The organism is Falsiroseomonas sp. HC035, from assembly GCF_050563525.1.
Classification (GTDB): Bacteria; Pseudomonadota; Alphaproteobacteria; order Acetobacterales; family Acetobacteraceae; genus Falsiroseomonas.
Map to the genome: position 1 here is coordinate 1 of NZ_JBNXUN010000013.1, position 53229 is coordinate 53229.

Sequence of the window (53229 nt, forward strand, 5' to 3'; positions counted from 1 at the left end):
TAGCGCGCCGGTCCCGTCAGCCCCGGCGGCGGGATTTCCGCCCGCTCCGGCGCGTCGGGGTCGCGGCCCTGCGTCCGGTCCAGCAGCCGCATCACCGGCGTCACCGTCAGCCCATGCAGCAGCACGGACAGCAGCACGATCAGCCCGATGATCGCCCACAGCCGCTCGGCCTGCGCGAACTCCGCGTGGTTCAAGCCGTAGGCCAGGTAGTAGAAGGACCCGACGCCGCGGATGCCGAAGAAGGCCAGCGTCGCCTTCTCGTGCCAGGCGGCGCGCAGCCCGATCAGGCCGACCCAACCCGCCACCGGCCGCACCACGAGCAGCACCGCCAGTGCCACGCCGATATCCACCCATTGCAACGGCGCCAGCCGCCCCGAAACCAGCGCGCCGCCGAACAGCAGCAGCAGCACCATCATCGCCAGACGCTCGACCTGTTCCGTCACATCGTGCATCTCGCGGTGGAATTCGTGCCGGCGATGCGCGTGGCGCAGCGTCAGCGCGGTGATGAAAACGGCGAGGAAGCCGTAGCAATGCACCATCTCCGTCAGCCCGTAGGAGACGAAGGTGGCGCCGATGGCAATCAGCCCGTCGCCGGTCTGCGCCAATTGGCTCTCGGCCGGGATGCGGAAGGTCAGCCAGCCGAAGACCCGCCCGACCAGCCAGCCGCCGGCCACGCCGACGCCGATCTCCCACACCACGTTGTAGCCGAGCCATTTCAGCAGCCAGGGCTCGCCGGTGCCGGCGGTCAGCGCCAGCACGATCGCCAGGTTGACGAAGGGGAAGGCCAGCCCGTCATTCAGCCCGGCCTCGGAGGTCAGGCCGAAGCGGACCTCATCCTCCTCCCCCGTCATCGGCGGGCCGACCTGCACGTCGGCGGCCAGCACCGGATCGGTCGGCGCCAGGCTCGCGCCCAGCAGCAGCGCCGCCACCCACGGCAGGCCGGCCCAGGCGCCGAGACCGGTGATGGCCAGGATGCTGAGCGGCATGGTGATGGCCAGCAGCCGCCAGGTCACCGCCCAGCGGCGGAAGTGGAACACCCGGTCGAGCTTCAGGCCGGCGCCCATCAGCGCGATGATCACCACGAATTCGGTGAACCGCTCGGTAATTTCGGGGTGGTCCATCGGCATCGGCCGCAGCCCGACCTGCGGCAGAGCGAAGATGGCGGCGCCAAGGGCGATGCAAACGATCGGCAGCGACAGCGGCAGACGCTTCAGCGCCAGCGGCAGCCAGGCGACCAGCGCGATCAGGAAGCCTAGCCCGGTCATGGCCACGATATAGGGGGCAGGCAGAAGCTCAGTCAGTTCGGGCATGAATCGGTAACGCGGTCGCCCGTCTGGCGTTCATCCCCAGCGGCGTTCGCCCTCAGCGTGGTCCCGCCCCCATGCCGCGTCCGGGCTGCGGGTCGAGCCAGCCGGATTGCGGGTCCAGCGCGCCGCTGAGGCCCCAGACCCGGGTCGTGGCCAGCCGGTCGACCTCCTCCCGCGCCAGGGAGGTCGCGATGCGGCCCTGCGGCAGCGGGCCGGGGCGGGCGAGGTAGGCCAGGGTGCGGGCGCCACCGGGCTCGAACAGCGCGGGGCGGAGCGCGGCCTCGGCCGTCGCGCGGTCGCGGCGGGCCAGAGCGAGGTGCGCCGCGGTCAGGGCGCGCACCACCTCGTCCGGGTCGGCCCCAGCGCGGATGCCAAGCGCCGCGCGAATCTCGACCCGGGCGCCACGTAGCTCAAAGCCCACCCCGGCGGGCAGCGGCGCCCAGCGCAGGTCGCGCGTCAGTTCCACCGTCATGAGTTCCACTTGCGCCGCGGCGCGGGCCATGGCGGCGGGGTCGTCGGCGAGGGAGCGGCCACCATCGGCGAAGGCCGCGGCCGCCTGGGTCACCACGTCCCGCATCGGGTCCGCCCCGCCGGCGCCGAGCGCGGCCGGGATCCGGGCGGCGGGTGGCGGGGCGCGCAACTCGGCACAGGCGCCCAGGGCAAGAACCAGGAGCGCCATCAGGGCAGGCCGCATGCGGGGTATCTCCGGGCGTGGCGAGAGTTGCATCCTAGAGCGTGATTGCCGAAGGCGTGAATCACGCGGAAACGCAAAAAGCTAGATCATGATCTGGATGAGTGCCGGCCAGGCGCCTCATCCTGGCAGGCCCGGCCCCCGCGGCGGCGCCAGCGGCACTGCCACCGTGCAGGCAAGGCCTTCCCGTCGCCATTCGAGTTCCACGCAGCCACCAAGTTGCCCGCGCAGTGTCGCGTCCAGCACCCGGGACCCGAAGCCGCGGCGCGGCGGGCGTTCGGGCACCGGCGGTCCGCCGGCCTCGGTCCAGTGCAGCCGCAGGCTACGAGCGCCCTCCCCCTGCAGCGACCAGGTGATGGCCACTCGCCCCGCGGCCACCGAAAGCGCGCCGTGCTTCACGGCGTTCGTCGCCAGTTCATGCACCGCCATGGCCAGGGCCTGCGCCGTCATCGGCGCCAGTGCCACGAGCGGCCCGTCCAGCAGCACGCGCTGGCCGCCGATGAAGGGTGCGATCTCGCCCTGCAGCAGCGCCCGCAGGTCGGCCCCGTTCCAGCGGTTTTCCGCCAGCAGGGTCTGCGTGCGCGCCAGGGCGCCGACGCGGCCCTCGATCGCGCGGATGTAGCTTGGCAGGTCCGGCGCGCGGGTCAGGCGCAGCGCGGCCTGCACCACGGCCAGGGCGTTCTTGGCGCGATGGTCGACTTCCCGCGCCAGCAGCGACTGGCGTTCCTCGGCGCGGCGGCTTTCGGTGATGTCCCGCGCGACGCCGGCCAGCATCACCGGCAGGCCGGTCCCCGCATCGGACTCGACCACCGCGCCGCGGGAGGAGACCCAGCGCCAGCCCCCCTCGATCCGCCCCAGCCGGAACTCCGCCTCGAAACGCGGAGCATCGCCGGCCAGCACCGCGCGCAGGCTGGCCTCCACGCGCGGGCGATCCTCGACATGGATCGGGCGGAGCCAGGCGGCCATGTCGAAACCGTTCGTGGACAGCTCGGGGAACTCCTCGCTGAGCAGTCCCTTGCGGATTCCGCGGTCGTGCCGGACATCGTATTCCCAGGTACCGAACTCGGCCGCCTCCAGCGCCAGGCGCAGCCGCGCCTCGCTGGCGCGTAGCGCCGCCTCGGCGGCCTTGCGGTCGGTGATGTCGATATGTGCGCCGTAGGTCAGCCGGCGGCCGCCCAGTTCCAGGCCCTGCACGCGCACCAGCACGTCGCGCACGGCGCCGCTGGCGATGCGATGGCGGGCCTCGAACTCCTGTGCCCTGGGTCCGACGCCGCGGGCGCGGCCGCGGGCGCGGATCGCTTCCGAATCGCCCAGCGCATCGACATCGGCGATGGTCAGCCGCAGGAAATCCGCCCGCGCATAGCCGTAGTCGTCGCAGGCGCGCTGGTTCACATCCAGGATGGCGTGCGTATCCGGGTCGATGACGATGACGGCGAAGGGCGCGGCATCGAACAGTGCGCGCTGCCGCGCCTCGCTCTCCAGCGCCTTGGCCTCGGCAAGCCGCAATCCTGAGACATCGATGTTGACCCCGACCATGCGGGAGGGCCGGCCCTCGGCGTCATGCCGGACCTGGCCCCGGGCCAGCACCCAGCGCGTCGTGCCATCCGGCAGCACGACACGAAACTCGATCTGCAGCGGGTCCTGGCTGGCCAGGGCCTGCTGCATCGCGGCCTCCGCCGCCGGCCGGTCACCCGGGTGCAGCCGCTTGACCCACGCCTCCACCAGGTGGTCCCGCGGCAGGTCCGGATCGATGGCGTGCAGCCGGTACATCTCGGGCGACCAGGTGGCGGCGCCGGTCTGGATGTTCCAGTCGAAGATGCCGAAGCCCGCGGCCTCCTGCGCCAGGCGCAGCCGCTCCTCGCTTTCGCGCAGCCCGGCCTCGGCGCGGCGCAGCAGGGTGACGTCCGTCAGGCTTTCCGCGATCGCCACCACCTGGCCGTCGGCATCGCGCCGCACCGATTTCTGCGCCGAGACCACCAGCGAGGAGCCATCGCGCCGGTGCTGTTCCAGGTCGCCGCGCCACTGGCCGTCGCGCAGCAGCACGGCCTCCGCCTCCGCCGGCGGCACGGGGAAGCGCGTGCCGAGCAGGTCATGCACCCGGCGCCCCACTGCCTCCTCCGCCGTCCAGCCATAGATCTGCACGCAGCCGGCCGACCAGAAGCGGATCGTGCCGTCCAGGTCGCGCACCAGGATCGCTGCTAGGTCGAGCGTCGCCAGCAGGTCCCGCAGCCGCGCATCGCGCTGCAGCAACGCGGCCTCCGATCGCCGGCCCTCGGTGATGTCGACGTTGACCCCGACCATGCCCAGGAAATCGCCCTGCGGTCCGAACCGCGGCCGCGCCTCGGTCCGCAGGATGCGCCAGCCGCCATCGGCGTGGCGGTAGCGGCCCTCCACCAGGAAACCGGAGCGATCCTGCATGCCGGCCTGCACCGCCGCGTAGACCTGGGGCGCATCATCGGGATGCAGCACGCTGTTCCAGGCAAAGCCGGGCGTGGCGTCCGGCGCGATGCCCCAGAAGTCGCGCAGCGCCCGGTTGAGATAGATGCAGGTGCCGTCGCGGTCGCCCATCCACAACATGGCAGGCGTGCTTTCGGCAACAAGTCGGAAGCGTTCCTCCGAATCCCAGGCGCCGATGGCGGGCGGTGGTAGCAGGCGTTCGGCGGGAAGCGTCTCGGCCTCCGCCAGCAGGCGCACGGCCGCGCGCACCACTTCGCTGGAACTGCGGTAGCGGCCCGTGGCGACGCGAGCATCGATGAAGGCATCGAGCTGGGGCGTCAGCGAGACGTTGCGGGTCTTGCGCATTTCGTCATGTCGCGCCGGGCCATTTTTGTGTCAAGGCTTGCCACGGCGGTTCGCTTTGGCTGGTCCGGCCGACGCGCCCCCTCGCCGGGCGGCGGCCGCCTGTGGTATTCTGCCCGAGGCGTCTCCGTAGCTCAGCCGGATAGAGCACCAGATTCCTAATCTGGGGGCCGTGGGTTCGAATCCCGCCGGGGACACCATACCCCAGACTGGCCAACAACCCCTTGAAATAGCTTTAATGTTCCAGGGCTTGGCAAGTTAGTTCCCCCCACCAGTTCCCCCCAGATCTTAATGCCCCAGTGACCAAGCGAAGTGAAATCATCGCCCTCCGTCAGGCGGACCGCTGCCGCGTGCACTGGTTGAGCAGCATACCCTGCCTTGTGCTACTGACGGAGCAGCACAACCGGAACGTGCAGGATCTTGCCAAGCCTCACCGGTCGGTCGCCCCCTGAACCTTCTACGCTTGGAGATGTAGCAGAGGCCTCACTGAGGACCGCTGTAGGAACCGACGCGTTGTGCAGTCTCGCTGAGACAGATTGTCAGGCCGCCAGAGAACGCGTCTGGAATGGACCTCGGAATGCCACTACGGAGGGGCTGTGGTGAAGTTTCCCGCTCCGGTTCGCCAGAGTACCTCATCCTCATCCCCTATATAGTCACTACTACTACAGTAACGGCTATGGGACATCCTCTATTTCTTCTTCCCCGTGGTCGATACCTCTATTGACCAATCCATGTTCCATGGACCATAAGTGATCCTCATAAAGATCACCTGCGTGTAGGCTTGCGTAGGTGTTCTTATTGGATGGCTTAAGAAGGCAGCCAAGGACTGGAGCTTCATGGGCCCTGAAGAAAAAGCTACAGCTGGTTCTTCCGAACACCTAGATAGCACACGCACAACGTTAAGCCGGACCGGGGTCATGTCTTGGGCGGACATGAAATGTGCTGCTATGGGCTACCTGACTGCCAGGCCCATTTCTCCAGCTGCTTCCATACTGGCTAATGAAATCTACTGCCTCGTGTCCGCCACGGAGGTTCGGCAGAGGAAGCGCGGCAAGGGAGGAGCCCAGGATCTGAGGAGGGCAGTTGAAGCCATCCTGGGAGACCTGCTGGTGCATCATCCCCGGCTCATCTTCGTGCCGTCGAACAACGCCGAGTTTTCAGGCATGGAAGTGGCGGCGCGGACTTTCCGTGCATGCTTGAATGGTCTGTTGCTCGCGGGCCTCGTCGGTCAGCGTCCCGGCTTCCGATCCAAGGGCCAGTCGTGGACGGAAGGTGATCCTTCAGGCTTCGGCCCAGGGTGGGCGATGAGGTTATGGCCGTCGCCGACGCTGGTGGAGATGGCCGAAGCAGGGGGAGTGCTTCCTGACGCGTCCCAGCACTTCCACAGGCCACCACCGCCCGTCACGCGAAGCCGATCTGTCGTGCAGCGTGAGCGACCGTCAGGGGCATGGAAGGTGAAGGGAACCCGGATGCGTCTGCCGCGCCACGATGCCCGCCTTGAGCGCCTTCGCGATGAGGTCATGGAGGTCAACCAGGCGCTGGCCATGGCCGACGTGCACGGGTGCGATCCGCCAATCCTGTTTCGAAGCTTCACGCTCACCTATGGCACCGACAAGAGCCCTGCTCTCCATGGCCGCTGGTATGCGACGGGATCGGGCAGCTACATCGCTCTGCCTCGGAAGGACCGTCAGCGCATCACCATGGGTGGTGAGCCGTTGGCCGAGGTCGACGTTTCTGCAAGCTTCTTCTGGGCCTTCCACGGCGCCGCTGAGCGGCTTGGTATCGTTTCCGCAACTCCTGTAGCGGGCACCGATCTCTACGCCGTCAGCGGGCTTCCTAGGGCTGTTGTGAAGCGGTTTATGACCGCCACCTGGGGCAATGGGAAGCTGCCAGGGAGATGGCCGAAGAGCACTCGCCAGATGCTGGCCGAAGAAGATCTCAAGTTGGCCGATTACCCCATCGCGAAGGTCAGGGAGGGCGTGCTGGGGGTGCATCCGATTCTAAATCATCTTTCTGACGTACAGACCGCTGCCGGGTTGCACCGCTTCAGTGCCAAGGAGCCGCACAAGCTCTGCTCGCACTGGTTGATGGGGCTAGAAGCTACGGCTGTCACCAGGGCGCTGCTGCGACTGCTGCGAGAAGATTCGGTCACTGCAATGCCGCTGCATGACTGCCTCCTGGTGCCCGCGAGGATGGCTGATACGGCAGTTTACAGGCTGAAGGAGGCGTATCGAGAGGTTGCTGGGGTGGAGCCTCCCGTGAAGATCAAGGGTTGCAGCGCATGACGAAGCTCAAGCTGAACAACAGGGGCTTCGGCGAGGACGCAGTCCATGTCTGGACCGATGGTAGCTGCGTGCCCAATCCAGGCAAGGGAGGTTGGGCAGCCGTTATCCGTTGGCGCGATGGACGCGTGGAAGAGAGAACCGGCGGTGACGCCGAGACCACCAACAACAGGATGGAACTCACGGCGGCGATCCGCGCACTAGAAGCCTTGCCAGCAGGCTGCCAAGTCGTTCTTCACACCGACAGCGAATACCTCGCCAAGGGCATCACCCTTTGGCTGCCTGGGTGGGAGCGGAGAGGCTGGAGAACTGCCGATGGATCACCCGTGCGCAACGCCGATCTATGGGTCAGTCTGATCAAGGCCACATCCACCCGACAGGTAGAATGGCGTTGGGTTCGTGGCCATGCAGATGTTGAGATGAACGTTCGAGCAGACCGGCTAGCCAACGCCGCACGGAAGGCCGCAATATAAGGTGGAGAGGAAACCAAAGTCACCTCCGGGCTCGGTAAACGGTTGGCTCAAGCTTCAGCCCATTACCGTCTAATGCCCCTTGCAGCGTGTAGATGCGCGGCTCCTTGCTGAACCCGTAGACCCTGTAGAGCCAATAAATGGATGCCTTCTCAGCGGACCTTCGGACCTCGTTGACGGTCACGTAAAACGCTGTATCGGATGGCCCGTTGGTCGTCTTCACCTCGATCAGACGCGGTGAATCATCGGCGTTGAAGGATGCAATGTCATAACCCGCGCCGTCTCCTTCGTCCTTCGCTGTATGGATTACCTTCAGGGCCAAGTCGGGACGGCCCTCGTCGTTCAGCCGCTGCCGCTCGACCGTCATCACCCATTCCTCGCCTTTCTCGCCAAGCGCCCGGTTGCGGGAGTCCGATAGAGCGCGGTCTCGCTTCTGCACGCTGGGAAGGAGTGATGAATCACCGGGCTGAGCTAGAGGCGAGGGCGGAGGTGGTAGGGTAAAAACGTTATCGGCAACTGATGGTAGCTGTGGGACAGCGGTCGGGACTTCCTCAAGGCGATCAGCGAAGCCCTGATGCATTACAAGGTACGCCTCTAAGGCGTCGCGGATCGCACCCGCCTGGCCGTGCTCTCGGGGCAGATAGCCCTTAAGCCATCGCAGACCCATTTCGTCCAGCACGGCGCTAACGTTTGCGAACTTTAACTCCACGGCCCCCTTGGAGCGCCCTGTGGCCAACCTGACCTGCTCATTGTAAGTAGCCTTCACGTACGACTGCCCCGCAAGCTCATGCTGAAGCATGTCTGTGTATGCTGCGACGCAGTGATTTACTTGGGATGCAGTCCAAGTAGAGCCAGGTAGCTCGGTGATGGGTTTCGGTTGACTCGCCAGCTGGATCCGCGCCTTGTGGAGGCAAGGCAGGCTCGCAGTATTCAGCCCGTCGGCTTTCGCGACGAGAATGCCGCGCTCCACGATTGGGATTAGGAGCATGGGATCGGCACCATCACGGGCCAGTTCCTTCGTCATCCTGATAACAGCCGTCGGTCTAACGTCGCCGTCGCGCACCCTGCTACGCACCTGCGATGGCGCCCTAGCGAGCTTGAGTTGATCCCCTACGTGAACTTCACTCATGTCCAGGCCTTCGAGCTTTAGGAACCGTGCGATTTCTACGTTGGAGGCTCCGTCATTCTTGGCAGCAAGTATCGCCTCGGCGAGCACCATTAGCTCTCGACCACTGGATTGGCGCACGCTGCTCTCGGAAGCATATTCTATCAAAGTCGCCGCGTCCGCCTCAGCTTCAGCCAGAAAGCGGGCAAGGGGCGTAACCGCGCTCAGAAGCGAACGACGCTCACGAAGCGCTATCTCCACGTCCTCCCGTGACGCCAACTTCCTGCCTTCGCCATTCGCCATACCTACGGCTATTGATGCAATGGCCGACGCTGCTTCCGAGCCGTGTTGCTTGACGAGGTCGCCAGCTACATCCATCCCGAGAAGGCCGCCGAGAATGAGGGAGCGAAGCTGTGGGGATTTGCCGGCAGTCACGACGTGCCCGACACTTGCAGGGGTAGCGCCGACATCCTCTGCCACTTCGGCGTTGCGCCAACCCTGGTCATGCAGGAAGAAGATGCGAGCCCATAAGGAGGGGTCGCCCCTTTTGGTGTGCGCGGTGAGAACAGACCGAAGCAACTCGAACCCGGCCGACATACAGTTTGTCCTAGGCCTATGCGGTATGGATCCGGAGACTCTAGGATTTCCATTCTAAACGTGCAACAGAACCTAAGTTGCTGCTGGACAGGGCAGGCTCCTTGAGGTTTCCCACCGGCCCTACGGTCTCTATCCGAGACTTCCTCCTGACCCACATGAGGATGTCCCACGTCTACCAGCCGGTCATGCTCAAGGCCCTCATCCAGGGCAACGGCAGGGCATCCCTCCGAGACATCGCTGCGGCCTTCCTCGCCCTGGATCAGGCCCAACTCGGCTACTATGAAGAAATCACGAAGCGGATGCCCGGGCCTGTCCTCACACGGCATGGTCTCGTGGAGCGCGAGAGCGATGGCTACCGACTTAAGGCGGACATTAAGACGCTCACCGAGGCCGAGCGGGCTGAGCTTATGGCCATCTGCGACGCCAAGGTGGAGGAATACCTCCGGAAGCGTGGTGACCGCGCCTATGACCACCGCCGGACGGCTCTCGGGGACCTCCCTGGCACGGTTCGGTATGAGGTGCTGAAGCGGGCTGGCTTCCGGTGCGAGCTATGCGGATCCCCGGCCGACGAAAAGGCCCTTGAGGTAGACCACATCCTCCCGAGGAAGCACGGCAGGAAGGACCTCTTGGAGAACCTTCAGGCACTCTGTTGGCAGTGCAATTCGAACAAAGGGGACCGCGACGCGACAGACTTTAGAGCGGTCAGGGAGGGGCTCCATTTGAGGGCGGAGGGATGCATCTTTTGCCAGCTTCCCCTGGAGAGGATCATTTCGGGCAACTCTCTGGCAGCCGCCTTCAGGGATGCCTTCCCGGTCACCCCCCTACGCACCCTCATCGTCCCTCGACGTCATGCAGCGACATGGTTCGACCTGACAGACCCTGAACGACGGGCCATCAGCATCCTTCTTGATGAGCTCCGGAAGGGCATCCTTGAGCAGGAGAGGACGGTGCTAGGATTCAACGTCGGCATGAACTGTGGAGAAGTCGCGGGTCAGACCGTTCACCATGCCCACGTCCACCTCATCCCGAGGCGCAAGGGAGACGTGGAGGAGCCACGGGGTGGGGTGCGCGGGGTGATCCCTGGAAAGCAGAGCTACTGACGGTTCCCATTCCGCACTGAAGCAATCTAGAGTTGCGCCAGCGCCGCTGCGGAGGAGGGAGGTAGTAGTGGAATTTCTGAGGAGTGTTCCTGCCTTTGTCTTCGTTTTTGGAGGGCTGGCTTGCCTGATCCTGGCGTTCTCGCTCTGGCACATTGGCAGGAGACGAGACCGGCAGGATGTCTTTACGATCCTCAGCACTGATCCAAAGCAACTTGCTCAGCGGGCTGCCACCCCTGTCGGCCTCTTAAAGCCGATCAAAAGCGATGCTGACTGGCGAGCAATTCAAGTCCACGCGCGGGATGCGGCATACCGCCGAGCCGTGGAGACTGTTCGGAATCGCTATCAGCTAGTTGGCAATCCGATGCTGCTGCCCAATACGCTGCGGACCACTATGGATCGCTGGGACATCAGCTTCCGTGATGCGATGATCCGCGTGGCCAATGACGATGGGCTTCGCTAACGGACAACCACAATTCCGGTCACGACAGGAATGGGCCTCGTAGCGTGGGCCGCTAAGGCGGTCGCGGGGAGCCTGCTTCTCGCTCTCTTCGTCGGGCAATCTTTGGGACGCGACGCAGGTCCAACCGATGAAGCAATCCGCGACCTGATCATTAGGGAAAGCTTGGCGACGTATCCGGGCAATTGCCCCTGCCCCTACTTTACAGACCGGGCAGGAAGATCGTGCGGGCGGCGTAGCGCTTATAGTCGTCCTGGGGGCAGGTCACCTATTTGCTATCGTTCCGACATAACTCAGCCTATGATTGATACTTACCGTCGGCGGTTACGCTAGGGCGGGCAACGGAGCGGCAGGAGGATGGCTTGAAGGTCTATCTGGAGGATGCGGGGGAGAAAGCCTGATTGGCGGCGCCGACCTTCCCCCCAAGCTGGGCCGGTGTGGGTTCTGTGTCTCCTTGGTCTGGCCTCGGACATTCCGGTGCATTATACTGTCGGCGCCGTGACGACCGGAGTGGCATTCCCTTTGTGGACGGCGCAGTACTTGTTTTGCGCGGCCAACCGCCGTACCTGATTCCAGGCTGGCATCCGGCGCGCCTCGAACGTTCCATGGTATCAGGCGCACGCCTGATGAAACCGGTAGTTTGATCTGGAGGGCGACAGTCTTGGAGCGATATAAAGAAGCTGGTCTTGGGGCTGATCAGCTCTAGGAGACTGAAAATCCGGTTCTGCAGCGGAGCGTTTCATCCGGACAACTGCACCTTTTGGAGTCAGAGGAGCGCGTATGTGAAAGCAAGCGGGCTAAGCTGCTGATCCTCAATCTTCCACGGCAAAAGCATGGCTAGGGTGCCTCCATGTGGAGAAGGCGCGGTAGCGGTTCGATCAAGAATGATAGAGTGGACAACAATCAGGGCATTCAAGGGATATAGTTTTCTTTGAACCGCCACTTCATTTTTTGTTAGCACCACCTGCGCGCCTAATGTGGTTGTCCCCTTTACCTCTACAATTATCTCGTCTTTGCCCTTCCGGCAAAGAAAATCATATGAGCGGCTAGCACTCACATCCTGGACGCTCCAGCCAGCACCATTAAGATGCTGCTTTGCAATCGCCATTGCATGCACCTCTACTGCGCGACGCTCAGCGGGCGTAAGGCCAAAGCCTTGACCATTGCCCCGTTTTTTCAGGCCGCTGGCAGCCTCTTGTACCTCGGTTACCTCAGGCGGAACCGCATGCGGCACGCGGCCAAGGGCTTCTGCGTCATAGATGCGTCTTAACAGCCTAGCAAACTGCTCAGCGTCGTCATACAATAAGCTGTCGTTCGGTATTGCGGCGGAGGGATACCACTTCGCGAGCAGCGTGCTACGTTCATAGGCATTAGAAAGAGTCCTACCTCCGAGAGACATCGTCGTCTCCAGGCTAGGCTCCGCCGCGATAACGTCTGATAGCTGCAAGCGGCCCCAAGCGACTAATTCGGCGAGATGTTCAGCAGGTTTAGGCTTAAATTGCCCATCCTCAAATGTTGTTGAGCCATGTGCGAGAGCTAAGTAAACACCTCGCCCTGTAGCTTCAAACAGGTAGACGCAATACCAACCCTCCTGCGCGCTGGTTGTCTTTGAAGCTGAAAAAAACCTAACCCACGGAACGAAAGTTTTCTTTCCCGTACCGTCACGACCTTCGAAATTCAAGTCTGCACCATGAGGTCCAAGGGCCCGGGCAAGCCGAGCTGAAGATATCGCTAACTCTGCCGGGAGGACGCGCCTTATTAGATCGCCTCGTCGCTGCATTGCAGGCGTATTGTTCGCGCTGTACTGTTTCTGAAGGTCGATGATCTCTTGCAACTGTGCCTTCATGGCAGCTCTCCAACGTGACCAATGTGTTGCATTATGAGCCCTCAATCAGTGTGTAGGAAGTCCATAAATGGGGGACGATCAGCATCCGCCGAAAAACCTGCTATTTGCTCGGGGCCAGAGTGAGTCACAACATACGCATCTCTCCTGCTTGCGTTACGGCTCGACGACCATCCGGCAGGGTCGCCTTCTGTGGGCTGCATCCATAGCTTAGGGCGGCTCCTGAAGTGTGGACGCGGCCGCAAAGCTTGCCGCAGAAGTTAAGCAAGCGCGACGAACAGAGCAGCCTGAGAGCGGGCTAGGATGCGCAGAGGGCCGTGGAAATACACCATAATAACAACAGAAAGACGTACGGCTTTTTTTGAAGTGGTGGGTGGGGGGTCTTCTGGTTCGGGTATATGGAAATCCATCCGATCAACGTTCGTCGGTCCGGTGGAATCCATTCCCACCGCCGGAGGACATCCACCGTGACCACCACGACCACCAGCCATGCCCGTACCTACGTCGCCTATTGCCGCGTCTCCACCGACCGGCAGGGCCGCTCCGGGCTTGGCCTTGAGGCGCAGAAGGCCGCCATAGACGCCTTCCTGAGGCCCGTAGATCGCCTCCTCCTACCGCACCATGTCGAGGTCGAATCAGGCCGCAAGACCGCCCGTAACGAGCTTCAGGCTGCTCTACAGCGCTGCCAGGAGACCGGCGCAACGCTACTTGTGGCGAAGCTGGACAGGCTCAGCCGCAGCGTGCCCTTCCTGCGGTCCCTGATAGACGGCTCCGTTGACGTGGCCTTCTGCGACATGCCGTCACTCGCACCAGGCGCCATGGGCCGCTTCATCCTGACCCAGATGGCAGCCGTGGCTGAGCTTGAGGCAGGACTGATATCGGAACGCACCAGGGCAGCACTGACGGCGGCGAAGGCCCGAGGGACGAAACTCGGGGGAGACAGAGGGTACCGCCAAGGAACGCCTCCGGATGCCCGGCATGGCGCCGCTGCTGCCGCTCTGGTGAGGACCACAACCGCCATTCGATTTCGGTCTGCGGTGGCGCCGATGGTGCGAGCCTTGAGGGACCAAGGGCTGAGCTACCGGGCGATTGCCCTGCGGCTGGACCAACAGGCATCTCCTTCGCCGACCGGCAAGGCGTGGAACCACATGACGGTCAGAGCCATCCTGCAAACGGCGCTAATCGAGTAAGCCCGCGCATCAACGCAAGTGGAAGGTGAAGGGGCGAGCCCGGCACCCTGCCACTCAGCCACAATAGGTTGCGCCCCCCTCATACTTAGAGCGTAAAGGGACAGAGGACGCGCTTGCATACTCAACCCACCCCTGTTCTTCTTGAGCCGCAATGAGAAGGGGTGGACCGTGCGAGTGATCTTGACGGGCTTGATGGCTGTCGCGCTAGGCGCTTGTCAGCAGGACATTTCATCCATACGCCCACAGACTACCGGCGCACTAACATCCAGCGGACATGCAGCGCGTCAAGAAATCACTCCAGCGAATTGCCCGCCAGCGGGATCGACTCTGCGGACCAGCGAGGGCCGAGAGTTTGCCTTTCTAGGACGTGATCCGAATGATCCGGAAGTTTGCCGGTGGAGCGTAAGCGGGAGTCGGAACGTCGCGCAGCAAATCCATGGACTGGTAGGCGCCGGCGATGAGACGGACAGGTCCCACAGAGACGGGCTACGGCGCCTCCTGCCCTTCGCAGTAGGACGTGAGGTAAGATACTCGGTCACAAGAACCACAGGAGGTTGGTCATATACATGGCGAGTGATAGGCGAAACATCCGTTGAGGTACCGGCTGGGCGCTTCGACACCTGGGTAGTCGAGCGAATTGAAGAAGGACAGTTTGGCAATGGATTCCGAGGCGAGTTCATTTATCATATCGACAAGAATACTGGTGCAGTAGTTAAGCTAAACAGCCGGGTAGTTCGAGGCACTGCAAGTTATAGCCCACCTTGGGAGGCGGTATCTCTCATCGTGCGATAGAATAGTACGATGTCCTGCTGGTGCAGCGACAGAACCGGACTGTGCGGGGGGGCGGGGGATTCGCCCTACCTCCAACTCAGCCACCTACCCGCAGCACCGTCTGCCCCGCGTCTCCGTTTCCGAGACCGGACTGGTACCGAACGAAGTTGAGGCTGCGTGGACCGGGGCTCCGTATCCGCTCCTACGGTATCTGAAGCAGGCTGCAACAACACACAGGCAGCCGTGATGACCTCATTATGTGCAACCACAAAGATTACAACATGGTCACCTCCTTAGAGGTGCGAGGTCGTGCATCCTGTGAAAGGCCCTCAGGAAGCCACTGGCGGCTCTATACAGAGCGACATCAAATCGGCCCTGAGCGTCGCAGCGGTGGCCTCCGCAGGCCCCCAAGGCCTTCCGAGAGGTGCTAGGCCCGCCATGCTCACGTACGGAAGCGGAACCGCTCTTGCTACCCTGAGTAGCTGTTCATCGGAGGGGCCATGGCTATACCGTCCAAGGCCTTCGCCAGGTCGCTTGTGACCGAAGAAGTAGTCGGCAATCTCAGCAGGGATATCCGATTGCTCAGCTAGGGTTCTTCCCCGATGACGCCAACTATGAGCGGCGACCACCGCCTTATCCTTCACCGAAACGCGAAGCAGGCGACCTAAGCGCTTTGACATGGGCTGTGAGACCTTCCCGAACCGGTCGGAAGAAAGCTCAGGGAACAATGGCTGTGAAGCATCCACAGAAAGCCGAACGGACAAGGCTTCGAGCAAAGGTGCGGCGACCACCGGAATCCGCCGCCGCGCCGACCGTGTCTTTCCCGCACGGATTTTGACCCAGACCACCCCCTCACCCACCGCAATGTCGCCAGACGTTAACGCCGCCATTTCTTCAAGGCGCGCGCCGGTCACGGCCATGAGCATGACCACGATGTAGTCGACAGGGTGAACCTTCGCCCTGGACCTCACCGCATCCACAAATGCTGAGGCTTCAGCTTCCGTGAAGGGCCGACGCTCTTGAGAGGCCTCCTGTCTCGCCTGCGAGGGTCGTTGGTTGGCCCAAGGACTTCGCTGGCTGTCAGGCAGTTCGCCGCGGTCCTGAAGCCATTCCCAAAACCCCATGAGACTGCTCAACATCCGCGCCACAGTCGCAGGCTTACGCCCCGGCATTAGCACCGCCTCAACAAAGCGGGTCGCAGCCCTTCGGTCTACTTCCTGCGCCGTCCGGTGGTGCCTGCAAAGCAACATCAACGTTGCCCGGTCCATAACCTTGGTTCGTTCCGCCACAGCCCGCGCCATAAGCCACGGCTCAACCATCGGCTTCAACTCGGTCCGGGCGCCCGTCGCCAGGGAGTAGAAACGCTCTGCCTCTGGACGCCAATCCTCTTCAGCGTGAGACCCATCCTCTGGACCTGGGTCGATATCATTAGCCGCCTCAGCGATGGCCTCAAGAACGCCCCTACGCTCGTCGGAGTTACGGGCAAGCTGAAGTTGCTGCCGAAGGAACGCCGCCCGCGCCGCAACAACGTCCCCCTGACCCCTCGCGCCCTCACACTGCGCCTTCCACCCATCAACTAGCGCCTTGGCTCGGATGCGGGCCTCCCGTTCCCGGTCAGTGTGAAGGGGCACCTTCAACCGCCGACTCCCACCGAACGTGGAACGACAATCCGCTGGCACATCCCAGACAGCCCGGTAGGATCGCCCGTGCATCTCGATGAAGTCAGCCACGAAACCGCGTTCCCCCCAATATTTCCCCCCAGACCTATCGTAAACGGCCAGCTTCTACAATACTTTCAGGCATATGGCGGGTTGACAACTTCCCCTCCCGCCGGGGACACCATCACGGCTGCCGCGGCCCAGCACGTTGAGACAGGGTCGCGTGCGTCCGGCGCCGGGCTTGCCGCAGCGGCATGTCCGTGGGACGTCGGAATCCTCCGCGGGAGACTGAAGATGCGTAAACCGAACTACGATTTCGAACGCGCGCAGCGCAACATGGCGAAGGAAGCCAAGGCGCAGGAAAAGGCCCAGAAGAAGCAGGAGCAGAAGCTCAAGGACGCCGAGGCCGAGGCCGCGGCCGCCAATGCGGGGGGCCCTTCCGGTGGCGGAGCGAAGGCGCCGGATTAGCGGGCTCGGGCGGCACAGGATGGGTCGCCGCCCCCCCAAGGCGCCCCCCAAGGGCCCCGGCAGGGCCAAGCCCCGCGCCCACGCCAAATCCACCACGCCCGAAGCGGCGGAGGTGGAGCAGCTTCGCCGCGACCTGGCCGAGGCGCAGCGTCGGCTGCGGGAGGTCGAGGAGCGTGGCGCCGATGCCTTCCTGGCCGGCCGGCTGGCGGAGCTTGAGGAAGCACGCCAGGTCGCTCGCGGCCAGGCGGTGGAAGCCGCTCTCGCCCGCAGCCGGGTCGAGGCGGAGCTGAACGCGCTGCGGGATTCCGTGGCGAAGGCGAAGGGCGTCGCCGGCTGGCTGCTGCGCTGGGCGCAGCGGCGAAACCAGAAGACCTAGGGCGACCGGCGGCGCCGGTCGCCAGCGTCAGTCGATCACCGCCTGATAGCTCAGCACCCGCAGTTCCCGCCGCAGCGGCCAGGTGGAGGAGGGCATGAGCTGCGTCAGCAGGATCACCGCCATCTCCTCCGCCGGGTCGACCCAGAAGGCGGTGCTGGCCGCGCCGCCCCAGGCGCATTCGCCGGGCGTGCCCAGGATCTGCGCCCGCGCCGGGTCCAGGGTGACGGAAAAGCCAAGGCCGAAGCCGATGCCCTCCGCCGAGCTTTCCGACCAGCGCGGCTGGCCCATCGCCGCCATGTCGCCGCGCAGGTGGTTGGTCATCATCAGCTCGATGGTCTTGCGGCCGAGGTAGCGGACGCCGTCCAACTCGCCCTTGTTCAGCAGCATCCGGCAGAAGCGCAGGTAGTCCGCGGCGGTGGAGACCAGGCCGCCGCCGCCGGAATGGACTTTTCGCGGGCTCAGGTAGCGGCTGGTGGCTGGGTCGTCGATCAGCTTCAGAGACCGGTCGGCGCCAAGGGCGTAGTTCGCGGCAAAACGCGCGCCCTGGCCGTCCGGCACCTGGAAGCCGGTATCGACCATGCCGAGCGGCCCGATCAGGCGGTCCTGCAGAAAGCGGTCGAAGGGCTGTCCCGACAGCACCGCCACCAGGTGGCCGAGCACGTCGGTCGAGACGCTGTAGTTCCAGGCTGTCCCCGGCTCCGCGATCAGTGGCAGCGCCGCCAGCGTCTCCACCACCTCGCCCAAGCTGGTCTCGGCGCCGCCGAAATCGATGCCCTGTTCCCGGTACAGCGCATCCACCGCCGTCGCCTGCATGAAGCCGTAGGTCAGGCCGGAGGTGTGGGTCAGCAGGTCGCGGAAGGTGATGTCGCGCATCGCCGGCAGCGTCTCCAGCTTGCCGCGGGCGCCGCCGGTGCAGACGCGCTGGCCGGCGAAGCCGGGCAGGAAGCGGCTGATCGGGTCATCGAGCTGGAACCGGCCTTCCTCGTACAGCATCATGATGGCGACGCTGGTGAGCGGCTTGGTCATCGAATAGATGCGGTGGATCGTCTCCGGCGTCATCGGGGTGCCGCGTGCGAGGTCCGCGAGGCCGCTGCTGCCGAGATGCGCCACCTGGCCGCGCCGGTACACCAGCGTCGTCGCCCCGGCCAGCTTGCCCTCCGCCACCAGCCGGTCCCGCCAGGTATCGATGCGGGCCAGGCGGTGCGGGCAGAGCCCGACCTGTTCGGGCGTGGTGGTCATCAGGCTGTCCATGCGGCGCTCCCGGTCCTGGCTTCCCGCCGAAGCTAGACCGCCGCGGCGCGCACCGCATCCCGGCCATGCTTGCAATCGGTGCCGGCGCGGTCCGATAGTCGCCGCAGGGCAGCAAGACCCGATGGGAGACGTGCATGAAAAGGGGCGAATTCCTCAAGGCCGTGGCAGGTGCCGCGGCACTCGCCGCGACGCCGTCCGCCATGCCGGCATGGGCCCAATCTGCGCCTGAGACACGGCTGCGCGCCGGGATCAAGCTCAGCCCGACGTCGATGGACCCGCATTTCCGGCTGTCCGGCGAACAGGCCATCCTGCGCGCCCTGCATGCGCGCTTTGTCGGCATGACGCCGGCGGGCAAGCCGGAACCCGGCATTGCGGAATCCTGGCGCACGATCGGAGATGGCCGCATCTGGGAATTCACCCTGCGCGACGGCCTGAAGTTCAGTGACGGCAGCCCCCTGACGGCGGAGGATGTCGCCTACAGCCTGTGGCGCGTGCCGCGCATCGAGGGCTCGCCCGGCGGCTATCACATCTTCGTCCGCGCCATCACCAAGGTCGAAGTGAAGGATGCGCGCACCCTGCACCTGCACACCGCGCAGCCCTACCCCTTCATGGTCGAGGACATGACCGAGGTCGCGATCATCTCGAAATCCCTCGGCGAGGGCCTGCGCACGGCGGATTTCAACGCGCGCGAGGTGAAGGTCTTCTCCGGTCCCTATGCGCTGGAGGATTACCGCTTCGGCGAATTCGTCGCCATGCGCCGCAACCCGCACTGGTCCGGCGCCACGCCGGCGATCGCGCAGGCGCAGTACCGGGTGATGTCCACCGACGCCAGCCGCGTCGCCGCCCTGCTGTCCGGCGACGTGCAGGCGATCGACGAGGTGACGGTGCAGGACATCCCGCGCCTGCGCCGCGACGCGGCGCTGGAGGTCTCGCAGACCGCCGGCATGCGCGTGATGTACGTGGCGATGGACATGGACCGCGACGTCACGCCGTTCATCCGCGACAACAACGGCCAGCCGATGACGCGCAACCCGCTGAAGGATGCGCGCGTGCGGCGCGCCATGTCGCACGCCATCAACCGCGCCGCCATCGTCGACCGGGTGATGGAGGGGGCGGCGACCGTCGCCTCCAACCTGCTGCCGGAGGGCACGCCCGGCACCTCCGCCCGGCTCGGCGTCACCCCCTACGATCCTGAGCTTGCGAAGCGCCTGCTGGCGGAGGCCGGCTATCCGGAGGGCTTCCAGGCAACGCTGCACGCGACCAACGACCGCTACCCCAACGACGAGAAGGTGGCGCAGGCCATCGCGCAGTTCTGGACGCGCATCGGCATCCGGACGGAGGTCTCGACCCTGCCCAATGCCAGCTACTTCCCGCAGGCGGCGCGACAGGCCTTCAGCCTGATGGCGGCGCAGTATGGCGCCGACAATGTCAGCTACGCCTACCGCGCCCTGGTGCACACATGGAACCGGGAGGCTGGCCTCGGCACCGCCAACCGCACCCGCCATTCCAGCCCGCGCGCCGATGCGCTGGTGGCCCGCGCGCTGACGACCATGGATGAAGGCGCGCGCAATGCCTTGTTCGCGGAGGCGGCGGAGCTTGCGATCGGCCAGGAGGCGATCATCCACATGATCTACCATCCCGCCTACGTCTACGCCGCCCGCAAGCCTCTGCGCGTCACGCCCTACTACAACGGCGCCTTCCTGCCGCAGGCGGTGGGCTGACCCCAGGATCACCCCAGGCTGGCGCGCAGCCCCTCATCCGTGCGGATGCGGGGGATGTTGGGCGGCAGCACCGGCAGCCAGGGCGGGCGTTCGGAGGAGGGTCGCCGCGCGCGGGGGAGCGGCAGGTCCTCCGGCAGGTATTCAGCCTCGCCACCCGCGGCACTGCGCAACGGCGTGCCGCAGCCGGCCAGCAGGGCGCCGGCCAGCAGCACCAGGACGAGCCCGACCGGTGGCAACCTGACGCTCAACCGCGCTCGCCCGCCAGGGTGCCATCCTCGGCGACCAGCAGGGTCAGGTGCCGGCCATCCTTACGGATGGTGATCTCGCTCGATGGCCCACTTTCGTCGTTCACTTCGACCACCTCCACCACCTGCCAGCCCGGCCTCTCCCGCGCCACCAGCGCCTCCGCCTCCTGCCGTGTCATCGCCGCCTCCCTCTCCTGGGAAGATTAAACGCCGGGACCGGCGCCCGGTGCCATGCGACGTGACTGGACCAGCAGCCGGAGTGGGATGCAACTGCCAAGGCGGCGAACGTTGTTGTGACACGGCAGAGGCAGGATGCATGGCCGGATCGATCGAAGCGTATTTCGACTCCGTCGCGGAAGACTACGACAGCCACAAGCGGGCCGGCTGGTACCAGGCCCATGGCGAGCTGGTGCTCGGCTTGGCCGGGGAGCTTCCGGCGGGTGCCCGTGTGCTCGACATCGGCTGCGGCACCGGCCACCTGCTGCGCCGGATGGCGACGGACCAGCCAGCAATCGAGGCCCTCGGTGTCGACCTTTCGGCGCGCATGGTCGCCGTGGCGCGCGCCACCGGCGCCGCGCACCCGGGCCTGCGCTTCGAGCAGATGGATTGGGAATCGCCCGGCGCGCCGGCGCGCGTTGAGGGAACTGGCTTCGACCTCGTCACCTGCCTGAATTGCGCACACTACTTCGCCGACCCGGTCGGCGCGTTCCGGCGGATGCGGCACGCCCTGCGCCCCGGCGGCCGCCTGCTGCTGTTGGACCGGGCCCGCGATGGCGCGCCCGCCACCGCGCTGCTCGGCCTGCTGCACCGCCATCTGCTGCGCGACCGGGTGCGATTCCATGCCGCCGGCGACCTGGCGCGGATGGTGCGGGAGGCCGGCTTTGCCGAGGTGCGGATCGCGGCGCGGGTCCGTCGCTGGGCTTGGAAGGGAAAACTCGTCACCAGCCTGGCCGTTATCCAGGCTCAGGCCAGCCCGCATACATTTCGCGAGGATCATTCATGACGGCAGCCCTCCCCCCCGACTACCGGACCCTGGCCGGCCAGCGATGCCTGGTGACGGGGGCGGCCGGGTTCATCGGCGGTGCGCTGCTGCGAAGGTTGGCGGGCTATGGCCTCGATGTCACCGGCTCGGTCCTGCACCAGGCGGAGGCCGAGGTTCTGCGCCGGCAGGGTTTCCAGACGCAGGTACTGGACCTGGCGAGCAACGCGGATTGGGATGCGACGCTGCGCGGCATCGACGTGGTGTTCAACGTCGCCGCCATGTTTCAGGAAACCGACCAGCCGGAGGCGATGTACGACCGCGTGAACCACCTGGGTGCGCTGCGCCTGGCGGAGACGGCGCTGCGGCTCGGCACCCACCGCTTCATCCAGTGCAGCACCGTGGGCGTGCACGGCCATGTGCGGGAGATCCCGGCGCGGGAGACGACGCCGTTCAACCCGATGGACCTGTACCACCGCACCAAGCTGGCCGGTGAACTGGCGCTGATGGAACTGGCGCGGCGCACCGATCCGGCCAGCATGGCGATCACCGCCATCCGCCCTGCCATGGTCTATGGCCCCGGCGACATGCGGATGCTGAAGCTGTTCCGCACCATCCTGGCCGGGCGCTTCGTCATGATCGGCTCCGGCCGGGTCTGGACCCATCTCGGTCATGTCGAGGACAATGTGGATGCGATGCTGCTGGCCGCCGTCGCCCCGGCCGCGTCGGTGCATGGGGAGGCGTTCAACATCGCCTCCGACGAGCCGATGCAACTGGCCCCGCTTGTCGAACTCATCGCACGGGAGGGCGGGGTGAAGCCGCCGCAGCTGCGGGTGCCGGTGGCGCCAGTCTGGACCGCCGGGCTGGCCGTCGAATTGTTGTGCCGGCCCTTCGGCTGGCGGCCGCCGCTGTCCCGCCGCCGGGTCGGCTTCTTCACCCATGACCGCGCCTTCGACCTGTCCAAGGCGCGCCACCTTCTCGGCTACCGGTCGCGCTGGCCGCATGCGGAGGGGGTGCGCGACACCATCGCGGCCTACCGGGCGCAGGGCCTGGTGGCGGCGGCACCCGCGCCCGCGCAGTACCGCCCCGCGACCTCCGGCTGACGCCGCCCCTGGCCCGGGGCGCCCGGTGCAGGCATTTTGCGGCGCGACAATCCGGGGATGGACGATGCGGGTGGAATTGAAGGTACTGGATGTGCGGCTGCATGCATGGGGCCTGCCGCGCGAGCAGAGCGCGATGGCCGCGGCCGTGGACCTGCATGCCTGCCTGGAATCCCCGCTGGAAGTTCTTCCAGGCGCCGCGCCGGTGCTGATCTCCGCCGGGTTCGCGCTGCACATGGGCGATGCCGGCATGGCGGCGCTGGTGCTGCCGCGGTCCGGCCTGGGCCACAAGGGCCTGGTGCTGGGCAACCTCGTCGGGTTGATCGACCCGGACTACACCGGGCCGATCATGGTCAGCGCCTGGAACCGCAATGCGCCGGGCACCGCGCCTATCCTGCTGTCACCGGGCGACCGCTTCGCCCAGATGATCTTCGTGCCGGTGCTGCGGCCCGACTTCGCGCTGGTGGAAGCGTTCTCCCAGGACTCCGCCCGTGGCGCCGGTGGCTTCGGCTCCACGGGGTCGAAGGGCTGAACGGCGCCTGCCTCAGGCGCGGGCGGCGACGGTGCCCTGGCCGGTCGGGCCGCCCAACTGCACCGCATGCGCACCGGCGCCGAGGCCCGCCTGCACCAGCAGCGCGATGGTCCAGAAGACCGGGAATTCCCAGCCGCCGCCCGGCGCGCTGAACAGCCAGCCGGCGCCCGCGTGCTGGAGCGTCGCGCCGATCATGATCGGCAGCAGCAGCAGGCTGACCGGGCGAACCCAGATGCCGAGGATCAGCGCAATGCCGGCCAGTGTCTCGGCGATGGCGACGACGGCGCCGAGCATCGGCGGGTAGCCCAGCGAGCCGAAGAAGCCCATGGTGCCGGCCAGGCCGAAGGTCATGATCTTCAGCAGCAGGCCGTGCGCCAGCAGCATGACGCCCATGGTGACGCGCAGCAGCAAGGCGGCGTAGGGGGTGGTGGTGCGAGTATCGAAGTTCATGTCCCGTGTCTCCGTTGGGGGCGCGCATCGGGCGCCCGGTGTGGCGCCCTTATGCCGCCGGAACGGGCGGTCCTTCCAACTGCCGGACGGAACACCCATCATCACCGCGACGAATGACCGGATGCCCGCACTGTGGCCGATCTCCAGACCCTCGACCTGAACCTGCTGCGCGTCTTCGATGCCGTGGCCCGCGAACGCCACGTGACGCATGCGGCGGAAAAGCTGAATCTGTCGCAGCCCGCCGTCTCCAACGCCCTGGCGCGGCTGCGCGCGGCCCTGAACGACGAGTTGTTCCTGCGACGCCCCGGCGGCGTCGAGCCCACCGCCCTCGCGCTTTCGCTCGCCGGCCCGGTGGCGGAGGTGCTGGACCGGCTTCGCACCACGCTCGCCGACCACGCGCCGTTCGAGCCCGCCACCACCGACCGCGTCTTCACCGTGGCGCTGTCCGAATACGCCGAGAGCGTGCTGGTCCCGCCACTGCTGGAGTCGATGCACAAGGAGGCCCCTCGTGCCCTGCTGGCGGTGCGCCACGCCGACCGCACCAATGCGCTGGACCTGCTGGCGAAGGGCGAGGCGGAACTGGCCGTCGCCGTGCTGCCCGACCCGCCGGCGCTTTATACCCGCGTGCGCCTGCTGCCGGAGAATTTCCTGACCCTGGTGCGGCGCGGGCATCCGCTGGCGGAGGGGCCGCTGACGCTGGAACGCTTCACCGCCTTTCCGCACCTGCTGCATTCGCCCAACGGATCGCGCGACGGAGCACTCGACGGGCCGTTGCAGGAGGCGGGGTTTCCCCGGCGGCTCGGTGCCGTGGTCGCGCATCTCGGCGCGGTGCCGGAAATCCTGGCGCGCACCGACATGGTGATGACGCTGTCCGCCCGCCTGGCGCAACGCATGGCGGAAACATACGGCCTGGCGCTGCGCCCCTGCCCGGTCGAGTTCCGCCACACCCGCCTCAGCCTGGTCTTCCATCGCCGCTTCGAGGCCGATCCCGGCCACGCCTGGCTGCGCCGCTCCATGCTGGCTGTGGCGCGGGAGGTCGGGCCGGTGCCTGGCGTCGGCGCTTGAGCCTGTTCGACTACGTCATCGTCGGTGCCGGCAGCGCCGGCTGCCTGCTGGCGGACCGGCTTTCGGCCGGCGGCGCCAGCGTGGCGGTGATTGAAGCGGGTGGTCGCGACCGGCATCCCTACCTGCACATCCCGGCCGGCTATGCCCGCATCCTGACCCACGGGACGCTGACCTGGGGCTTCGCCACCGCGCCCGACGCGGCGACCGGCGGTCGCGCGCTCGACTATCCGCGCGGCCGGGTGCTGGGTGGATCCTCCTCGATCAACGGGCTCGGGCATGTCTGGGGGGACCCCTCCGACTACGACCTCTGGGCCCAGAAGGGGTGCTCCGGCTGGTCCTGGGCCGACCTCGCACCACACTTCGCCGCCTATGAGCGGGCGGAGGAGGATGGCACCCATCGCGGGCGGACCGGCGCGCTGCATGTGCAGCATCTGGCCGAGTTGCCGCCGCTGGTGGCGCGGATGCGCGACGCTGCCGCCGCCATCGGCCTGCCGACCCCGCGCGACATGAACGGGCCGGTCCGCGAGGGATTCTCCACCTTCCAGCAGACCCGCAACGGCCGCCGCCGGCATTCCGCGGCCACCGCCTTCCTGAAGCCGGCGCTGGCGCGCGGCGTGGCGCTGCTGGACCAAGCGCTGGCGCTGCACATCGTGCTGGAGGAGGGCCGCGCCACCGGCATCCGCATCCGTCGCGGCGGCGCGGAGCAGGTGGTCTCGGCGCGGCGCGAGGTGATCCTCGCCGCCGGCGCCATCGGCAGCCCGCATCTGCTGATGCGGTCCGGCTTCGGCCCGGCGCAGCACCTGCAGGCCCACGGCATCGCGGTGCGCCAGAACATCCCCGGCATCGGCCAGAACCTGCAGGACCACTACATCGCGCGACTGACTTATCGGCTGTCGGACCACCGCTGGTCGGCGAACCGCCGCATCACCTGGCCGCGCCTGGCGATCGAGGTAGCGCGCTGGCTGGCACGCGGCGACGGCGTGCTGACCTGGTCGCCCGGCATGGTCGGCGTCTTCGCGAAGACCGAGCCGGGGCTGGAGGCGCCGGACATCCAGCTCAATGGTGGCCCGCTGTCCTGGGCCGATGGCCGTATCGGCGTGCCGGAGGACCTGCCCGGCCTGACGCTCGGTGTCTGGCAATGCCGGCCGCAGTCGCGCGGCAGCGTCGGTCTCGCCGGCCCGGACCCGGCGACCGCGCCCGTGATCGCGCCGCGCTTCCTGACGGCGGAGGCCGACCGCGCCGCCATCGCCCGCGGCATCCGCCTGGCGCGAAGCTGGATGGCTGCGGAGCCGTTGCGCGGCATCGTGCTGTCCGAGGTGCGCCCCGGCGCCGCCGTCGAGACCGACGCGGAACTGGTGCGCTTCGCCGCCGAGACCGGCGGCACGGTCTACCACCCGAGTTGCACGGTGCGGATGGGCGGCGAGGCCACCGGCGCGCCGCTCGACCCGCGGCTACGGCTGCGCGGGGTGGAGCGGCTCCGGGTGGTGGATGCCTCGGTGTTCCCGGACATCCCGGTCTGCAACATCAACGCCACAGTGCTGGCAGTGGCGCACAAGGCGGCCGGAATGATCCTGGCCGACTGAAGGCCGCGGCCGCCGCCTGTGCTAGACTGCGGTCGGATGTCCCGCCCGCCTCGAAAAGGCCCGACCCGGCCCCCACCCAAACCGCCAGCCGTCCCCGCGCCGCCCCGCCGCAACCGCTGGCGCTGGCTGCGCTGGACGGTGCTGGTCTCCGTCTGGGGCGCCTTGGCCCTCGGCGCGGCGGTGCTGGTGCTGACCTGGGACCTGCCGCGCACCGATATCGCCCTCAGCCAGACGCGCCGCGCCGGCGTGACGCTGGAAGCCTCGAACGGCACCATCATCGCCACCTCTGGCGATGTCCACGGCGAGATCGTGCGCCTGCGGCAGTTGCCCGCGCATCTGCCCGCCGCGCTGCTGGCGATCGAGGACCGGCGCTTCCGCAGCCATTGGGGCCTGGACCCGATTGGCATCGCCCGCGCCGCCTGGGTGAACTGGTCGACCGGCCGCGTCGCGCAGGGCGGCAGCACCCTCACACAGCAATTGGCCAAGAACCTGTTCCTGACGCCGGAACGCAGCCTGTGGCGCAAGGCGCAGGAAGTGGTGATGGCGCTGTGGCTGGAGTGGCACTTCAGCAAGGACGAGCTGCTCGAAATCTACCTCAACCGCGTCTATCTGGGCGCCGGCGCCTTCGGCGTGGATGCCGCCGCGCGGGTCTATTTCGGCGTGCCGGCGACGCGGGTGAATTTGTGGCAGGCGGCGATGCTGGCCGGCCTGCCCAAGGCCCCCTCCCGCCTCAACCCGCGCACGGCGCCGGACGCCGCGGCGGCCCGGGCGGCGGAGGTGCTGGAGGCGATGGCCGAGACCGGCGCCCTGACGCGGCAGCAGGCCGCGCTGGCGGCCGAATCGATCCGCATCGCGCCGCGCCCCTCCGGCGATTCCGGCTGGTTCGCCGACTGGGCGATGGACGACCTCGGCACCCGCTTCCCCGGCAATGCCGACCTGGTGCTGCGCACCTCGCTCGACCTGCGCATCCAGGCCGTGGTGGAGGCGCGGCTGGAGGCCTTGCTCGCTGGCCCCGGCACTCGGGCCGGAGCCGGCCAGGGCGCCGTGGTGGTGATGGAGGCCGCGACCGGCAACATCCGCGCCATGGCCGGCGGCCGCAATTTCCGCACGAGCCAGTTCAACCGCGCGACCCAGGCGCGCCGCCAGCCCGGCTCCGCCTTCAAGCCCTTCGTCTTCCTGACGGCGCTGGAGGCTGGCGCCAGCCCGCAGGACATGGTGGCGGACACGCCCATCAACCTCGGCGGCTGGCGCCCCGGCAACGGCCACTGGCGCAGCCAGGGCGAGGTGACGCTGGAGGAAGCGCTGGCCCATTCCGTCAACACCGCCGCCGTGCGCGTGCTGGCGCGCGGCGGCGGTGCGCGGGCGACCATCGAGACGGCACGCCGCTTCGGGCTGCACGGCCCCTTCGAGCGCGACGCCACCTTGGCGCTCGGCACTGGGGAGGTGACGTTGCTCGACCTGGTCGCCGCCTATGCCCCGTTCGCCAATGGCGGCCTGCTGCCCGAACCGCGCGGCATCCTCTCGGCCCGCGCCGATGGCCGGGCGGTGGCCGCGGGCCGGCCAACCCTGCTGCGGGTGACGACGCCGGAGCGCGCCGCGGCGATGCGGCGGATGCTGGAGGCGGTGGTGGCCCGCGGCACCGGTCGCCTCGCGCAACCGCCTGGGCAACCACGGGGCTTGCACGCCGTTGCAGGCAAGACGGGAACCACGCAGGATTTTCGTGACGCCTGGTTCATCGGCCTTGCGCCCGGCGCAGATGGCAGCTTTGTCGTCGGCGTCTGGCTGGGCAATGATGACGCCACGCCGATGCAGGATGTCCGCGGCGGCACCCTGCCGGCCCGGCTGTTCCGGGAGGTCGCGGAAGCGCTCGCCCAGCCTGCCCCCGCCGTTGCGGGTCGATGAAGGAGACTGGCGTTTGACGGATGATGTGGCAGGCCAGAGGTTGGACCGCCTGCGCCGCGTCGCACCCGCGGTGCAACACGAAGTCAACAATGCCATGATGGTGCTGGCCGCCAATCTCGACCTGCTGTCGCGCAGCGTCGGCGAAGGCGCCCCCACCCGGCAGCTCGACCGCGCCGTGCAGGCCAGCAAGCGGCTGGAGGAGACGATCCGCGGCTACCTTGACGCAGCCCGGCGGCAGGTTGCCGAACCCACGCTAATCTCCCTCGTGCAGGTGATGCGGCACTCGCTGCCGCTGCTGCGCGTCGCACTCGGCGCCCGGCACGGGGCGGAGCTGACGACGCCAGAGAAGCTGTCCCCGGTCAGCCTGGACCGCGCGGCGCTGGAAGTGGCGCTGCTGGCCGTGGCGCAGGATGCCGTCGGCCGCATGCCGAACGGCACCCGCCTCGGCGTCACGCTGCGGGAGAGCGAGGCCGAGGTGGAGCTTGAACTGACCCTGCCGGAGGGCGTCGGCCCGGTGGCGCTGGCGCAGCTGGAAGCCTGCTGCGGGCGTCTCCAGGTGTTCGGCAATGGCTGCGTGCTGGCCTGGCGCAAGCCCTGACCTTCGGCAGGCCGCGACCTACAGCAGACCCTTCAGCCGCAGCAGGCCGTAGGTGGCGACGCTGGTCGCATCCTTGATCTCGCCAGAGATCAGCATCCGCTCGAACTCGGCGCGGCTGAAGGCGCGGGTGATCAGATCCTGCTCCTCCAGCTCCGGCGCCGCGTCACCCTGGCTCAGGCCGGTCGCCAGAAAAATGTCGTAGCCCTGGCACATCGTGCCATGCGCCAGGTTCAGGCGGCCGGCGTGCAGCATCGATGTGGCGGCCAGCCCGGTTTCCTCCTGCAATTCGTGCTGCGCGGCCAGCGCCGGGTCGGTGCCGGGCGGGCCCCACATGCCCTGCGGAAACTCCCAGAACCGCGCCTTCACCGGATAGCGGAACTGCTGCACCAGCTGCAGCGACCCATCTGCATGGACCGGTACGACGACGACGAAATCGGCCTTCTCCACCACGCCGTAGATGCCGGTGGACCCATCGCGCCGCCGGATCGCATCCTCCCGCACCGTCATCCAGGCGTTGCGGTAGACCACCTTGGTCTCGATGGTCTGGATGTCCGGTGTCTCGTCAGGCAAGTCCGTTCGCCTCCCGCAGCGCGGCCGCGGCCGCATGGTCGCCTCGCGCCTCCAGCGCCGCCGCGACGGCGATCCGATCCGCGGGCGGACGATTCTGGCTCTGCTTGCGCTTGCCTGTCCACTGGCGAACCTCAAGGCTGATGCCGACCAGGCCGCGGAACATCTTCGCCATGTAGTCGGCCGGCTGCGCATCCATGTCGAAGCCGGGGGTGGGTTCGTAGGTCGCGGCCATGGCGCGCATCTGCACCGCGATCTCGGCCGGGTCCTCGATCAGCGTGGCGTGGCCCACCGCCTGCACGGCGTCGTAGTTCCAGGTCGGCACGCTGGGCTGCGCGCCGTACCAGCTGGAGGAGACGTAGGCATGCGGCCCCTGGAACACCGCCAGCGCCTCCGCCCCCTGCCCCGCGAAGGCCTGCCAATGCGGGTTGGCGCGGGCGACATGGCAGACGAGCCGCGCCGGCGCATCGCCCTGCGGGCGCACCAGTTGGAACGGCAGATGACTGACGGTGAGCGGCGTAGCGCTGACCAGCAGCCCGAAATCATGCCGCTCGACATGGGAGAAGATCCAGTCCGGGTCTTCGGACCGGAAGGCGGCGGGCGTGTACATCGCGGTGATCCTGCAGGCAAAAACGGGCGGAGGCCATACGGACGCAAAGGGTCCGTGCGAAGTTCAGAAGCCCGTAGCTCGTCGTCGTGCCTGCATCAGCCGACACTGAGGCATCAGCTTGCCCCGGCACCAATGCATTCCGGGAATGTCAGCCCCGCGACCGCGCGTGCACCAGCAGCGCCAGCCCGCCCAGCGTCAGCACGCCGCCGACGATGTCGCTGACATACAGCCGCTCCCCCAGCAGCGCCCAGCCGAACACGGCCGCCAGCGGCGGGGCCAGCAATTGCAGCGCGGTTGCGGTGGAAGCCGGGACGCGGCGCATCATGGCGAAGTTCAGCGCATAGGCGCCGATGCCGACCACCAGCATGGACCACACCAGCGCCGCGACGGTCGGTGTGCTGGCGGAGGTCGGCGGCGCGCCCTCCAGCGCCAGGGCCAACGCCAGGCACAGCACGGCGGAGACGGCGGTCTGGCCCAGGCTCGCCATCCAGATGTCGATGCGCCCCTTGGCCGGCGCATAGACCAGCAGCCCGACCGCCTGGCTGATCGCAGCCCCCAGCGCCAGGGCGAACCCAGCCGCCTCCGCCGCCGCCAGCCCGTCGACCGCGCGCAGGAACCCCAGCAGCGCTACCCCGAACCAGCCGATGCCGAGCCCAAGCCAGGCCAGCTTCGGCAGCGGCCGCCGCAGCACCAGGCTTTCGCCGGCGGCCACCATCAGCGGCGTCGTCGCGCAGATCAGCGCCACCAGCCCGGTCGGGATGCGCGCCATGGCGAGCCAGGCGAAGGCGAGGTAGCCGCCCATGCCGCACAGGCCAAGGATCGCGACGCGCCCCATGTCGCCCGGCGCCGGCAGGCGCGAGCGCAGCGCCAGCACGATCAGCAGTAGCAGCGGGGTGGTCAGCCCGAAGCGGATGCCGAGCCCCCACAGCGGCGGCCATTCCTTCACCACCACGCCTGCCACGGTGAAGGCGGAGGCCCAGATGGCGACGAAGGCGCCGGCGATCAGCAGCGCGCTGCCCTGCATCCGCTCAGCCTCGGCGAGCGAGTGCGGCGTCCAGCGTATTCTCCAGCAGGCAGGCGATGGTCATCGGGCCGACGCCGCCGGGCACCGGCGTGATCGCCTCCGCATGCCGCGCCGCTTCCGCGAAGGCAACGTCGCCGACCAGCCTTCCATCTTCCAACCGGTTGATGCCGACATCGATGACGGTCGCGCCATCCTCCACCCAGTCGCCACGCACCATCTCCGGCCGTCCCACGGCGGCGATGAGGATCTCGGCGCGGCGGCATTCGGCGGGCAGGTCGCGGGTGCGGGAATGCACCACGGTCACGGTGCAATCCGCCGCCAGCAGCAGCTGCGCCATCGGCCGGCCGACGATGTTGCTACGGCCCAGCACCACCGCCCGCGCACCCGGCAAGGCGGCGCCTGACGCCTTGAGCAGATGCATCACCCCTTTCGGCGTGCAGGGCACCAGGCCCGGCTGGCCGCTGGCGAGGCGCCCGGCATTCAACGGATGGAATCCATCCACGTCCTTTTCCGGCGCCACCGCGGCAATCACCCGGTCCGCACGGATCTGCGGCGGCAGCGGCAGCTGCACCAGGATGCCATCCACCGCGTCATCGGCATTGAGACGGGCCACCACCGCCAGAAGTTCCGCCTCGCTCGTCGTCTCCGGCAGGGCGATGGTGGCGCTGTCGAAGCCCACCTGCCGCGCCGCCTTGTCCTTGTTGCGGACATAGACGCCCGAGGCCGGATCCTCACCCACCCGCACCACGCGCAGGCCGGGGCGGAAGGACAGGGTGGCGGCGCGGGCGGCGATGGTCTCGCGCAGCGCGGCGGCGACCGTCTTGCCGTCGATGATGCGGGCGGTCATGCGAGCAGTTTTTCCAAAACAGGCACCAGTGCGGCGGGATCGCCGACGATGCGTAGGGTTTTCTGGCGCGAGCCGCCGCCATGCAAGACCGCTACCGCGGAATTAGAAAGGTTCAGCGCCCGGGCGACGGCCTCGCACACAGCGCGGTTGGCGCGGCCATCCTCCGGCGCCTCCGCCACCGCGACCCGCAGCGCGCCGCCGCCAGGGGCCAGCCCGCCGAGCGAAGGCCGCCGCGCCCGCGGCTGCACCTTCACCGCCAGATCCACCCCCTCAGCCCGCAGCCGCCAGGGCGGCATGGTTCAGAAATACAGGCCGCCGCGCAGCAGGTAGCCCTGGATCGCGGTCAGCGCGATGGAGCAGGCGGTGATCAGCAGCAGCACGATCAGCGGCGAAAGGTCGATGCCCCCCATATTCGGCAGCACCCCGCGCACCCGGCGCAGCGCCGGCTCCGTCACCCGGTACAGGAAATCCGCGATCGTCCAGACGATGCGGTTGCGGCCGTCCAGCACGTTGAAGGACAGCAGGGTCTGCATGATGGCGGCCAGCAGCACCGCCCACCAGAACAGGTCGAGGCCCGCCCGCAGCAGGAAAAAGACGGCATCGAGCAGCATCGGCGACCCCTGGTGTTGCCGCCGGAACCTAATGGCGGGCAGCAGCCGGAACAAGGCTGCGAACCCGCCTTGACACCCAGGGGCCGCGCTTCCATAAGCCGCGTCCTGCGGTGGACCCCACGGCTCGGGGGGGGTGTAGCTCAGTTGGTAGAGCGCGTCGTTCGCAATGACGAGGTCAGCGGTTCGATCCCGCTCACCTCCACCACCGCCCTTCCTGCCAACCGATCCTGAATTTTTCGCAACGCCTGTACCGGTACCGTGTGCAGGATGCACCAGTGCTTCGGGAATCGGGACAGGATGGTGGAGTCGGAGGCAGGCGCAAGGCCTGCCCTGTGGAGCCCGGGCTTCGCCGGCATGCTCGCGCTGACCCTGCTCGGCTTCGCCAACCTGGCCGCCTTCTACGGGCTGGAGCCTTGGCTGCGCGGGCGGGGGCTTGGCGCGGCACAGGCCGGGCTCGCCATCGGCGCCTTCACCCTGGTGGCGCTGCTGCTGATCCCGCCGCTATCGGCGCGCGTCAGCCCAGCAACCGCCGGGCGCTGCATCGTCGCTGGCTTCGCGGTGACGCTGCTGGCGCTGCCGCTGTACCCGCTGGCCGAGGGCTTTCCGCAAGTGCTGGCGCTGCGGCTGTGGCATGGGCTCGGCTTCGTGCTGACCCTGGTCGGAATCGTCAGCGCCTTCGTGGCGATGGTGCCACCATCCCGCGCCGGCGAGGCCTACAGCCTGTTCTCGGTGGCCGACCTGCTGCCCTTCGCGCTGCTGCCGCCGCTCATGGAGGCGACGCTCGCGGCCTTCGGCGGCGACGCCGGCCGGCAATATGCGACCCTGGCGCTGTTGCAAGCGCCGGCCGTGCTGCTCGCCTTCCTGATCGCACGGCGCGTGCCGCCCGCCGCAGTGGCTCCAGCGGCAGAAGCGACCTTGCCACGGGGCGGCGCGGTGTGGCTGCTGCTGGCGGTCAATGCATTGGCCTTCCTGGCGCACGCACTACTGTTCAGCCTGCTGAAGCCCCGCGCGCTGGAGTTGGACGGCGCGGCGCAGGTCGGGCTGTTCTTTGCCCTCCAGACCGCGACCATCATGGCGCTGCGCCTGCTGGCCGGCAGGGCCTTCGACCGGCTGGACCAGCGCCGGGTCGCGGCCGGAGGCCTCGGCCTGGTGATGCTGGCGCTGGGCCTGCTGGCACTGCCGCTGGGTGGCTTCGTGCTGCTGCCGGCGGCGCTGCTGTTCGGCCTCGGCTTCGGCGCCTCCCTGCCGCTGCTGAACGCCCTGATGCACCGGCATTCGCCAGCCGAACGCCGCGGCGCGAACCTGAACCTGATGATGCTGACCTTGCAGGTCGGCTACCTGCTGGGCCCGCTGCTCGGCGGCTTGGTGGTCTCCGTCGCGGGCTACGGCTCGGCCTTCGCGCTGGCGGCGCTGGTCCTGGCCCCTGCCCTGCCGGCGCTGCTGCGGCTGCCCCGATAGCTACTCGGCCAGCACCGCCTCCAGCGCCTCGGCGAAGGCCGCCATGGCGGGCGCGGTGCCGAAGGACACGCGCAGCCAGCCGGGGTAGCGGAAACTGGTCATCGCGCGCGCCATCACGCCACGCGCCATCAGCCGCCGATGTGCCACCGTATCCGCAATCGGCAGGCGCAGCATGCCGAAATTGCCGATGCCGCCCAGCATCTCCAGCCCCAGCCGCGCCGCCAGCTCCGCAAGCCCGGCGCGGGCCTGGCGCACATGCGCGCGCGTCGCCTCAAGGTGGTCCGCATCCCAAACCGCGGCGCGGGCTGCCTCCAGCGCCAGCAGGTTCACGCTGTAGCTGATGCTGGTCTTGCGCACCGTCGCCGCGACCTCCGGCGCCGCCGCCATCCAGCCGATGCGCAGCCCTGCCATGCCCCACATCTTCGAGAAAGTGCGGAACACCACCAGGTTTGGATAGCGGGCCATCAGCGCGAAGCTGTCGGGAAAATCCGGATGCTCGGCGAATTCCGCATAGGCCTCGTCCGCCACCACGATGGCGCGGCCATCGACGGCGTCGAGGAAGCGTTCCAGCCGCGCATGGTCCCACCAGCTTCCCGTCGGGTTGTTCGGGTTGCACAGGAAAACCACGCGGGTCCGCGCGTCGATGGCGCGCAGCAGGCCCGCATCGTCGAAACCTTGGTCGCGCAGCGGCACCAGCCGGGGCTCGATCCCCGAAAAGCTGGCGAGCCATTCATACACGGCGAAGGTGCGGTCGGCGGTGACGATGTTGTCGCCTGTCTCGCAGAACGCCTTGATGACGAAGCCGATCACCTCGTTCGCGCCATTGCCGAGGATGACCTGCCCGGCATCCAGGCCGAAGCGGCCGGCGATGGCGCGGCGCAGGTGCCAGCCATCGCCCTGCGGATACAGCGCCGCATCCGCGGGCCGGAACCGCGCCAGCACCGCCTGTGCGGCCGCGGGCGGGCCAAGCGGGTTCTCGTTGTTGTTCAGCCGGTGCAGGTGGGCCACGCCGAAGCGCCGCAGCAGCACGTCGTCCGGCGGGCTCGGCACGTAGGCCTCGAAGGCCCGCACATGCGGCGGCACCAGCCGGCCGATCGTGAAGCCGCTCATGCACGCGCCGCCAGTAGCAGCAGGTCCCCGGCGGCATCCGGGATCAGCGCCGCCGGCGCCAGCCCGGCCTGCACCAGCCCGGCCCCGAAGGCGGCATGGTCCGGCTGGCCGAGGTCGAGCACGGCGCGGATTTCGGAAATGCCCTGTGCGCGGAACAGGGCGACATTGGCGATGGCGACCGCCGCTGCATCGGCCGCCGCCAGCAGCGGCCGCAGCGTCACTCGCCCCGCCGCGCGATCTGTCTCGGCAGCCAGCACGGCGCCGGTGGCGCGGGCGGGCGGCGGCGCTTCCTCGACGTCGCGACCCAGGCCCAGCCCGCGCACCCGGTCGGCGACCCAGTCCCGCAGCGGTGCCGGCACCCAGGCGATGCGGCCGGGATCTTCCTCCAGCGCGCGGAACAGCACGGGATGGGTGCCGTCCCGGTGCGGCAGGTGGCCGACCACCTCGAAGGCACCAGCGGGCATGTCCGGCGCGGGGTCCAGCACCACCAGGCCCTGGATCGTGCCGCGCACCAGGCCGGACAGGGCCGAGTCCAGCAGCGCGGCCGCGACCTCCCGCCGGGCGGCGCCCGCGGGCAGCAGCAGGGCCGGGCCGGACAGCGCCATGAGTCGGCGGCCGAAGGGCTGCCAGAACAGCCCGCCGACCGGGCGGTGCCGCGCGTCCCGTGCGACGCGTGCGGAAAGCTCCCCCACCGCGCGCTGGTCCAGCACGCGGGCGGCGGTGCGGAAGGCGGGGCCGCCGGCGCCGGCCGATTCCGCCCAATCCACCAGCAGCGCCAGGGTCGCGGCGTCCGGGTCCAGCGGCAGGCCGGCCATCGGGCCCAGCCCTTCCGGCGGCGCGGGTGGCACCCGCTCGGCGTAGCGGCGGTTCACCTCGAAGGCCAGGCGCAGGCCGCCGCCGCGCAGCGTTTCCGTCGCCAGACGGTCCGCCAGCCGGGCCGCGAGGTACAGGCCGACGTCCACCTCATCCTCCGGGTCGCGCGAGCGGCTCTGGTCCAGCCCGGCGAGGTCCAGGGCGGCCGTGGCGAAATCCACCTCCAGCCGCACCGCATGGCGACGGTCCGATGGTGCCAGGGCGACAGCGCCAGCATCCTGCGGCGCGGCCGCCAGCACCTCCTCCGCGATCAGCGCCAGGCGCTCGGCCAGGTGCGGCTCCAGGCCCAGGGCCACGCCGGCGCCGCGGACGAACTCCGCGCCGACGACGGCGAAGCGCAGACCGGGCGGCAGCAGCAGCCGCGGTGCGGCCTGGTCCAGCACAGCCATCGTTGAAAACGATCCCCCGGATTCCGCGCGAGGCGCGAAGATCCGGAGACTACAAGCCCGAGAGATACGCGACAATCAGGTCGCCAGCGCCAGTCAAGCCCGATTTGGGTTGCAGAACAGGGGTCGAGGGCGCATATGAGGTCCCGTCAGCCTCGTTTGGTTCGGCCTGCTCTCCCAGCTCAAGATCGAGCGCCGAGCCCGCTGTCCGTCTCCCCTCCAGGTCTGATCCGCTCTGCGATTGTGCGGGGCGGCCTTTTGTTTCGAAGCGGAATACATCCATGGCTATCGGCACCGTCAAGTGGTTCAACGCGACCAAGGGCTACGGCTTCATCCAGCCGGAAGACGGCTCCAAGGACGTGTTCCTGCACATCTCCGACGTTCAGCGTTCGGGTCTGCAGGAGCCGCGTGAAGGCGACAAGCTGGAATACGAACTGCAGCACGGCCAGCAGGGCAAGACCTCTGCCGGCAACCTGAAGCGCGCCTGATTCCAGGACCAGGGCGGCCTCGGCCGTCCTGACCCGACTGGCGGGAGGCCGGGTGCGGATGCACCCGCCCCTCCGTCACGACCATCCCGCCGCCCGGCCATCCAACCCAGGCCATGTGGCACGAACCAGCCTGAAGCGCCTCGGCGCATCCGGCGACCAGATGAAGATGCGGGGCCGCGACACAGCGCCGCCACCGCCCAAAGGACAACGTGCACTTCTCCAACGACCGAGTTTCGACCCAGCTCACCGCCACCATTGGGTCCATCCTGCCGGCACAGCCGGCCACCACGCCGCGAGAGCCCATGGTTTCCGGCCTGTCCCGCGAAGAGATCCGCCGGATCGTCCTGGACCTCATCGGCTGACCAAGGACGGCACGGCGCCCGCGGGCGGCCCGATCGTTCTGCCCGGCACCACCGGGACAAGCCTCGACCCGCAAGGAGCGCCCCATGCCGCCGAAGCACAGCTTCACCATCGGCCAGCACATCGAATTCGTGCCCGGTCGTTTCGACGGCTCCGCTCCCTCCGGTGCCTACACCGTCGTACGGCAATTGCCGAACGATGCGCTGGACCGTGAATACCGCGTGAAGAATTCCCGCGACGGTCATGAGCGCATCATCCGCGAAAGCCAGATGCGCCAGCGCGCCTGACGCCCAGGCAACCCTCTTCGCCCCTGGCGGAGAGGGTTTTTCGATTCAGCGGCGCCGCAACGTGGACAGGTCCCGCACCGCGCCACGCGCCGCACTCGTCGCCATCGCCGCATAGGCGCGCAGCGCCGTCGAGACCATGCGCTTGCGCGGGCTCGCGGGCTGCCAGGCGGCCTCCCCCTTCGCCTCCATCGCCTCCCGGCGCCGCGCCATCTCGGCATCATCGACCGCCAGGTGGATGCGGCGGCTGGGGATGTCGATCTCGATGATGTCGCCATCCTCCACCAGCCCAATCGGCCCACCCTCGGCCGCCTCCGGCGACAGGTGCCCGATCGACAGGCCGGAGGAGCCACCGGAGAAGCGGCCGTCGGTCACCAGGGCGCAGACCTTCCCGAGGCCCTTCGATTTCAGGTAGCTGGTCGGGTACAGCATTTCCTGCATCCCGGGCCCGCCGCGCGGCCCTTCGTACCGCACCACCACCACGTCACCGGCCACCACTCGGCCGCCGAGGATGCCCTCCACCGCCGCATCCTGGCTCTCGAACACCTTGGCCGGGCCGGTGAAGGTCAGGATGGAGGCATCGACGCCGGCGGTCTTCACGATGCAGCCGTCGGCCGCGATGTTGCCCGCCAGCACCGCCAGCCCGCCATCCTGGGAAAAGGCATGCTCGCGGGACCGGACCACGCCGGCTTCACGGTCGGTGTCGAGCGACTCCCAGCGCTCCGCCTGGCTGAACGCCACCTGGGTGGGCACGCCGCCGGGCGCCGCCATGAAGAAATCGAGGACGGTGCCGTTGGCCGTCTGCATCACGTCCCATTGCCGAAGCGCCTCGGCCAGAGTCGGCGCATCGACGCGGCTGACGGAGGTGTCGATCAGCCCCGCGCGGTCGAGCTCACCCAAAATCCCGAAAATGCCGCCGGCGCGGTGCACGTCCTCGACATGCACGTCCGCCACGGAAGGCGCCACCTTGCACAGCACCGGCACGCGGCGGGACAGGCGGTCGATGTCGACCATGCTGAAATCCACGCCGCCCTCATGTGCCGCGGCCAGCAGGTGCAGCACGGTGTTGGTGGACCCGCCCATGGCGATGTCGAGCGTCATCGCATTCTCGAACGCCGTCCGCGTCGCGACCTCGCGCGGCAGCACGGAGAAGTCGTCGGTCTCGTAGTGCCGGCGCGTGATCTCGACGATGCGCCGCCCGGCTTCCAGGAACAGCCGCTTGCGGTCGGCGTGGGTGGCCAGCACGGTGCCGTTGCCGGGCAGCGCCAGGCCGAGCGCCTCCGTCAGGCAGTTCATCGAATTCGCGGTGAACATGCCGGAACACGACCCGCAGGTCGGGCAGGCGGAACGCTCGATGACGGCGACTTCCTCATCGGTCACGGAGCTGTCGGCGGCGGCGATCATGGCGTCGATCAGGTCGACGCTGCGCTTCTTGCCGCGATGCACCACCTTGCCGGCTTCCATAGGGCCGCCGGAGACGAAGATGGTCGGCACGTTCAGCCGCATCGCCGCCATCAGCATGCCCGGCGTGATCTTGTCGCAGTTGGAAATGCAGACCATCGCATCGGCGCAATGCGCGTTGACCATGTACTCGACGCTGTCGGCGATCAGATCGCGCGACGGCAGGCTGTAGAGCATGCCATCATGGCCCATGGCGATGCCGTCATCCACCGCGATGGTGTTGAACTCCTTCGCGACGCCGCCCGCCGCCTCGATCTCCCGCGCCACCAGTTGCCCGAGGTCCTTGAGGTGGACGTGGCCCGGGACGAACTGGGTGAAGCTGTTGACCACGGCGATGATCGGCTTGCCGAAATCGCCGTCCTTCATCCCGGTGGCGCGCCACAGCCCGCGCGCGCCGGCCATGTTGCGGCCATGGGTGGTGGTGCGGCTGCGGTACTGCGGCATCGGATCGGTCCTGCATCACGATCGCCACGCGACAGGACGCCCGCATCGGGTGCCCAGCCATGGCGGGGGCCGCTTTCCTAGCTTCTTCCCCCGCGCAGGGCCAGACGGGGCGCGCCCGCGCTGCTCAGGCGAACCACAGCAGCCCGGCACCGCCGACGCTGGTTTCGACCGGCGGCGGAAGCTCGGACCAGCTGCGCCCGGCCCAGGTGACCGAGCCATCGATGACCTGGTCACCATCGACATCGACATGCAGCGTGGCGCCCTGGAACCCTGCGGCGCCGTCGCTGTCGGCGCGCAGGAAGGTGGAAACGCCCTGCTGCCAGCCCCAGACCGCCACTTCCTCCCCGGCCTCGAAATCGGTGATGGTCGACCAGGTCGGCCCTTCGCCCCGCAGGTCGAGAAAGAAGCGGTCCCAGCCGCCGCCGCCCGAGAGGAAGTTCGAGCCGGTGCCACCGTCCATGACATCGTCGCCGCCGCCGCCGGCCGCCGCATCATCGCCGGCGCCCAGCGCGATGAAGTCGTTCCCAGCGGTGCCGAGCGCCAGATCCGCCAGCGCCGTCCCGGTCCATTGGCTGGCGATGCCCGCCACCGGTCCGGCATAGGTCGAGGACAGCCAGATGGTGCTGGTATCGGTCGCGCTGCCGGCCGATTCATCGACCACGGTGGTCGTCAGCGTGGTGGTGCCGCCACTCTCGCCGGATTCGCCATTCTCATAGGTCACGAGACGCGCCACCGCCGAGACCTCCTCCGCCGTCAGCGGGCTGAGCGGGGCGGCAATAGTCGCCGTCACGTCGTCGATCATCAGCGTGCCGCCGAGAAACTGGCCGCCAGTTGCATCGAAGGATCCGGCGACGAAGACGAAGCGATAGGTGCCGTCCTGTCCGGCTGTCAGCGTCAGGGTTTCCGTCGCCCACGCCGTCTCGGTCCCGGGGCTGCTGCCGGTCTCGTCGAGCAGGGTGATGGTGGCGCCGGTGTCGACGTTCAGCAGGTAGCCGAAGGCATCGTAGGCATCGCCGGTGCCGAGCGCCTTCCAGGCGAAGGCGACGCTGTCGCCCGCCGCCAACGCGACGGCGCCGTTGCTGTACACCGCGGGGCCGCGGATGACGCCGAAGGACTGGTTGATGCTGAGCTGTTCGGTATCGAGCTTCACCGAGAGATCGCCCGGCCCGACGCCGGACAGCGACGACAGCGTCGCCGTTGCGGCGGAACCGCCCGAGCCGGGCGTGCTGTTGTCGCCCGTGGTGTTGGCGCCGGGATAGGTGGCATCGACCGGCGTTGCCCAGCCTGCGATGGTCGCGACGCCGTCGAGCCGGGTGCGGGCGGTCTCCGCGGTCCAGCCGGTGATGATGACGTCGCCATCCTCGCCCTGGTCGAAGCTGCCGTTCGAAAAGCCGGAGCCGATGAAGTTGATGCGCAGCGCCGCACCGCCCTGCCCGTCGAGGGTGGCGTCGATGGCGCCGATGCTCTCCGCCACGCTTCCCGTGCCGCGAAACAGCGTGGTACCGACGGCGGAGATGACGCCCGCCGTCACGTCGGCACTGCCGCTGGTGGCGAGGCCGAGCGCCTGGCCCGAACCGCCACCGGAATCGAGCGTGAAGGTGAGCGAGCCGCCGCGGTAGCTGGCGCCGCCCGTCACGAGGGCCGCCGCATCCAGAAGAGCCGCGCCGCCTCCCTGCGCATAGGACAGGTCGGACAAGGCGAGCGTGAGCGAAGCGGACATTCTTGGTCTCCGGGGACAGGCGTTCTGGCTGCGTGCCGACCCTAGGAATCGCGGGACTAAGTGCCGGTTAATGCCGCTCAAGTTTCCAGCATCCACAGCTATCGAGATTGCGAGTCATTCGCATTCATGCCATGCAGCGTTCTGAACCGAGGACCTCCCGCATGGCTTCCAGCAAGTTCGTCACCGTCGCGCTGACCCTTGTCGCACTCGCCAGCCCCGCCAGGGCGGAGGCCGTGCTGCCGCTCGAACTCAACCGGCTGGAGCCGGTGACAGGTGCGGCCGAAGGCTGTCGCATCTGGATGGTCCTGGCGAACGACGCGGCGGAGGCCGCCGCCATCGCCAGCCTGCGGCTCGACCTGGTGGTGTTCGGCGCCGAGGGGCAGATCGCGCGCCGCGCCGCCGTGGAACTCGCCCCGGTCGGCGCCGGCCGCACCGCCGTGCGGCTGTTCGACCTGGCGGGCCTCGCCTGCGACCGCATCGGCCGCCTGCTGGTGAACGAGGTGCTCACCTGCCGGATCGGCGGGGCCGAAATGGCGAACTGCGCGGACCTCATCCGCCCGTCCAGCCGCGCCGGCATCCGCTTCGGCCTGTAGCAGGAGACACGCGATGGAGACCGCACACGACCTTTCGCCGCTCGGCCTGTTCCTCGCCGCCGATTGGGTGGTCCGGGCCGTCATGCTGATGCTGGTGGTGGCCTCCGTCGCCGTATGGGCGCTGGCGCTGGACCGCGCGCTGCGTTTTCGCCGGTTGGCGCGGGATGCACAGGCCTTGCGTCGATTTGCCGAAGATGGCTCGCCCCCGGCAAGCGAGAACGCCTGGGCGGAGGTGCTGGTCGCGGCCGAGCAGGCGGCGCGCGAGGTGACCGGCGAATCGCCCGGGGACCGTCGCCACCACATCTCCGGCGCAGCCCGGCTGGCTGTGACGGAGCGTACCGCCATGGCCCGGCGCGGGCTGCCGATGCTGGCCAGCATCGCCTCCACCGCGCCCTTCATCGGGCTGTTCGGCACGGTCTGGGGCATCATGAACGCCTTCACCGCCATCGCCGCCAGCGGCAACACCAGCCTGTCCGCGGTGGCACCGGGCATCGCGGAGGCATTGTTCGCCACGGCACTCGGGCTGGTCGCCGCCATTCCCGCCGCGCTCGCCTTCAACCGGCTGTCGGCCATGCTGGGCGAGGCGCGCGGCGCGGCCAACGGCGCGGCGGAACGCCTGGCCCGTCGGCTCGGCCTCGCCGGGTCGGGCCGCGCCCGGATGGCGGCCGAGTAATGGCGTTCGGCACCCTGGAGGAGGATGGCGAGGACGACGCCATGCTGTCCGAGATCAACGTGACACCCTTCGTCGACGTCATGCTGGTGCTGCTGATCGTCTTCATGGTGGCGGCACCGATGATGATGGTGGGCGTACCGGTCGATCTGCCGCGCGCCGCGCAGGCACCGGCGGCGCAGGTGACGCAGCCGTTGGTGGTGACGCTGGATCGGGCTGGCCGCGTCTTCATCGAGGAGGCCGAGGCCGACCCCGCGACGCTCGCCACCCGCCTGCGCCCGATGGCGGAAGCGGCGCCGGACCGGCCGGTGTATCTGCGGGCGGACCGCACCCAGCCCTATGGCGAGGTGATGCGCATCCTGGCCGCGCTGGCCGCCGCCGGCTTCGCCCGCGCGTCCCTGATCGGCGAGGCGGCACCCTAGCCCGATGCATCCGTCGCAAGTGGCAACCCATCCGGCCGCCTGGGGCGTGGCGCTGGCGCTGCATCTCGGCCTGGCCGCTGTGCTGATTCGCCCGGCCGCGCCGCCGATCGTGGCGGGCGGCGACGGGCTGCAGGTCGGCCTGTCCAGCGGCATGGGCGGTGGCGGCGGCGCGACGGACGCGGCGGCGCCGGACCCGTTGCAGGCGGCCGAACCCCAGGCGCTGCCGCAGGCCCAGCCGGAGACGCTGGCCGCTGCGGAGCCCCCCTCGGAACCCGCGGCCGATCCGCTGCCCGAGACACCGGAGGCGGTGCCGCTGCCGCCAGACCTGCTCGCCGCCCCGCCGCAAACCCTTGCAGAGGCGCCGCCGCCGTCCGTGCTGGCCCCTGCGCCTGCCGAACTGGCCCCGACCCCTCCGGATCTGGCTCCGCCGCCGCCGGCGGCGTTGGCCGAGACGCCGCCGCCCGAGGACCTCGCCACGCACGAACCCGGGACGGTCGAGGCGCGCGCACCGCTGCCTGTTCCGCCGCCCCCCGCGCCTCCGCCGCCCGCGCCTCCCGCCGCCAGGACGGCCGCGCGTGCGGCGCCGGCACCGCGCCCGGCACCGCGCCAAGCGCCGCCCGCAGCCACGCAAGGTCCAGCAACGGCCGGGCCACAAGCCTCCGGACCCGCGAAGTGGAATACCGGCGCGCCGGGTCCCGCGCCCGGCACGGCCGCCGCCGGCCCCGCCGGTGCCGCGACCGGCCCGCGCCCGCTGCCTCCGGCCTATTCCGCCGCGCTGGTCCGCATCCTGCAGCGCAACCTGCGCTACCCGCCCAGCGCGCGCGACCAGGGCGTCGAGGGAACCGCCATGCTGCGCTTCACCATCGGGCGCGACGGCACCGTGCAGGCGGCACAGTTGCTGCGCGGCACTGGGTCCACGCTGCTGGACCATGAGGCGCTGGCGCTGCTGCGCCGGGTCTCCCCCCTGCCCCGCCTGCCGGCGGATTTTCCGGATGCGCAGGTGGTGGTGACGGCGCCGGTCGGCTTCGTGATCCGCTGATCCGGCGCTACGGCAGCCCGACGGCGCCCGATGCATCCTCCGCTGCTGCGTCGCCCAGCGCCGCCCGCGCCGTGCCGAAGCCCGCGGCCAGCGCCTCCCGCAGCACGATCACCTCATGTCCGATGCACAGGCAGCGAAAGCCGGCGCGAAGCGCCGCCGCGGCCTGCGCGCCATCGGCCGCCACCCAGCCGATCGGCTTGCCCGCCGCCTGCGCCGCAGCCCGGAGCCGTGCCGCCGCGGCACGGTAGCGCGGGTCGTCGAAGCGGCCGGGGATGCCGAGGCTGTCGGACAGGTCGAAATGGCCGAGCCACAGCAGGTCCAGCCCCGGCACCGCGGCGATCGCCTCGGCATTGGCGATGCCCGCCGCGCTCTCGACCAGCGCGATGGTCAGCACCGCCGCATTCGCCGCCGCCATCGTCGCCGCCGGGTCACCGCCGGCATAGGCATCATGCGCGACCGAGAAGACCAGGCCGCGCGTGCCCTCCGGCCGGTAGCGGCAGGCCGCGACCAGGGCCCGCGCCTGCTCGGCCGTTTCCACCAGCGGCATCATGATGCCGAGCGCACCGGCATCCAGCACCGGCGGGATGAAGTGCGCCAAGGCGGCCGGGATGCGCACCATCGGCACGAGGCCGGCGGCGCGGGCGAAGGCGCATTGTGCCTTCACGCCTTCGATCCCGAGGCCCGAATGCTCCATGTCCAGCAGCACGAACCCGGCGCCGGCGGCGGCCAGCGTCGGCGCCAGGCCCGGCGTGAAGAACTCGAAGGCCATGACGCCGAAGGCGGCCTCGCCGCGCAGCAGACTGTCCCGGATCGGATTGGTCACCAACGCCATGCCTGCATGGTGATCCCGCTTCCGTGATGCTGGCAAGCTTGCCATGGGCGCGCGTGGTCGATAACGTAAACCACATGGTTAACTTTCAAGCGCCCCCTGACCTGGACCGCATCTTCGCCGCCCTGTCGGACCCCACCCGCCGCGCCCTGATCCAGCGTCTGGATGCGGAGGATGGGCTTTCGATCAGCGAACTTGCGAAGCCGCTGGCGATGTCCCTGCCCGCGGTGATGAAGCACCTGGATGTGCTTGAAGGGGCCGGGCTTATCGCGCGCCAGAAAACCGGCCGCACCGTGGCCTGCCGGCTGACCGCCGCGCCGATGGAGGACGCCATGGGTTGGCTCGCCCGCTACCAGCGCTTCTGGACCGAGAGCCTGGATCGCCTGGCCGCCGCCGTGGAGAAATCGCCGTGACGACGACGATCCCGAGCCTCACCCTGGTGCGCCGCATCAAGGCGCCGCCCGCCCGTGTCTTCGCCGCCTGGACGCGGGCGGAGGTGCTGGCGCAGTGGTTCGGCCCGCACCACACCAAGGTCGAGCACGCCGAGGTCGATGCGCGCATCGGCGGCGCCTTCCGCATCCGGCTGATCGAGGACAATGGCGACCGCCACGAGGTCGGCGGCCGCTACATCACCATCGAGCCCGAGCGCGAGATCGCCTTCACCTGGGCCTGGGCCAGCATGCCGGAACGCGAAAGCCGCGTCACCGTGCGCTTCCGGGCGGTGGAGGACGCCACCGAGATCACCCTGACGCATGACCGCTTCGCCGATTCCGCCACCGCCACGCGTCATCGCCGCGGCTGGACGGAATCCATGCAGCGCCTGGACGCCCACTTCACCACGATGGAGACGACGCCATGATGGATGCGAAGGCCACGGACCAGCATCGCTGGCTGCAGCGCCTGGTCGGCGAATGGACCAGTGAGATGCAATGCGTGATGGGGCCGGACCAGCCGGCGATGACGATGCGCGGACGCGAAAGCGTGCGTCCACTCGGGGAGTTCTGGGTGATCGGCACCGGGCAGGGCGAGATGCCCGGCGGCGGCACCGGGCACACCGTCATCACCCTCGGCTACGACGTGGCGAAGGGCCGCTTCACCGGCAATTTCGTCGGCTCCATGATGACCATGATGTGGCTCTACGACGGCGAACTCGATGCCGGGCAGACGGTGCTGACGCTGGACAGCGAGGGACCCGACATGGGCACGCCCGGCCGGACCGCGCACTACCAGGACATCATCGAGGTGCCCTCGCCCGACGAGCGCATCATGCGGTCGCGGATGAAGGATGCCGAGGGCAACTGGCATCATGTGATGACGGCGCGTTACCGGCGGGTGGGCTGAGAGATGGGGACGCGGGTCCTGTTGCTCATCGGCACGCGCAAGGGTGCCTTCATCCTTCAATCGAATGCGGCGCGGCAGGATTGGTCGCTGCGCGGGCCGCTGTGCGACACCTGGCCGATCAACCACGTGATCGCCGACCCGGCTTCGGGGCGCATCCATGCGGCGGGCGGCAATGAATGGTTCGGGCCGGCGGTCTGGACCTCGCCGGACCTCGGCGAAAGCTGGACGCATTCCAGCGTCGGCCTCGCCTATCCAGCCGGCGACACGCCGATCAAAACGGTGTGGTCGCTGGCCGCGGCGCATGGCGTACTGCATGCGGGGGTGGAACCGGCCGGGCTGTTCCGCAGCGAGGATGGCGGCGAGGGCTGGTCCCATGTCGCCGGACTGCGCGACCATCCCTCCCGCCCCGAATGGCAGCCGGGCGGTGGCGGGTTGATCCTGCACGGGCTGCTTCCGCATCCGGCGGACCCGGACCAATACTGGGTGGCGATCTCGACCGGCGGCGTGTTCCACACGGAAGATGGCGGCGTCACCTGGGCACCCCGTAACCGCGGCACACGCCAGGACTACGCGCCGGAGGACCAGCGTTACCCGGAACACGGCCAATGCGTGCATTGCCTGGTGATGGCGCCGGGCCAGCCGGACCTGCTGTACCAGCAGAACCACTGCGGCATGTACCGGAGCGAGGATGGCGGCCGAAGCTGGACCAGCATCGAAGCAGGCCTGCCTTCCAGCTTCGGCTTCCCCGCCGCAACGCATCCACGCGACCCGGACACGCTGTTCCTGCTGCCGCTGAACGGCGACCAGGCCGGGCGCTACGTGCCGGATGCGCGATGCGCCGTATGGCGGACACGCGATGGCGGCCGGACCTGGCAGGACCTGCGGGAGGGGCTGCCGCAGCAGGACGCCTATTTCGGTGTGCTGCGCCAGGCGATGGCGGTGGATACGCTGGACAAGGCCGGCGTCTATTTCGGCACCAGCGGCGGCGAGCTGTTCGCCAGCGCTGACGAGGGCGAGACCTGGCGCTGCATTGCGCGGCACCTGCCGGTGATCTCCTCGGTCGAGACGCTGGTCCTCGACGGCTGATGCAGCCCGTCCAGGTCCTCCTGCCCTCCGCCCTGGTGCGCCTGTTTCCGGGCGCGCAGCGGGAGGTGGCGCTGGAGGTGGCCTCCGTGGCACAGGCGGTCCTGGCGCTGGACCAGCGCTGGCCGGGCATGGGCGACCGCATCTGCGATTCGACGCCGTCCATCCGCCGCCACCTGAAGGTCTTCGTCGATGGCCAGCCGGCGACCCTGGCCACGCCGCTGCGCCCGGGCGGGGAGATGCTGGTGATGACGGCGATGAGCGGCGGCTGACGCATGGCGCAACTGATCTTCAGGATGAACCAGTCGCTCGATGGATATGTGGACCATCAGCGCCTGTCGTCCGGCCCGGCAATCTTCCGGCACTGGACCGAGCAGGTCGCCGGCCTGGCCGGAAGCATCTACGGGCGCGGCATGTACGAGGTCATGCGCTACTGGGACGAGGACCATCCCGAATGAACCATGGAACAGCAGGCCTTCGCGGCGGCGTGGCGGCGGCAGCCGAAATGGGTCGTGTCGCGCTCGATGACATCGGTCGGCCGCAACGCCACCCTGGTCCAGGATGACGTTGCGGGGCTGGTACGGGGGCTGAAGGCCCGGCTGGTAGGGGAGATCTCGGTCTCGGGCCCGGTGCTGGCCGGTAGCCTGACGGAGCCCGGGCTGATCGACGCGTACCAGCTCTATTTCCACCCCTTCGTGCTGGGGCATGGCAGGCCGTTCTTCGCCGGCCCGCGGCCGCCGCTTCGCCTCCTGGCCAGCGACCTGGTCGGGGACGGCGTGATCAGGTTGACCTACGTGCCTGCCTGATCCCGCCGTAGGCCGGCGTCATGGTACCAGCGCGAGGAGGCCCACCGCCACCACGGCGCCACCCGCCAGCCGCGGCACCAGAACCGGCAGGCCGCGTGCCAGCCGCGCCACGAGCGCCACCAGCCCGCCCTGCACCACCGCCAGCCCGGCAAGGTAGGCCAGCACCGGCGTCGGCTCCGCGCCCAGCACCGCCTCGGCATAGGCCTGCCCATGGGCGAGCCCGGCCAGCGCCAGGAGGCCGAGCCACGCCGCCGGCGCGATGCGCCACCCGGCGACCAGCAGCCCGCCCGCGGCCAGCACGGTCGCCATCACAAGCCACTCCGCCCCCGGCAGCACCAGCCCCATCCAGGCCGTGGCCACCCCGGCCAGCGACGCCACCACGAACAGCAGCGGTCGCGCGAGGCCCTGCCCCGCCAGGCCCGCGAGCAGCCCGACGGCCAGCAGGAAGGCCAGGTGGTCCAGCCCGATGACGGGATGCGCGAGGCCGGAGGCGAGCCCCTGCCAGAGCGTTGCCGGAACCTCCCCGCCCATCGGGTGATGCGCCGCAGCCGGACCAGCGAGCAGCAGCGGCAGGGCGAACCCGGCGACGCGGATGGTGAAGGTCATGCGGCGCAATCCTCTTCTGCGTGCCGCAGGATAGGACTGCCGCGGCGGCAGCGGAACCCTATGACGTCGCCGCCATTTCCTGCAGCCCGGTCGCCAGCAGTGCCAGCACCGCGGCCTCCTCCGGCCGCAGCCGGCCGATCTCCTGCTGCAATTCCGCCTTCGCCTCGGCCTCCACCTCCAGCGCCAGGGTCCCGCCCAGGTAGCTGTCTAGGATCACCGGGTGGACGTAGCATTTGCGGCAGATCGTCGGCGTATTGCCGAGGCGGGAGGCGACGCGCTCGATCGCCTGGCGCACGTTCCGCTTGGCCGCCGCCTGGCTGTCCACGCGCTGGTATTCGCGCAGCGCCAGCGCCGCCAGCACGGTGCCGGCCCAGGTGCGGAAATCCTTTGCCGTGACGTCGCGGCCGGCGATCTCGCGCAGATAGGCGTTCACGTCGGCCGAGGTGACATCGCGAATCTCGCCATCGGCGTCCCGATACTGGAACAGCTCCTGCCCCGGCAGGTCCTGGCAGGCGCTGACGATGCGCGCGACGCGGCGGTCCTTGACGCGCAGGTTCCAGCTTTTCCCGCTTTTGCCCTTGAAGGCAAAGCGCATCTCGCTGCCGGCGACGTCCACATGCTCGCCCTGCAGGGTGGTCAGCCCGTAGCTCTCGTTCTGCTTGGCGTAGTCGTCGTTGCCGACGCGAATGAGCGTGGTTTCCAGCAAGTGGACGACGGTCGCCAGAACCTTTTCGCGCGGCAGGCCCGGCCGGCGCATGTCGGCATCGACGCGGGCGCGCAGGGCCGGCAGAGCCTGGGCGAATTCCAGCATGTGGTCGTATTTCGCGGCGTCCCGCACTTCCCGCCAACGGGCGTGATACCGGTACTGCTTGCGGCCCTTCTGGTCGCGGCCGGTCGCCTGGATGTGGCCGTTCTCATGCGGACAGATCCACACCTCGGTCCAGGCTGGTGGGATGGCCAGCGCGCGGATGCGCTTCAATGCGGCCGAATCACGCACCGCCCCGCCCTTCGGCAGGCGGTAGGAAAAGCCCTTGCCGACGCGGCGCCGGCTGATGCCCGGCTGGTCATCCGAGACGTAGCGCAGGCCGGCGTCGCTGGCGGCCTCGCGCGCATCAATGATGGCAGGGCTGGCGCTGTCGTCGTCGAGAGGCATCGGCGCTGGGCCTCCTCCCGAGCGGACAGCGGCTTCAACACCTGCCATCGCGTCCGGTTCCGCCGGCGCCTGGGCCGAAGCCCTTTGGCCCGACTACTGCGTCGGGCCGCCACCGCCAGTCGCGCCGGAGCCTGGCGGGCTGGCGCCAGTTGTGCTCGGACTTGCCGGTGTCCCGGCGGTACCGGACGCCGGCGCGGGCGGTGCCACCGGCGCGCCAATGGGGGCGTTGCCACTGGTCCCGGTGGTGCGCCCGGCATTGCTGGTCGTGCCGGTCCCGCCCACCGTGTTCGGGGCGCTACCGCCGGATTGTCCGGTATTGGTGTCCGTCGAAGCCTCGTTCTGCGCATCGTCGCAGGCAACGACCGCCAGCGAGAAGGTTGCGGCAAGCAGCGGCGCCAGGAATTTCGTTTTCATCCTGAGATCTTTCTGTCTGGTGTGCGGCGTCCGAAGCGCGGGCCGCGGCACGCCGTTGAGGTCATCAATCCGGTCGCGGCCCGGCCGCCGCAGGACGCCTGCGGGACCGGCCCCACGACCGTCAGCGATAGGCGCGCACGCCGTCCGCCCAGCCCCCCAGGCGGGCATATTCCTGGATGCGATCCGTCTCGTAGCGCGGCAGGGCTTCCAACTGCGCCCGTGTCAACTCCATCCGCACCCGATCGTTGGGGCCCCCGAAGGCCAGCTGCTCGATCGGCACCACGGCACGGCGGGCCCCAATCCCAAGGAAGCCGCCCCACTCCACCACCGCCGCGCGCACCTGCCCGTTGCCATCGATCAGCAGGTTCTCGACCTCGCCGGCATCACGGCCGTTGACGCCGACGACATTGGTGCCGACGAGGTTCGAGGCACGTTCCAGCGTGAGGCCGGACGCGGCGCCGCGGGCTGCCACGGGCTGCGCCGGACTGCCGCCGGATTGAGCAGGCTGCGGCGTGGCGGCGGTACCGGTCTGCGTCTCCTGCCGCGCCATGCCGCCCTGTTGGCCGGTGGCAATGGCGGACAGGAGCTGCTCGATGGCGGTGCGGGCGCGTGGTGCCGGCACCGCGTCGCCGTCGCCCAGCGTTTCACGCGCCTGCGCCACGCGCTGTTCGACCGGGCCGCGCTGGTCCTGCGGCAGGTCGGCCATCGCGCGCGTCATCTGGTCAAGTGCCTGGCGCGCCCGCTGGACCGCCTGCGGCGAGGCGTCGCCGGAGGCATCGCCAAGCTGCTGATGTGCGACCCGAAGTTCCTGCGCCGCGCGCTGTAGTGGCGTCTGCGCCGCCTGCGGCTGCGACGGCGTCACGCCCTGCTGTGCCCGCTGAGCCGCGGCCGGGTTGGCGGACACCATGGCCAGGCCAAGCGCCAGCGTCGCCACTCCAAGGAACAGCCGGTTTCGCGCGGCCGGCTTCTTGATCGTCCTGTCCTGCATGTTCATCTCCTGCGGATCACGCCAAGCGGCGTCGGGATCCGTGCTGGCGCGCAGTGCTCAGCCTGGGGTCTGACGAATCTCGACCATCATCGTGCGCCGCGGGGGAGGATGGTGTTTCGGCAGGGCCTTCCGACCCTGCCGCGACGCCACCGTTCAGGCCTTGTCGAGCATGTCCCGCGCCTTGTCCTTGGCGCCACCAACGGCGTTCTGGACCTTGCCCTCGGCCTTGTCGGCCTTGCCTTCGGCCTGCATCGACTGATCGCCGGTCATCTTGCCGACGCCTTCCTTGATGCTGCCCTTGGCCTGCTTGCCGCTGCCTTCGATTCGATCCTTATCAGGCATGTCGTTCTCCTCGGTTGTTGGTTCGCCGACGGGAACAGAACCCCCGTCAGTCCACGGGCTGCTGGTGCAGCAGCGTGCCGCGCCGGGCATCAAGTCGAAGCTGCCAGGCACGATCATTCTGGTGCGCCTGCGTGGTGATGGCCTGGTCATCGCGCCCGAGTTCGCTCACACGCGTGTAGCCGCGGCTTTCAAGTAGCCGGCCGACCTGTTCCGTGCTCAGCGGCTGCTCGGACTGCACCTGACCGCTCAGCACCTCGACACGCAGGTCACGCACCACTTCGCCAAAACGCCGCGCCTCGCTGACGATATAGACATCGCCGTCACGCCGCATCTCGCCGATATCGGAGTATCCGCGTGTCTGCATCAGGGTGCGAACCAGATCCTGGCTGGTTTCCGCCACCACGGGACGACCATCCACCGGGGCGGCGACCTGCGCCGCCGCGCCGTTCAATGCGGCTGTCGCCAGCAGCGCCAGCAGGCTGACTGCGGGCCATGACCGCCGATTCACAGGGAGCCTCCTTCACGCAGTTGCACCTGGAAAGACAACACCGCCGGCGTCCTGCCGTTCGCTCCCTTTCCGCCTCGACAAGGATTCCCACGACGCGCGGCGCGTTATTGCGGCGCGTCGTCCTCGCCCGGCACCTCGGTCTGCTGCCCAAGCGTCTCTCGCACATAAAGCTGCTTCACCAGCACATAGGCGACCACGGTGATGGGCGCGGCGAGGATGACACCCGGTAGCCCGAACAGCAGGCCCACGGCGACAACGGCGAACAGCATCAGCGCCGGCGGCATGCTCACCATGTGCTTCTCGACCAGCGGCAGGATCATGTTGGATTCCAGCTGCTGGATCGCCAGGAACAACACTGCCGTCCACAACAGCGCATCACCACCCGCCGCCAGCGCCAGCAACAGCGGCGGCACGGCACCGGCGACCGCGCCCAGCAGCGGCACGAAGCCGACGAGGCCGGCAAACAAACCCAGCGCCAAGGGCGAAGGCAGGCCGATCAGCCACGTCCCGAGCCCGGCCAGCGTGCCGACGATGCACATGGAAACCATCTGCGCACCGAGCCACATCCGCAGCGCATTGCCGGTGGCCAACAGCGCATCCTCCACCCGGCCCTGCTGCTCCACCGGCACCAGCATGACCACGCCCTTGCGGTACATCGCCGGGTCCATCGCCAGGAAGAAGCCGCCGACCGCCGCGATGACCAGCGCCGACAGCGCATTGACGATCATGGTACCGGCGGTGGCCGCATGACCGGCCAGGGTACGCAGCACGGAGGCATCGAAGAAGCCGCCATCGGCGCGGCCACCCGCCTCACCACCGCCCTCGCCGCCCGCCTGCCGCGCAGCTTCCCCCAGCGGGGGAATGTCGACGTCGAAGCGGTGCTCGAAGGCGCCTATGGCACGCGGCAACTGCTCCCACAGCTGCGCGACCTGGGTCGTGACCTCGCTGCCCACGAGCACCCCGGCCAGGCCCAGCAGCGCCGCGAGCGCCAGCCCTACCGCCAGCAGCGACAGGGTGCGGGACAGACCGATTCGAGCCTCGACCGGCTTCGCTACCGCCAGCAGTAGCACGGCGACCAGGACGCCCGCAAAGGTCAGCAGCAGCGCCTCCCGCACCTGCCATAGCAGCAGCAGAAGCAGGATGACGGCGGCGACGATCAGGACGCGGCGGAGGAAGGCGACATCCCCCCGCACGCCACCCGCGGCGGGCGAAGCCGTGTTCGCCTTGTCCTGCTGCATGCCACCAGTCTCCGGATGATGGTCCGGAAAGCGATCTGGCGCCGAAAGGTTGCATCAAGCTGCCGCAATGCTCCATGGGGCCCCGGCGGATCGCGGACGCTATTGAAACATACTTGTCACATTGGCGCTTGCCGTTGGGATGAAGCCCCGGCAATCTTCAAAAATCTGAAATGGATGCGACGCGGACCGCCTCGTAGAAGGCAGCCGATTCCACAGGGAGTTACCGCCATGTTGCGCCGCCTTCTCACCTCCTCCGCCCTGGCATTGGGCCTGTTCGGCCTGGTCGCAGCCCCGGTGCCGGCCCGCGCGCAGGCGCAGGATTGCCCGCGTGGCACGCTCGATGCCCGGTACTGCGACCGCAACGGCGACCTGGTGGCCGATGTGCCGACCAATGCGCGGGAGCTTGTGGACCCC

59 protein-coding genes and 2 tRNA genes (1 of these 61 only partly in view) are annotated in these 53229 nt (G+C 68.6%); 33 read left to right on the forward strand and 28 right to left on the reverse strand.

From position 1 onward, the window contains the following. The 3 genes from ACLF3G_RS21955 to ACLF3G_RS21965 form a co-directional block, all read right to left on the reverse strand. Positions 1–1310 (reverse strand): cation:proton antiporter (locus ACLF3G_RS21955; protein ID WP_430671550.1); only part of this gene is annotated, 1310 nt, incomplete at its 3' end. 52 nt (positions 1311–1362) lie between these two features. Beyond that, positions 1363–1986 (reverse strand): hypothetical protein, encoded by a 624-nt coding sequence (locus ACLF3G_RS21960; protein WP_430671551.1) that lies wholly within the window; start codon positions 1984–1986, stop codon positions 1363–1365. A gap of 132 nt (positions 1987–2118) precedes the next feature. Beyond that, positions 2119–4800 carry a type II toxin-antitoxin system ParD family antitoxin gene (locus ACLF3G_RS21965; RefSeq protein WP_430671552.1) on the reverse strand — a complete coding sequence of 894 codons (2682 nt, stop codon included), beginning with the start codon at positions 4798–4800 and terminating at the stop codon, positions 2119–2121. Between the two features lie 120 nt (positions 4801–4920). On the opposite strand from ACLF3G_RS21965, the gene ACLF3G_RS21970 reads away from it, so the two are divergent. The 3 genes from ACLF3G_RS21970 to rnhA all read left to right on the forward strand — a co-directional run bounded on the left by ACLF3G_RS21970 (position 4921) and on the right by rnhA (position 7552). Further along, positions 4921–4997, forward strand: a tRNA-Arg gene (locus tag ACLF3G_RS21970). A 747-nt stretch (positions 4998–5744) separates the two neighbouring features. Further along, positions 5745–7082, forward strand: coding sequence for a hypothetical protein (locus ACLF3G_RS21975; protein ID WP_430671553.1), 1338 nt, complete (start codon positions 5745–5747; stop codon positions 7080–7082). Then, positions 7079–7552, forward strand: coding sequence for a ribonuclease HI (gene rnhA / locus ACLF3G_RS21980; protein ID WP_430671554.1), 474 nt, complete (start codon positions 7079–7081; stop codon positions 7550–7552). The genes ACLF3G_RS21975 and rnhA overlap by 4 nt, the downstream gene beginning before the upstream one ends. A gap of 19 nt (positions 7553–7571) precedes the next feature. Here rnhA and ACLF3G_RS21985 read toward each other — a convergent pair whose 3' ends face one another. Beyond that, the gene (locus ACLF3G_RS21985; RefSeq protein WP_430671555.1) at positions 7572–9089 is read right to left on the reverse strand and encodes a DUF3883 domain-containing protein; all 1518 of its coding nucleotides are present in this window, start codon (positions 9087–9089) and stop codon (positions 7572–7574) included. 317 nt (positions 9090–9406) lie between these two features. On the opposite strand from ACLF3G_RS21985, the gene ACLF3G_RS21990 reads away from it, so the two are divergent. Both ACLF3G_RS21990 and ACLF3G_RS21995 read left to right on the forward strand, forming a co-directional pair. Continuing rightward, positions 9407–10351: an HIT domain-containing protein gene (locus ACLF3G_RS21990; protein ID WP_430671556.1), complete on the forward strand. Its 945-nt coding sequence runs from the start codon at positions 9407–9409 to the stop codon at positions 10349–10351. 67 nt (positions 10352–10418) lie between these two features. After that, positions 10419–10811: a hypothetical protein gene (locus ACLF3G_RS21995; RefSeq protein WP_430671557.1), complete on the forward strand. Its 393-nt coding sequence runs from the start codon at positions 10419–10421 to the stop codon at positions 10809–10811. Between the two features lie 763 nt (positions 10812–11574). Here the strand turns inward: ACLF3G_RS21995 and ACLF3G_RS22000 are convergent. Further along, complete coding sequence (locus tag ACLF3G_RS22000; RefSeq protein WP_430671558.1) at positions 11575–12654, reverse strand: MrcB family domain-containing protein; 1080 nt, start codon at positions 12652–12654, stop codon at positions 11575–11577. 464 nt (positions 12655–13118) lie between these two features. Here ACLF3G_RS22000 and ACLF3G_RS22005 point away from each other — a divergent pair, with 464 nt between their 5' ends. Then, positions 13119–13841, forward strand: a complete 723-nt coding sequence (locus ACLF3G_RS22005; protein ID WP_430671559.1) for a recombinase family protein — start codon at positions 13119–13121, stop codon at positions 13839–13841. A 1100-nt stretch (positions 13842–14941) separates the two neighbouring features. On the opposite strand, the gene ACLF3G_RS22010 is transcribed toward ACLF3G_RS22005, so the two are convergent. Next, positions 14942–16342, reverse strand: coding sequence for a tyrosine-type recombinase/integrase (locus ACLF3G_RS22010; protein WP_430671560.1), 1401 nt, complete (start codon positions 16340–16342; stop codon positions 14942–14944). A 222-nt stretch (positions 16343–16564) separates the two neighbouring features. On the opposite strand from ACLF3G_RS22010, the gene ACLF3G_RS22015 reads away from it, so the two are divergent. Next, the gene (locus ACLF3G_RS22015) at positions 16565–16738 is read left to right on the forward strand and encodes a hypothetical protein (RefSeq protein WP_430671561.1); all 174 of its coding nucleotides are present in this window, start codon (positions 16565–16567) and stop codon (positions 16736–16738) included. A gap of 19 nt (positions 16739–16757) precedes the next feature. Further along, complete coding sequence (locus ACLF3G_RS22020; RefSeq protein WP_430671562.1) at positions 16758–17114, forward strand: hypothetical protein; 357 nt, start codon at positions 16758–16760, stop codon at positions 17112–17114. 27 nt (positions 17115–17141) lie between these two features. On the opposite strand, the gene ACLF3G_RS22025 is transcribed toward ACLF3G_RS22020, so the two are convergent. Beyond that, positions 17142–18365 carry a serine hydrolase domain-containing protein gene (locus tag ACLF3G_RS22025; protein WP_430671563.1) on the reverse strand — a complete coding sequence of 408 codons (1224 nt, stop codon included), beginning with the start codon at positions 18363–18365 and terminating at the stop codon, positions 17142–17144. 134 nt (positions 18366–18499) lie between these two features. On the opposite strand from ACLF3G_RS22025, the gene ACLF3G_RS22030 reads away from it, so the two are divergent. After that, complete coding sequence (locus ACLF3G_RS22030) at positions 18500–20086, forward strand: ABC transporter substrate-binding protein (protein ID WP_430671564.1); 1587 nt, start codon at positions 18500–18502, stop codon at positions 20084–20086. An 8-nt stretch (positions 20087–20094) separates the two neighbouring features. Here the strand turns inward: ACLF3G_RS22030 and ACLF3G_RS22035 are convergent, their stop codons facing one another. Beyond that, the gene (locus ACLF3G_RS22035) at positions 20095–20334 is read right to left on the reverse strand and encodes a hypothetical protein (RefSeq protein WP_430671565.1); all 240 of its coding nucleotides are present in this window, start codon (positions 20332–20334) and stop codon (positions 20095–20097) included. After that, positions 20331–20510, reverse strand: a complete 180-nt coding sequence (locus ACLF3G_RS22040) for a hypothetical protein (RefSeq protein WP_430671566.1) — start codon at positions 20508–20510, stop codon at positions 20331–20333. Before ACLF3G_RS22040 ends, ACLF3G_RS22035 begins: the two co-directional genes overlap by 4 nt. A gap of 137 nt (positions 20511–20647) precedes the next feature. Here ACLF3G_RS22040 and ACLF3G_RS22045 point away from each other — a divergent pair, with 137 nt between their 5' ends. The 3 genes from ACLF3G_RS22045 to dut all read left to right on the forward strand — a co-directional run bounded on the left by ACLF3G_RS22045 (position 20648) and on the right by dut (position 22942). Then, entirely contained in the window at positions 20648–21334 is a 687-nt protein-coding gene (locus tag ACLF3G_RS22045; protein WP_430671567.1) for a class I SAM-dependent methyltransferase, read from the forward strand. Further along, positions 21331–22413 carry an NAD-dependent epimerase/dehydratase family protein gene (locus tag ACLF3G_RS22050; protein WP_430671568.1) on the forward strand — a complete coding sequence of 361 codons (1083 nt, stop codon included), beginning with the start codon at positions 21331–21333 and terminating at the stop codon, positions 22411–22413. The genes ACLF3G_RS22045 and ACLF3G_RS22050 overlap by 4 nt, the downstream gene beginning before the upstream one ends. 64 nt (positions 22414–22477) lie before the next feature. Further along, positions 22478–22942 (forward strand): dUTP diphosphatase, encoded by a 465-nt coding sequence (dut, locus tag ACLF3G_RS22055; RefSeq protein ID WP_430671569.1) that lies wholly within the window; start codon positions 22478–22480, stop codon positions 22940–22942. A gap of 12 nt (positions 22943–22954) precedes the next feature. Here dut and ACLF3G_RS22060 read toward each other — a convergent pair whose 3' ends face one another. Beyond that, the gene (locus ACLF3G_RS22060) at positions 22955–23392 is read right to left on the reverse strand and encodes a DoxX family protein (RefSeq protein ID WP_430671570.1); all 438 of its coding nucleotides are present in this window, start codon (positions 23390–23392) and stop codon (positions 22955–22957) included. A 132-nt stretch (positions 23393–23524) separates the two neighbouring features. Here ACLF3G_RS22060 and ACLF3G_RS22065 point away from each other — a divergent pair, with 132 nt between their 5' ends. From ACLF3G_RS22065 to ACLF3G_RS22080, 4 genes are read left to right on the forward strand one after another with little or no spacing between them, the layout of a single operon-like run. Further along, entirely contained in the window at positions 23525–24457 is a 933-nt protein-coding gene (locus tag ACLF3G_RS22065; protein ID WP_430671571.1) for a LysR family transcriptional regulator, read from the forward strand. After that, a complete protein-coding gene (locus tag ACLF3G_RS22070) occupies positions 24454–26040 on the forward strand; it encodes a GMC family oxidoreductase (protein WP_430671572.1) in 1587 nt (528 codons plus the stop codon). The genes ACLF3G_RS22065 and ACLF3G_RS22070 overlap by 4 nt, the downstream gene beginning before the upstream one ends. A gap of 36 nt (positions 26041–26076) precedes the next feature. Then, on the forward strand, positions 26077–27942 hold the full coding sequence (locus tag ACLF3G_RS22075) for a transglycosylase domain-containing protein (RefSeq protein ID WP_430671573.1): 1866 nt from the start codon (positions 26077–26079) through the stop codon (positions 27940–27942). Positions 27943–27955: 13 nt separating this feature from the next. Further along, positions 27956–28540 (forward strand): hypothetical protein, encoded by a 585-nt coding sequence (locus ACLF3G_RS22080; RefSeq protein ID WP_430671574.1) that lies wholly within the window; start codon positions 27956–27958, stop codon positions 28538–28540. Between the two features lie 18 nt (positions 28541–28558). Here ACLF3G_RS22080 and ACLF3G_RS22085 read toward each other — a convergent pair whose 3' ends face one another. The 6 genes from ACLF3G_RS22085 to ACLF3G_RS22110 all read right to left on the reverse strand — a co-directional run bounded on the left by ACLF3G_RS22085 (position 28559) and on the right by ACLF3G_RS22110 (position 32199). Next, positions 28559–29110, reverse strand: a complete 552-nt coding sequence (locus ACLF3G_RS22085) for an NUDIX domain-containing protein (protein WP_430671575.1) — start codon at positions 29108–29110, stop codon at positions 28559–28561. Beyond that, entirely contained in the window at positions 29103–29717 is a 615-nt protein-coding gene (locus ACLF3G_RS22090) for an FMN-binding negative transcriptional regulator (protein WP_430671576.1), read from the reverse strand. Before ACLF3G_RS22090 ends, ACLF3G_RS22085 begins: the two co-directional genes overlap by 8 nt. Before the next feature lie 148 nt (positions 29718–29865). Continuing rightward, the gene (locus ACLF3G_RS22095; protein WP_430671577.1) at positions 29866–30741 is read right to left on the reverse strand and encodes a DMT family transporter; all 876 of its coding nucleotides are present in this window, start codon (positions 30739–30741) and stop codon (positions 29866–29868) included. A 4-nt stretch (positions 30742–30745) separates the two neighbouring features. Further along, complete coding sequence (gene folD, locus ACLF3G_RS22100) at positions 30746–31588, reverse strand: bifunctional methylenetetrahydrofolate dehydrogenase/methenyltetrahydrofolate cyclohydrolase FolD (protein WP_430671578.1); 843 nt, start codon at positions 31586–31588, stop codon at positions 30746–30748. Continuing rightward, positions 31585–31884, reverse strand: coding sequence for a DUF167 domain-containing protein (locus tag ACLF3G_RS22105; protein WP_430671579.1), 300 nt, complete (start codon positions 31882–31884; stop codon positions 31585–31587). Before ACLF3G_RS22105 ends, folD begins: the two co-directional genes overlap by 4 nt. A 3-nt stretch (positions 31885–31887) precedes the next feature. After that, on the reverse strand, positions 31888–32199 hold the full coding sequence (locus tag ACLF3G_RS22110) for a YggT family protein (RefSeq protein WP_430671580.1): 312 nt from the start codon (positions 32197–32199) through the stop codon (positions 31888–31890). Between the two features lie 129 nt (positions 32200–32328). On the opposite strand from ACLF3G_RS22110, the gene ACLF3G_RS22115 reads away from it, so the two are divergent. Together ACLF3G_RS22115 and ACLF3G_RS22120 are read left to right on the forward strand one after the other, a co-directional pair. After that, positions 32329–32404 (forward strand) — tRNA-Ala (locus tag ACLF3G_RS22115). 149 nt (positions 32405–32553) lie between these two features. Continuing rightward, positions 32554–33657, forward strand: coding sequence for an MFS transporter (locus ACLF3G_RS22120; RefSeq protein WP_430671581.1), 1104 nt, complete (start codon positions 32554–32556; stop codon positions 33655–33657). Here the strand turns inward: ACLF3G_RS22120 and ACLF3G_RS22125 are convergent, their stop codons facing one another. Next, a complete protein-coding gene (locus ACLF3G_RS22125; RefSeq protein ID WP_430671582.1) occupies positions 33658–34767 on the reverse strand; it encodes a pyridoxal phosphate-dependent aminotransferase in 1110 nt (369 codons plus the stop codon). Then, the gene (locus ACLF3G_RS22130; RefSeq protein ID WP_430671583.1) at positions 34764–36029 is read right to left on the reverse strand and encodes a hypothetical protein; all 1266 of its coding nucleotides are present in this window, start codon (positions 36027–36029) and stop codon (positions 34764–34766) included. The genes ACLF3G_RS22125 and ACLF3G_RS22130 overlap by 4 nt, the downstream gene beginning before the upstream one ends. 278 nt (positions 36030–36307) lie before the next feature. Between ACLF3G_RS22130 and ACLF3G_RS22135 the strand changes: the two genes are divergently transcribed. The 3 genes from ACLF3G_RS22135 to ACLF3G_RS22145 all read left to right on the forward strand — a co-directional run bounded on the left by ACLF3G_RS22135 (position 36308) and on the right by ACLF3G_RS22145 (position 37161). Beyond that, on the forward strand, positions 36308–36514 hold the full coding sequence (locus ACLF3G_RS22135) for a cold-shock protein (protein ID WP_430671584.1): 207 nt from the start codon (positions 36308–36310) through the stop codon (positions 36512–36514). A 209-nt stretch (positions 36515–36723) separates the two neighbouring features. After that, positions 36724–36876 carry a hypothetical protein gene (locus ACLF3G_RS22140; protein ID WP_430671585.1) on the forward strand — a complete coding sequence of 51 codons (153 nt, stop codon included), beginning with the start codon at positions 36724–36726 and terminating at the stop codon, positions 36874–36876. An 84-nt stretch (positions 36877–36960) separates the two neighbouring features. Further along, complete coding sequence (locus ACLF3G_RS22145) at positions 36961–37161, forward strand: hypothetical protein (RefSeq protein ID WP_430671586.1); 201 nt, start codon at positions 36961–36963, stop codon at positions 37159–37161. Between the two features lie 45 nt (positions 37162–37206). Here the strand turns inward: ACLF3G_RS22145 and ilvD are convergent, their stop codons facing one another. Continuing rightward, the gene (gene ilvD / locus ACLF3G_RS22150; RefSeq protein WP_430671587.1) at positions 37207–39063 is read right to left on the reverse strand and encodes a dihydroxy-acid dehydratase; all 1857 of its coding nucleotides are present in this window, start codon (positions 39061–39063) and stop codon (positions 37207–37209) included. Between the two features lie 124 nt (positions 39064–39187). After that, on the reverse strand, positions 39188–40783 hold the full coding sequence (locus tag ACLF3G_RS22155) for a hypothetical protein (RefSeq protein ID WP_430671588.1): 1596 nt from the start codon (positions 40781–40783) through the stop codon (positions 39188–39190). Positions 40784–40944: 161 nt separating this feature from the next. Between ACLF3G_RS22155 and ACLF3G_RS22160 the strand changes: the two genes are divergently transcribed. From ACLF3G_RS22160 to ACLF3G_RS22175, 4 genes are read left to right on the forward strand one after another with little or no spacing between them, the layout of a single operon-like run. Next, positions 40945–41376: a Tat pathway signal protein gene (locus ACLF3G_RS22160; protein WP_430671589.1), complete on the forward strand. Its 432-nt coding sequence runs from the start codon at positions 40945–40947 to the stop codon at positions 41374–41376. A gap of 13 nt (positions 41377–41389) precedes the next feature. After that, a complete protein-coding gene (locus ACLF3G_RS22165; RefSeq protein ID WP_430671590.1) occupies positions 41390–42049 on the forward strand; it encodes a MotA/TolQ/ExbB proton channel family protein in 660 nt (219 codons plus the stop codon). Then, positions 42049–42468 (forward strand): biopolymer transporter ExbD, encoded by a 420-nt coding sequence (locus ACLF3G_RS22170; RefSeq protein WP_430671591.1) that lies wholly within the window; start codon positions 42049–42051, stop codon positions 42466–42468. Before ACLF3G_RS22165 ends, ACLF3G_RS22170 begins: the two co-directional genes overlap by 1 nt. Positions 42469–42487: 19 nt before the next feature. Then, positions 42488–43507, forward strand: a complete 1020-nt coding sequence (locus ACLF3G_RS22175) for a TonB family protein (protein WP_430671592.1) — start codon at positions 42488–42490, stop codon at positions 43505–43507. Positions 43508–43514: 7 nt separating this feature from the next. Here the strand turns inward: ACLF3G_RS22175 and ACLF3G_RS22180 are convergent, their stop codons facing one another. Beyond that, positions 43515–44339 (reverse strand): HpcH/HpaI aldolase family protein, encoded by an 825-nt coding sequence (locus ACLF3G_RS22180; protein WP_430671593.1) that lies wholly within the window; start codon positions 44337–44339, stop codon positions 43515–43517. A 74-nt stretch (positions 44340–44413) separates the two neighbouring features. Here ACLF3G_RS22180 and ACLF3G_RS22185 point away from each other — a divergent pair, with 74 nt between their 5' ends. The 7 genes from ACLF3G_RS22185 to ACLF3G_RS22215 are packed head-to-tail and all read left to right on the forward strand — an operon-like array spanning position 44414 to position 47566. Next, positions 44414–44749: an ArsR/SmtB family transcription factor gene (locus ACLF3G_RS22185; protein ID WP_430671594.1), complete on the forward strand. Its 336-nt coding sequence runs from the start codon at positions 44414–44416 to the stop codon at positions 44747–44749. Then, complete coding sequence (locus ACLF3G_RS22190; RefSeq protein ID WP_430671595.1) at positions 44746–45195, forward strand: SRPBCC family protein; 450 nt, start codon at positions 44746–44748, stop codon at positions 45193–45195. Before ACLF3G_RS22185 ends, ACLF3G_RS22190 begins: the two co-directional genes overlap by 4 nt. Further along, a complete protein-coding gene (locus ACLF3G_RS22195) occupies positions 45192–45677 on the forward strand; it encodes a DUF1579 domain-containing protein (RefSeq protein WP_430671596.1) in 486 nt (161 codons plus the stop codon). Before ACLF3G_RS22190 ends, ACLF3G_RS22195 begins: the two co-directional genes overlap by 4 nt. A gap of 3 nt (positions 45678–45680) precedes the next feature. Next, positions 45681–46763, forward strand: coding sequence for a WD40/YVTN/BNR-like repeat-containing protein (locus tag ACLF3G_RS22200; RefSeq protein WP_430671597.1), 1083 nt, complete (start codon positions 45681–45683; stop codon positions 46761–46763). Beyond that, on the forward strand, positions 46763–47032 hold the full coding sequence (locus ACLF3G_RS22205) for a MoaD/ThiS family protein (protein WP_430671598.1): 270 nt from the start codon (positions 46763–46765) through the stop codon (positions 47030–47032). Before ACLF3G_RS22200 ends, ACLF3G_RS22205 begins: the two co-directional genes overlap by 1 nt. A gap of 3 nt (positions 47033–47035) precedes the next feature. After that, positions 47036–47218, forward strand: coding sequence for a hypothetical protein (locus tag ACLF3G_RS22210; protein ID WP_430671599.1), 183 nt, complete (start codon positions 47036–47038; stop codon positions 47216–47218). A 3-nt stretch (positions 47219–47221) separates the two neighbouring features. Continuing rightward, complete coding sequence (locus ACLF3G_RS22215) at positions 47222–47566, forward strand: dihydrofolate reductase family protein (protein WP_430671600.1); 345 nt, start codon at positions 47222–47224, stop codon at positions 47564–47566. Positions 47567–47584: 18 nt separating this feature from the next. Here ACLF3G_RS22215 and ACLF3G_RS22220 read toward each other — a convergent pair whose 3' ends face one another. The 7 genes from ACLF3G_RS22220 to ACLF3G_RS22250 all read right to left on the reverse strand — a co-directional run bounded on the left by ACLF3G_RS22220 (position 47585) and on the right by ACLF3G_RS22250 (position 52815). Further along, positions 47585–48172: a HupE/UreJ family protein gene (locus tag ACLF3G_RS22220; RefSeq protein WP_430671601.1), complete on the reverse strand. Its 588-nt coding sequence runs from the start codon at positions 48170–48172 to the stop codon at positions 47585–47587. A gap of 58 nt (positions 48173–48230) precedes the next feature. Next, the gene (locus tag ACLF3G_RS22225) at positions 48231–49325 is read right to left on the reverse strand and encodes a DNA topoisomerase IB (RefSeq protein WP_430671602.1); all 1095 of its coding nucleotides are present in this window, start codon (positions 49323–49325) and stop codon (positions 48231–48233) included. Positions 49326–49418: 93 nt separating this feature from the next. Next, entirely contained in the window at positions 49419–49739 is a 321-nt protein-coding gene (locus ACLF3G_RS22230) for a hypothetical protein (RefSeq protein ID WP_430671603.1), read from the reverse strand. Positions 49740–49860: 121 nt separating this feature from the next. Beyond that, positions 49861–50727 (reverse strand): PRC-barrel domain-containing protein, encoded by an 867-nt coding sequence (locus ACLF3G_RS22235; protein WP_430671604.1) that lies wholly within the window; start codon positions 50725–50727, stop codon positions 49861–49863. 153 nt (positions 50728–50880) lie between these two features. Beyond that, positions 50881–51069, reverse strand: a complete 189-nt coding sequence (locus ACLF3G_RS22240; protein WP_430671605.1) for a CsbD family protein — start codon at positions 51067–51069, stop codon at positions 50881–50883. Between the two features lie 46 nt (positions 51070–51115). Next, positions 51116–51577, reverse strand: coding sequence for a hypothetical protein (locus ACLF3G_RS22245; protein WP_430671606.1), 462 nt, complete (start codon positions 51575–51577; stop codon positions 51116–51118). Positions 51578–51681: 104 nt separating this feature from the next. After that, a complete protein-coding gene (locus ACLF3G_RS22250) occupies positions 51682–52815 on the reverse strand; it encodes an AI-2E family transporter (protein ID WP_430671607.1) in 1134 nt (377 codons plus the stop codon). 228 nt (positions 52816–53043) lie between these two features. Here ACLF3G_RS22250 and phnD point away from each other — a divergent pair, with 228 nt between their 5' ends. Next, positions 53044–53229 carry the 5' end (the start) of a phosphate/phosphite/phosphonate ABC transporter substrate-binding protein gene (phnD, locus tag ACLF3G_RS22255; protein WP_430671608.1) on the forward strand. It continues 807 nt past the right edge of the window, so only the first 186 of its 993 coding nucleotides appear in the window; the start codon lies at positions 53044–53046; the stop codon falls past the right edge of the window.

What these genes read in the sequence shown, in the direction of transcription:
- ACLF3G_RS22090 (WP_430671576.1), bottom strand. Translation starts at nt 29,717, where the DNA reads ATGTACACGCCCGCCGCCTTCCGGTCCGAAGACCCGGACTGGATCTTC.
- ilvD (WP_430671587.1), bottom strand. Translation starts at nt 39,063, where the DNA reads ATGCCGCAGTACCGCAGCCGCACCACCACCCATGGCCGCAACATGGCC.
- ACLF3G_RS22000 (WP_430671558.1), bottom strand. Translation starts at nt 12,654, where the DNA reads ATGAAGGCACAGTTGCAAGAGATCATCGACCTTCAGAAACAGTACAGC.
- ACLF3G_RS22050 (WP_430671568.1), top strand. Translation starts at nt 21,331, where the DNA reads ATGACGGCAGCCCTCCCCCCCGACTACCGGACCCTGGCCGGCCAGCGA.
- ACLF3G_RS22200 (WP_430671597.1), top strand. Translation starts at nt 45,681, where the DNA reads ATGGGGACGCGGGTCCTGTTGCTCATCGGCACGCGCAAGGGTGCCTTC.
- ACLF3G_RS21975 (WP_430671553.1), top strand. Translation starts at nt 5,745, where the DNA reads ATGGGCTACCTGACTGCCAGGCCCATTTCTCCAGCTGCTTCCATACTG.
- rnhA (WP_430671554.1), top strand. Translation starts at nt 7,079, where the DNA reads ATGACGAAGCTCAAGCTGAACAACAGGGGCTTCGGCGAGGACGCAGTC.
- ACLF3G_RS22220 (WP_430671601.1), bottom strand. Translation starts at nt 48,172, where the DNA reads ATGACCTTCACCATCCGCGTCGCCGGGTTCGCCCTGCCGCTGCTGCTC.
- ACLF3G_RS22135 (WP_430671584.1), top strand. Translation starts at nt 36,308, where the DNA reads ATGGCTATCGGCACCGTCAAGTGGTTCAACGCGACCAAGGGCTACGGC.
- ACLF3G_RS22030 (WP_430671564.1), top strand. Translation starts at nt 18,500, where the DNA reads ATGAAAAGGGGCGAATTCCTCAAGGCCGTGGCAGGTGCCGCGGCACTC.
- ACLF3G_RS22250 (WP_430671607.1), bottom strand. Translation starts at nt 52,815, where the DNA reads ATGCAGCAGGACAAGGCGAACACGGCTTCGCCCGCCGCGGGTGGCGTG.
- ACLF3G_RS22180 (WP_430671593.1), bottom strand. Translation starts at nt 44,339, where the DNA reads ATGGCGTTGGTGACCAATCCGATCCGGGACAGTCTGCTGCGCGGCGAG.
- ACLF3G_RS22045 (WP_430671567.1), top strand. Translation starts at nt 20,648, where the DNA reads ATGGCCGGATCGATCGAAGCGTATTTCGACTCCGTCGCGGAAGACTAC.
- ACLF3G_RS22145 (WP_430671586.1), top strand. Translation starts at nt 36,961, where the DNA reads ATGCCGCCGAAGCACAGCTTCACCATCGGCCAGCACATCGAATTCGTG.
- ACLF3G_RS22205 (WP_430671598.1), top strand. Translation starts at nt 46,763, where the DNA reads ATGCAGCCCGTCCAGGTCCTCCTGCCCTCCGCCCTGGTGCGCCTGTTT.
- ACLF3G_RS22075 (WP_430671573.1), top strand. Translation starts at nt 26,077, where the DNA reads ATGTCCCGCCCGCCTCGAAAAGGCCCGACCCGGCCCCCACCCAAACCG.
- ACLF3G_RS21965 (WP_430671552.1), bottom strand. Translation starts at nt 4,800, where the DNA reads ATGCGCAAGACCCGCAACGTCTCGCTGACGCCCCAGCTCGATGCCTTC.
- ACLF3G_RS22130 (WP_430671583.1), bottom strand. Translation starts at nt 36,029, where the DNA reads ATGGCTGTGCTGGACCAGGCCGCACCGCGGCTGCTGCTGCCGCCCGGT.
- ACLF3G_RS22095 (WP_430671577.1), bottom strand. Translation starts at nt 30,741, where the DNA reads ATGCAGGGCAGCGCGCTGCTGATCGCCGGCGCCTTCGTCGCCATCTGG.
- ACLF3G_RS22215 (WP_430671600.1), top strand. Translation starts at nt 47,222, where the DNA reads ATGGAACAGCAGGCCTTCGCGGCGGCGTGGCGGCGGCAGCCGAAATGG.
- folD (WP_430671578.1), bottom strand. Translation starts at nt 31,588, where the DNA reads ATGACCGCCCGCATCATCGACGGCAAGACGGTCGCCGCCGCGCTGCGC.
- ACLF3G_RS22240 (WP_430671605.1), bottom strand. Translation starts at nt 51,069, where the DNA reads ATGCCTGATAAGGATCGAATCGAAGGCAGCGGCAAGCAGGCCAAGGGC.
- ACLF3G_RS22170 (WP_430671591.1), top strand. Translation starts at nt 42,049, where the DNA reads ATGGCGTTCGGCACCCTGGAGGAGGATGGCGAGGACGACGCCATGCTG.
- ACLF3G_RS22230 (WP_430671603.1), bottom strand. Translation starts at nt 49,739, where the DNA reads ATGAAAACGAAATTCCTGGCGCCGCTGCTTGCCGCAACCTTCTCGCTG.
- ACLF3G_RS21960 (WP_430671551.1), bottom strand. Translation starts at nt 1,986, where the DNA reads ATGGCGCTCCTGGTTCTTGCCCTGGGCGCCTGTGCCGAGTTGCGCGCC.
- ACLF3G_RS22060 (WP_430671570.1), bottom strand. Translation starts at nt 23,392, where the DNA reads ATGAACTTCGATACTCGCACCACCACCCCCTACGCCGCCTTGCTGCTG.
- ACLF3G_RS22120 (WP_430671581.1), top strand. Translation starts at nt 32,554, where the DNA reads ATGCTCGCGCTGACCCTGCTCGGCTTCGCCAACCTGGCCGCCTTCTAC.
- dut (WP_430671569.1), top strand. Translation starts at nt 22,478, where the DNA reads ATGCGGGTGGAATTGAAGGTACTGGATGTGCGGCTGCATGCATGGGGC.
- ACLF3G_RS22235 (WP_430671604.1), bottom strand. Translation starts at nt 50,727, where the DNA reads ATGCAGGACAGGACGATCAAGAAGCCGGCCGCGCGAAACCGGCTGTTC.
- ACLF3G_RS22155 (WP_430671588.1), bottom strand. Translation starts at nt 40,783, where the DNA reads ATGTCCGCTTCGCTCACGCTCGCCTTGTCCGACCTGTCCTATGCGCAG.
- ACLF3G_RS22210 (WP_430671599.1), top strand. Translation starts at nt 47,036, where the DNA reads ATGGCGCAACTGATCTTCAGGATGAACCAGTCGCTCGATGGATATGTG.
- ACLF3G_RS22105 (WP_430671579.1), bottom strand. Translation starts at nt 31,884, where the DNA reads ATGCCGCCCTGGCGGCTGCGGGCTGAGGGGGTGGATCTGGCGGTGAAG.
- ACLF3G_RS22015 (WP_430671561.1), top strand. Translation starts at nt 16,565, where the DNA reads ATGCGTAAACCGAACTACGATTTCGAACGCGCGCAGCGCAACATGGCG.
- ACLF3G_RS21990 (WP_430671556.1), top strand. Translation starts at nt 9,407, where the DNA reads ATGAGGATGTCCCACGTCTACCAGCCGGTCATGCTCAAGGCCCTCATC.
- ACLF3G_RS22160 (WP_430671589.1), top strand. Translation starts at nt 40,945, where the DNA reads ATGGCTTCCAGCAAGTTCGTCACCGTCGCGCTGACCCTTGTCGCACTC.
- ACLF3G_RS22020 (WP_430671562.1), top strand. Translation starts at nt 16,758, where the DNA reads ATGGGTCGCCGCCCCCCCAAGGCGCCCCCCAAGGGCCCCGGCAGGGCC.
- ACLF3G_RS22025 (WP_430671563.1), bottom strand. Translation starts at nt 18,365, where the DNA reads ATGGACAGCCTGATGACCACCACGCCCGAACAGGTCGGGCTCTGCCCG.
- ACLF3G_RS22125 (WP_430671582.1), bottom strand. Translation starts at nt 34,767, where the DNA reads ATGAGCGGCTTCACGATCGGCCGGCTGGTGCCGCCGCATGTGCGGGCC.
- ACLF3G_RS22195 (WP_430671596.1), top strand. Translation starts at nt 45,192, where the DNA reads ATGATGGATGCGAAGGCCACGGACCAGCATCGCTGGCTGCAGCGCCTG.
- ACLF3G_RS22185 (WP_430671594.1), top strand. Translation starts at nt 44,414, where the DNA reads ATGGTTAACTTTCAAGCGCCCCCTGACCTGGACCGCATCTTCGCCGCC.
- ACLF3G_RS22225 (WP_430671602.1), bottom strand. Translation starts at nt 49,325, where the DNA reads ATGCCTCTCGACGACGACAGCGCCAGCCCTGCCATCATTGATGCGCGC.
- ACLF3G_RS22165 (WP_430671590.1), top strand. Translation starts at nt 41,390, where the DNA reads ATGGAGACCGCACACGACCTTTCGCCGCTCGGCCTGTTCCTCGCCGCC.
- ACLF3G_RS22110 (WP_430671580.1), bottom strand. Translation starts at nt 32,199, where the DNA reads ATGCTGCTCGATGCCGTCTTTTTCCTGCTGCGGGCGGGCCTCGACCTG.
- ACLF3G_RS22040 (WP_430671566.1), bottom strand. Translation starts at nt 20,510, where the DNA reads ATGACACGGCAGGAGGCGGAGGCGCTGGTGGCGCGGGAGAGGCCGGGC.